Origin of the sequence: Paenibacillus sp. CF095, assembly GCF_900101225.1 — a bacterium.
GTDB lineage: Bacteria > Bacillota > Bacilli > Paenibacillales > Paenibacillaceae > Paenibacillus.
In genome coordinates this window covers 4152345-4210015 of sequence record NZ_FMZN01000001.1, presented here as the reverse complement: position 1 = coordinate 4210015, position 57671 = coordinate 4152345, and the positions used below count along the sequence as shown (strand labels likewise).

49 protein-coding genes (2 of these 49 cut by a window edge) are annotated in these 57671 nt (G+C 46.4%); 34 read left to right on the top strand and 15 right to left on the bottom strand.

The features are described from left to right. From BLS69_RS18615 to BLS69_RS18595, 5 genes are all read left to right on the top strand, one after another. Positions 1-492 carry the 3' portion of an HAD family hydrolase gene (locus tag BLS69_RS18615; protein ID WP_091035147.1) on the top strand. It extends 357 nt beyond the left edge of the window, so 492 of the gene's 849 nt are visible here — the last part of the coding sequence; its start codon lies off the left edge, out of view; it ends in the stop codon at positions 490-492. Further along, entirely contained in the window at positions 493-1542 is a 1050-nt protein-coding gene (locus BLS69_RS18610) for an ATP-grasp domain-containing protein (protein WP_091034385.1), read from the top strand. It abuts the gene before it with no gap. A gap of 305 nt (positions 1543-1847) precedes the next feature. Beyond that, on the top strand, positions 1848-2600 hold the full coding sequence (locus tag BLS69_RS18605) for a hypothetical protein (RefSeq protein ID WP_091034382.1): 753 nt from the start codon (positions 1848-1850) through the stop codon (positions 2598-2600). Positions 2601-2611: 11 nt separating this feature from the next. Next, the gene (locus BLS69_RS18600; RefSeq protein WP_091034379.1) at positions 2612-3715 is read left to right on the top strand and encodes a toxic anion resistance protein; all 1104 of its coding nucleotides are present in this window, start codon (positions 2612-2614) and stop codon (positions 3713-3715) included. A 146-nt stretch (positions 3716-3861) separates the two neighbouring features. Further along, positions 3862-4428, top strand: coding sequence for a hypothetical protein (locus tag BLS69_RS18595; RefSeq protein ID WP_091034376.1), 567 nt, complete (start codon positions 3862-3864; stop codon positions 4426-4428). Between the two features lie 63 nt (positions 4429-4491). Here the strand turns inward: BLS69_RS18595 and BLS69_RS18590 are convergent, their stop codons facing one another. Genes BLS69_RS18590 through BLS69_RS18580 form a run of 4 tightly spaced genes read right to left on the bottom strand, consistent with a single transcriptional unit; the run spans position 4492 to position 7442 of the window. Next, the gene (locus BLS69_RS18590; protein ID WP_091034374.1) at positions 4492-5154 is read right to left on the bottom strand and encodes a DUF2642 domain-containing protein; all 663 of its coding nucleotides are present in this window, start codon (positions 5152-5154) and stop codon (positions 4492-4494) included. A 13-nt stretch (positions 5155-5167) separates the two neighbouring features. Further along, on the bottom strand, positions 5168-6514 hold the full coding sequence (locus BLS69_RS18585; protein ID WP_091034371.1) for an arsenic transporter: 1347 nt from the start codon (positions 6512-6514) through the stop codon (positions 5168-5170). Next, complete coding sequence (locus BLS69_RS32195; protein ID WP_161799422.1) at positions 6515-6652, bottom strand: hypothetical protein; 138 nt, start codon at positions 6650-6652, stop codon at positions 6515-6517. Positions 6653-6704: 52 nt separating this feature from the next. Further along, complete coding sequence (locus BLS69_RS18580) at positions 6705-7442, bottom strand: hypothetical protein (protein ID WP_091034368.1); 738 nt, start codon at positions 7440-7442, stop codon at positions 6705-6707. Between the two features lie 345 nt (positions 7443-7787). Between BLS69_RS18580 and BLS69_RS18575 the strand changes: the two genes are divergently transcribed. The 4 genes from BLS69_RS18575 (at position 7788) to BLS69_RS18560 (ending at position 13323) form a co-directional block, all read left to right on the top strand. Next, positions 7788-8840 carry a CotH kinase family protein gene (locus BLS69_RS18575; protein WP_249911692.1) on the top strand — a complete coding sequence of 351 codons (1053 nt, stop codon included), beginning with the start codon at positions 7788-7790 and terminating at the stop codon, positions 8838-8840. Between the two features lie 245 nt (positions 8841-9085). Continuing rightward, positions 9086-10894, top strand: a complete 1809-nt coding sequence (locus tag BLS69_RS18570) for an ABC transporter ATP-binding protein (protein WP_091034361.1) — start codon at positions 9086-9088, stop codon at positions 10892-10894. Further along, on the top strand, positions 10875-12713 hold the full coding sequence (locus tag BLS69_RS18565; RefSeq protein ID WP_091034354.1) for an ABC transporter ATP-binding protein: 1839 nt from the start codon (positions 10875-10877) through the stop codon (positions 12711-12713). The genes BLS69_RS18570 and BLS69_RS18565 overlap by 20 nt, the downstream gene beginning before the upstream one ends. 274 nt (positions 12714-12987) lie before the next feature. Next, a complete protein-coding gene (locus tag BLS69_RS18560; protein WP_091034352.1) occupies positions 12988-13323 on the top strand; it encodes a hypothetical protein in 336 nt (111 codons plus the stop codon). 213 nt (positions 13324-13536) lie between these two features. Here the strand turns inward: BLS69_RS18560 and BLS69_RS18555 are convergent, their stop codons facing one another. Beyond that, positions 13537-15141, bottom strand: coding sequence for a bifunctional metallophosphatase/5'-nucleotidase (locus tag BLS69_RS18555; protein ID WP_091034350.1), 1605 nt, complete (start codon positions 15139-15141; stop codon positions 13537-13539). Positions 15142-15414: 273 nt separating this feature from the next. On the opposite strand from BLS69_RS18555, the gene BLS69_RS18550 reads away from it, so the two are divergent. The 5 genes from BLS69_RS18550 (at position 15415) to BLS69_RS18530 (ending at position 19603) form a co-directional block, all read left to right on the top strand. Further along, a complete protein-coding gene (locus BLS69_RS18550) occupies positions 15415-16398 on the top strand; it encodes a phosphate/phosphite/phosphonate ABC transporter substrate-binding protein (RefSeq protein ID WP_091034349.1) in 984 nt (327 codons plus the stop codon). A gap of 177 nt (positions 16399-16575) precedes the next feature. Continuing rightward, the gene (gene phnC / locus BLS69_RS18545) at positions 16576-17373 is read left to right on the top strand and encodes a phosphonate ABC transporter ATP-binding protein (RefSeq protein ID WP_091034347.1); all 798 of its coding nucleotides are present in this window, start codon (positions 16576-16578) and stop codon (positions 17371-17373) included. Further along, entirely contained in the window at positions 17370-18221 is an 852-nt protein-coding gene (phnE, locus tag BLS69_RS18540; RefSeq protein ID WP_091034346.1) for a phosphonate ABC transporter, permease protein PhnE, read from the top strand. The genes phnC and phnE (BLS69_RS18540) overlap by 4 nt, the downstream gene beginning before the upstream one ends. Further along, complete coding sequence (phnE, locus tag BLS69_RS18535) at positions 18218-19024, top strand: phosphonate ABC transporter, permease protein PhnE (protein WP_017690380.1); 807 nt, start codon at positions 18218-18220, stop codon at positions 19022-19024. The genes phnE (BLS69_RS18540) and phnE (BLS69_RS18535) overlap by 4 nt, the downstream gene beginning before the upstream one ends. 318 nt (positions 19025-19342) lie before the next feature. After that, positions 19343-19603, top strand: a complete 261-nt coding sequence (locus BLS69_RS18530) for a hypothetical protein (protein ID WP_091034343.1) — start codon at positions 19343-19345, stop codon at positions 19601-19603. 96 nt (positions 19604-19699) lie between these two features. On the opposite strand, the gene BLS69_RS18525 is transcribed toward BLS69_RS18530, so the two are convergent. Beyond that, positions 19700-22486 carry a chitinase N-terminal domain-containing protein gene (locus tag BLS69_RS18525; protein ID WP_371129081.1) on the bottom strand — a complete coding sequence of 929 codons (2787 nt, stop codon included), beginning with the start codon at positions 22484-22486 and terminating at the stop codon, positions 19700-19702. A gap of 221 nt (positions 22487-22707) precedes the next feature. Beyond that, positions 22708-23184, bottom strand: coding sequence for an RNA polymerase sigma factor (locus BLS69_RS18520; protein ID WP_091034338.1), 477 nt, complete (start codon positions 23182-23184; stop codon positions 22708-22710). 215 nt (positions 23185-23399) lie between these two features. Here BLS69_RS18520 and BLS69_RS18515 point away from each other — a divergent pair, with 215 nt between their 5' ends. The 8 genes from BLS69_RS18515 (at position 23400) to BLS69_RS18480 (ending at position 36179) form a co-directional block, all read left to right on the top strand. Next, on the top strand, positions 23400-24113 hold the full coding sequence (locus tag BLS69_RS18515) for a response regulator transcription factor (RefSeq protein WP_036606313.1): 714 nt from the start codon (positions 23400-23402) through the stop codon (positions 24111-24113). Continuing rightward, positions 24110-25576, top strand: a complete 1467-nt coding sequence (locus tag BLS69_RS18510; protein WP_091034335.1) for a sensor histidine kinase — start codon at positions 24110-24112, stop codon at positions 25574-25576. The genes BLS69_RS18515 and BLS69_RS18510 overlap by 4 nt, the downstream gene beginning before the upstream one ends. Then, positions 25573-26736 carry a hypothetical protein gene (locus tag BLS69_RS18505; RefSeq protein WP_091034332.1) on the top strand — a complete coding sequence of 388 codons (1164 nt, stop codon included), beginning with the start codon at positions 25573-25575 and terminating at the stop codon, positions 26734-26736. Before BLS69_RS18510 ends, BLS69_RS18505 begins: the two co-directional genes overlap by 4 nt. 218 nt (positions 26737-26954) lie before the next feature. Continuing rightward, a complete protein-coding gene (locus BLS69_RS18500) occupies positions 26955-27638 on the top strand; it encodes an ABC transporter ATP-binding protein (protein WP_091034330.1) in 684 nt (227 codons plus the stop codon). Positions 27639-27656: 18 nt separating this feature from the next. Next, positions 27657-29027, top strand: coding sequence for an ABC transporter permease (locus BLS69_RS18495; protein WP_091034327.1), 1371 nt, complete (start codon positions 27657-27659; stop codon positions 29025-29027). Positions 29028-29055: 28 nt separating this feature from the next. Next, on the top strand, positions 29056-30132 hold the full coding sequence (locus BLS69_RS18490) for an efflux RND transporter periplasmic adaptor subunit (protein WP_091034324.1): 1077 nt from the start codon (positions 29056-29058) through the stop codon (positions 30130-30132). Positions 30133-30704: 572 nt separating this feature from the next. Then, a complete protein-coding gene (locus BLS69_RS18485; protein WP_176872775.1) occupies positions 30705-33149 on the top strand; it encodes a glycoside hydrolase family 6 protein in 2445 nt (814 codons plus the stop codon). A 693-nt stretch (positions 33150-33842) separates the two neighbouring features. Continuing rightward, positions 33843-36179, top strand: coding sequence for a rhamnogalacturonan lyase (locus BLS69_RS18480; RefSeq protein WP_091035142.1), 2337 nt, complete (start codon positions 33843-33845; stop codon positions 36177-36179). 437 nt (positions 36180-36616) lie between these two features. Here the strand turns inward: BLS69_RS18480 and BLS69_RS18475 are convergent, their stop codons facing one another. Beyond that, positions 36617-37234, bottom strand: coding sequence for a histidine phosphatase family protein (locus BLS69_RS18475; RefSeq protein ID WP_091034321.1), 618 nt, complete (start codon positions 37232-37234; stop codon positions 36617-36619). A 181-nt stretch (positions 37235-37415) separates the two neighbouring features. On the opposite strand from BLS69_RS18475, the gene BLS69_RS18470 reads away from it, so the two are divergent. After that, a complete protein-coding gene (locus tag BLS69_RS18470) occupies positions 37416-38429 on the top strand; it encodes an AraC family transcriptional regulator (RefSeq protein WP_091034318.1) in 1014 nt (337 codons plus the stop codon). A gap of 188 nt (positions 38430-38617) precedes the next feature. Next, on the top strand, positions 38618-40123 hold the full coding sequence (locus BLS69_RS18465) for an alpha-glucosidase/alpha-galactosidase (RefSeq protein ID WP_091034312.1): 1506 nt from the start codon (positions 38618-38620) through the stop codon (positions 40121-40123). A gap of 118 nt (positions 40124-40241) precedes the next feature. On the opposite strand, the gene BLS69_RS18460 is transcribed toward BLS69_RS18465, so the two are convergent. Continuing rightward, entirely contained in the window at positions 40242-40664 is a 423-nt protein-coding gene (locus BLS69_RS18460) for a hypothetical protein (protein WP_091034309.1), read from the bottom strand. A gap of 412 nt (positions 40665-41076) precedes the next feature. On the opposite strand from BLS69_RS18460, the gene BLS69_RS18455 reads away from it, so the two are divergent. The 4 genes from BLS69_RS18455 (at position 41077) to BLS69_RS18435 (ending at position 44321) form a co-directional block, all read left to right on the top strand. Next, positions 41077-41847: an amino acid ABC transporter substrate-binding protein gene (locus BLS69_RS18455; protein WP_091034306.1), complete on the top strand. Its 771-nt coding sequence runs from the start codon at positions 41077-41079 to the stop codon at positions 41845-41847. Between the two features lie 112 nt (positions 41848-41959). Beyond that, on the top strand, positions 41960-42619 hold the full coding sequence (locus BLS69_RS18450; protein ID WP_091034303.1) for an amino acid ABC transporter permease: 660 nt from the start codon (positions 41960-41962) through the stop codon (positions 42617-42619). Positions 42620-42652: 33 nt separating this feature from the next. Then, positions 42653-43408 carry an amino acid ABC transporter ATP-binding protein gene (locus BLS69_RS18445; protein ID WP_091034300.1) on the top strand — a complete coding sequence of 252 codons (756 nt, stop codon included), beginning with the start codon at positions 42653-42655 and terminating at the stop codon, positions 43406-43408. 571 nt (positions 43409-43979) lie between these two features. Continuing rightward, positions 43980-44321 carry a DUF4190 domain-containing protein gene (locus tag BLS69_RS18435; protein ID WP_091034298.1) on the top strand — a complete coding sequence of 114 codons (342 nt, stop codon included), beginning with the start codon at positions 43980-43982 and terminating at the stop codon, positions 44319-44321. 129 nt (positions 44322-44450) lie between these two features. Here the strand turns inward: BLS69_RS18435 and BLS69_RS18430 are convergent, their stop codons facing one another. Then, positions 44451-46637, bottom strand: coding sequence for a YhgE/Pip family protein (locus tag BLS69_RS18430; protein WP_091034295.1), 2187 nt, complete (start codon positions 46635-46637; stop codon positions 44451-44453). A gap of 59 nt (positions 46638-46696) precedes the next feature. Next, positions 46697-47293, bottom strand: coding sequence for a TetR/AcrR family transcriptional regulator (locus BLS69_RS18425; protein ID WP_091034292.1), 597 nt, complete (start codon positions 47291-47293; stop codon positions 46697-46699). A 306-nt stretch (positions 47294-47599) separates the two neighbouring features. Here BLS69_RS18425 and BLS69_RS18420 point away from each other — a divergent pair, with 306 nt between their 5' ends. Both BLS69_RS18420 and BLS69_RS18415 read left to right on the top strand, forming a co-directional pair. After that, entirely contained in the window at positions 47600-47962 is a 363-nt protein-coding gene (locus tag BLS69_RS18420; protein ID WP_091034290.1) for a hypothetical protein, read from the top strand. Positions 47963-48067: 105 nt separating this feature from the next. After that, the gene (locus tag BLS69_RS18415) at positions 48068-48604 is read left to right on the top strand and encodes a hypothetical protein (protein ID WP_091034287.1); all 537 of its coding nucleotides are present in this window, start codon (positions 48068-48070) and stop codon (positions 48602-48604) included. A 99-nt stretch (positions 48605-48703) separates the two neighbouring features. Here the strand turns inward: BLS69_RS18415 and BLS69_RS18410 are convergent, their stop codons facing one another. Then, positions 48704-50440: a methyl-accepting chemotaxis protein gene (locus BLS69_RS18410; RefSeq protein ID WP_091035139.1), complete on the bottom strand. Its 1737-nt coding sequence runs from the start codon at positions 50438-50440 to the stop codon at positions 48704-48706. A 465-nt stretch (positions 50441-50905) separates the two neighbouring features. Here BLS69_RS18410 and BLS69_RS18405 point away from each other — a divergent pair, with 465 nt between their 5' ends. Further along, the gene (locus BLS69_RS18405; protein ID WP_091034284.1) at positions 50906-52906 is read left to right on the top strand and encodes a CotH kinase family protein; all 2001 of its coding nucleotides are present in this window, start codon (positions 50906-50908) and stop codon (positions 52904-52906) included. A 93-nt stretch (positions 52907-52999) separates the two neighbouring features. Here the strand turns inward: BLS69_RS18405 and BLS69_RS32960 are convergent, their stop codons facing one another. Further along, entirely contained in the window at positions 53000-53092 is a 93-nt protein-coding gene (locus BLS69_RS32960; RefSeq protein ID WP_371129080.1) for a hypothetical protein, read from the bottom strand. Positions 53093-53561: 469 nt separating this feature from the next. On the opposite strand from BLS69_RS32960, the gene BLS69_RS18400 reads away from it, so the two are divergent. Both BLS69_RS18400 and BLS69_RS18395 read left to right on the top strand, forming a co-directional pair. Further along, complete coding sequence (locus tag BLS69_RS18400) at positions 53562-55250, top strand: methyl-accepting chemotaxis protein (protein WP_091034282.1); 1689 nt, start codon at positions 53562-53564, stop codon at positions 55248-55250. 35 nt (positions 55251-55285) lie between these two features. After that, a complete protein-coding gene (locus tag BLS69_RS18395) occupies positions 55286-55930 on the top strand; it encodes a Vat family streptogramin A O-acetyltransferase (protein ID WP_017690335.1) in 645 nt (214 codons plus the stop codon). Between the two features lie 324 nt (positions 55931-56254). Here BLS69_RS18395 and BLS69_RS18390 read toward each other — a convergent pair whose 3' ends face one another. Together BLS69_RS18390 and BLS69_RS18385 are read right to left on the bottom strand one after the other, a co-directional pair. Next, positions 56255-56527, bottom strand: a complete 273-nt coding sequence (locus BLS69_RS18390; RefSeq protein WP_036606368.1) for an HU family DNA-binding protein — start codon at positions 56525-56527, stop codon at positions 56255-56257. Positions 56528-56626: 99 nt separating this feature from the next. Then, complete coding sequence (locus tag BLS69_RS18385; protein ID WP_017690333.1) at positions 56627-56827, bottom strand: cold-shock protein; 201 nt, start codon at positions 56825-56827, stop codon at positions 56627-56629. 169 nt (positions 56828-56996) lie between these two features. Here BLS69_RS18385 and BLS69_RS18380 point away from each other — a divergent pair, with 169 nt between their 5' ends. Further along, positions 56997-57671 carry the 5' portion of a tyrosine-type recombinase/integrase gene (locus BLS69_RS18380; RefSeq protein ID WP_091034279.1) on the top strand. Its footprint extends 228 nt past the window's final position, so the window shows 675 of its 903 coding nt (coding positions 1-675); the start codon lies at positions 56997-56999; its stop codon lies off the right edge, out of view.

Sequence of the window (57671 nt, the reverse complement as noted above, 5' to 3'; positions counted from 1 at the left end):
ATCCTGGATTTGTTTGACGATGTACTGAGCCCGGAATGGGTGATTAATCAGCGATTGTGTGATGAGCTGTTCTTTGCATTGCTGATCGAACGTGACAAGCTTCCTATGGAGCGCATTGCGGACAAGATTCGGGTGTTAGAGACGCTTGGATGGGAGAGTTCGATTCAGGGTCGGAAGCTCTATCTGGTACCTTCGGCCGTGAACAAACGAGCTGCAGTGGAGCACATTAGGCAACGCATTGGCGATGTGCCTGTAATTGCTTCGGGCGATTCCTTGCTGGATCGCTGTTTGCTGGACTTTGCGCAGCATGCTATTGCTCCGTCCCACGGAGAGTTACATGTGGAGAGACAGCGTGTACCTGAGCAAGTACCGTATCAATTTACGAAACAATTCGGTGCTTTTGCAGCAGATGAGATTCTCGATTACGTCCACCGTATTCATAACGATCAACAGACCCAGATAGACCATGCCGAGATAAGGGAGACCGTATAAATGAAAAAAATGAAGATTTACTTCAACCGTTGGTTCTCTGTAACGTATCATTATATGAATGCGATTCGGGACAATGAGGACGGCATGGAATTTGAGATCTACGGTACTCATCCTGATCCGGGACATATGGCATTACAGGGCTGTGATGTTGCGGAAGTTGAACCGCGTGTAACGGGCCGGGAATATGTTGATTTTTGCCTCGACTTTTGCCGTCGTCATCAGATTGATGTGTTTATTCCACGCTGGAACATGCTGGACATCAGCAGACATATCTCCCTGTTCGAAGAGATCGGTACACGGGTTATCGTATGCTCGGACACGGAATTGCTGGAACAATTGATGGAGAAAGACCGGTTCTATGAATCGGTGCGTGAGAAAGGCATTATGGAGATTCCGGATTATTTCACGGTCAGTAATGCTGCACAATTCCAGCATGCCTATGAGGCGCTGCGTGCACGTGGACATGATGTATGCTTCAAACCATGTAATGGTGAGGGCGGCATGGGATTCCGGGTGATCAACAATGAGCGTGATCCGTTGCAGGAGTTGTTCGGATACGCGCTTAACTCCATTTCGTATGAAGATGCCCTGCGTGCGTTCTCTTCTGCTCCGTCCTTTCCCAACGTCATGGTGATGGAGGTACTGGAAGGATATGAATACAGCATTGATTGTCTTTCGGACCGCAATGGGAAACTATTAACGGCTATTCCACGTAGAAAAGAAAGAGGACGTTTGCGTTTGCTTGAAGAAAACGAGGAATTGCTGGCGATTGCCCGCAATGTGGCAGAGGTATATCGGATTCCTTATAATTTTAATATTCAGATGAAATATCGCAAGGATACACCGAAGCTGCTGGAGATCAATCCGCGTATGTCGGGTGGGTTGCACATGTCTTGTCTGTCCGGCGTGAACTTCCCTTATCTTGCGGTCAAGTCTGCACTTGGCCATGATATTGGACCACTTCATCCGAAGTTTGGCATACTGGGAAGTCATATCGAACAGCCATTTATAATCGACGTTCAGAAGGTAAGCGGAGTACACCACGTCTAGCTGAGAATTTTCCTCAACATTGACACCTTCTGGATGGTTTTTTTACAATACGGATGAGAGGTTATTCAAAAAGTCCACTTTTGATTACGAATAATGCCTTATGGCATCATCAGCATCGAAGTTGAAATTCAGCCGAAATAAGCGGGAGGCTTACGAAGTATGTTTCCTATGGAAACATTGTGGTTGCTCACGTAGTTTTCCTACGCTCCGCTACTCCATTTCTATCTTCATTCCATCTTCTCGGTACTGAAAACCAGACTTTTTGAATATGCACTGTATGTGTTGTTAAGGCAGGAGGACAAGTAATGTTACGGAAAACGAAGATAGGTATAGGCGCATTGGTCGGTTATGGTCTCGCGGCAATTTCGAGTCCCTTTCTACCGGATGTCATCACGTGGGCAATTCCGGCACTGGCAACTGTGGTCGGGGGACTGATTCCTTCACGTTCCACACCACGCACACAGGTCGAAGGTTCGTCATCAGCCCCTGTACCCATTACAGATATCGGCAACGAACCATCCCGCTTGAATGGTGGACAAGCGCCAAGCACAGTGCCAACAGGGGCAAGAGAAGCTTCTCTGGCTCAGCCCCATTCGAGCTCCACTCCCGCACAACATGCGGGTTCAGAACAAGCGAAGCCTTCCCGCACCGAACCAGATCCTGTATTTGATCCAGTGATTGAATACCTGGAGGTTCTGGAGGATATGATCATCTCTGAAGGTCAGAAGAACGAGCTGGATAATGAGATCGTGGAGAAATCATTGGCGTTGTTTGCCCGTCTTCAGCGTGTGATTCCTTCCCTTCAGGAGTTAAACAACGGGGATATTAACCATACGGTGCGCAGACTGATTTTGAAAGACCTGAACGGTTTTATTAATCCATTTCTGCGTTTAAGTGGAGAAGCCAAACGCAATAATCGGCGTATGCTGCTGAATGGTCTTCGAGACGTAGATTCCAAGATATCGGATATTGTATCAACGATTGAACATAAAGACTTAATGGAGCTTCAGAACAAAGCGGAACTAATACATCAACGGTATAACAGCTCTGAATTATAGGAGGGATTGGCATGGCAACGGAATGGGCTCAGTTGAAGCAGGAAGATGAGCAACGGATTAATCAGGAAGCAACGCAGCTTATTCAGAAAGTGTCCCAAAGTGATCCGGCTCACCTGGATACCTTAATGGATGATATCGGCAAGTTGGGGGTGAAAACACAAGAGAGAGCAGGACAGACTCTCAAGCTGCTTGATCGTCCAGTCAATGAACTGATGTCCGGGAATCGGGCAGAGGTATCCAACATGATCCTGAAGCTCCGTGATGAATGTGAGAGTTTGCAGCAGAGTAAAAATGTGAGTTTTGTCGGGAAGTTGTTACGTAAAAGCCCGCTGAAAAACTATGTATACCGTTATCAATCCGTTCGCACGAACATTGATGCCATCATTAACGGGTTGCGGGACGGCAAGGACAACCTGGAAGAAAGCATCGTGAACATGCGTCAATTGAAACGTTCTTCCATTCAGGAGATTTACAATCTGCAGACCAAAATTTCCTTCGGTAATCAGTTGAAAGCATTGTTTGAAACCGAGATTGCCAAGCCTGAGAACGAGAATCGTAAAGCACATCTGGAGCGTGGGTTGCGCAAAGTGGTAACACGTACCCAATCCATGACAGAGATGATCATGCTGTACAATCAGGCGATCGCAGCTACCGACATTATTAATGATAACAATGACAAGCTGATTGATTCCGTTAATAACGCCATTGATAAAACAGCGAATCTGATCACCGTTTCGGCCATGATTGCTATGGCTCTTAATGATCAGGAGAAGGTCATTTCTGCTGTGGAAGCTACGAATAAGACGATTGAAGATCAATTCAAGGAGAACGCCAGGTTGTTGAAGACAACAACAGAGAAAACGAATGAACTGTTGTCCAAACCGGCCATGTCTCTTGAAGCGGTCAATCAGGCGATGGGTGATCTGATGTCTGCGCTGGATCTGTCCGAGCAGTCTAATCGCCGGATCATCGAGAGCTGTAATGACTATACCAACAAGATGACAACTCTTAACGCCAAAATGAGTGATCGACTGGGTCTGGAAGGGCCGAAGGCTCCTGCTATTCCGGAGAAAAATAAACCGGATTCCAGCGCATTAGGATCTTTCTTGGATTAGGGTAATAGGGTAAGACTCGCTGTATATCGTATCAAGATTGCTACATGTATTTATTTTCTACGAGGGACGCTGAGTGCGTCTCTTTGTTTCATTTATTTGATAGAATATAGCTAAAATCTGGGGTTGTGCGAAGGAGCTTGCTGAACATGCTGGACTTTTCATTTGAGATTATTGATGAGACCAAGATTAATATTCAATACAAATATGGCAGTGAGTTCTTTAACTTTAACCTGTATTATGCAAACGGGGAGTGGACACTGCATCCATTTGACGGCATACTAATTCAAAATCGTGAAATGTGCAGTCTGATTGTGTCTGAACTGCTCCGTAACAAAGATTTTCATGTCATGTTGGCCAAAGAGAAAATCATCTTATCACAATTGCGCACCAGTGTTAACCTCCAGTCCAATGAGCCGGATGAATGGGTTGCAGATCGAAGAAACGCAGATTATTCCAGTCATGATGATGAGTTGATGGATTACATAGGGAACCACAGTTTCGAAGACATATTACAGCTTGAGCAAGAACAGATTGAGGCCAGAGTGCAATTCTTCCAACAGATCATTCAGAGAATGTTTATGGAAGGACTTGGACCTGAGGATACCGATTTTATCAAAGTTCAGGCCGTGATTCGGATATATAAAGAGACGTACGATCGCCTGGGCGAGTTGAATGATGACTGGCGGGGTGAGCGTGGACGTAGAAGATGGTAGGATGTAAAGTTGAAAAAAGGTTCATCAGCCATAGGCAGATGAACCTTTGTGTTGTTTTGATACTCAAGGGAGATGAATGGTTTGGATATGATCGGTATGCATAATTAAAGAAGTTCCATCTGCTTCTACCAACGCAAGCAAGTGGCTATCTGCACTCTTCAATAAGCCTGCTCGGTAAGGCTTGCAACCGAGGTTGAGTACAACAAGTTCACCTATCATTTTATGAAGTTGCTGATCAAGTGTACGGGAGAGTGACATGGATGAGGGTTGCATAGGGAAATGTTGTTTACTAAGGGAGTAGGGTGTGCTGTTAGTAGGAGAAGGAATAATATATTTCAGATGATTAATGGAAACATAGATAGAATGATATAACGGAGAGTAGAACATAAAGTAGTCATTCATAATATTGGTAATATACCCATGCAATGTTTTTCCTCCGATGGAGATTTCACTAAATCGTCCACGGGCATTCATCAGTATTTTGCGGTAAGAGATGTTGGTGTGATCCATCTCGGGGTCAGGTGTTGGCACAATCATACTTGAATCATCTGCTGTGCCGACATGCATGGATTGAACATGATGAAGTGGAATATAAACAAATCGCTGGTTTCCGTAGACTACAATCAGATCCTGGCCTACATCAATGATCTCACCCTGGATCGGTAGTTTACAGCCAGATAGCTCCAATTCGACGGATTTACCCAGCCAATGCGTAAGAAGTTCCACAGTATTCCTCCTCTCAATAGAGAATAGATGTCCAAATATAGAGTGAAATTAGGCTAACAATTAGACTGATTGGTATCACAATAAAGGTAACTTTCATATACTGTTTCCAGGAGATTCGAATATAATGGGTCTTTAATATATACATCCAAATTAACGTTGCCAAGGTGCCAATAGGCGTCAGCAAGGCTCCGATATCACTTCCCAGAATGTTCGCAAGATATGCAAGATGCATTTGAGATTCACTTAGTGGAAGATCTGTAACAGCAAAGGTCCCAATCATGACGGAGGGCAAATTGTTGAATAGATTGGAAAGCAGAGTGAGCATTAACCCCGACACAGCAATGATGCTGGCATTTCCTCCTTCTATTATCGGTTTCATCCACTGAATGATCGATGCGGTCATACCTGCGCGGTGAAGACTATCTACAATAACATAAATACTGAAGGCAAAGAGTAGAATGTGCCAAGGCGTTTGTGTTATCACATCTTTGAGTCCAGTCCGAGTGCGATACCAACGCACAGCGAGCATGAGAATAACACCAGTGATTGCAACTACCTCCATGCGTATACCGACTTGCTCAGCTAGAAAATATCCTGCACGGATAAAGACAACGATACCAATACAGACACGGAACAACCACCAGTCTACTTTATTCTCGGATTCAGTTGTCTGTAGCGGATGATATCCTGAACCTGATGAAGGCTGCAGGGATACAGGGAAATGATGAATAACTTTGGGAATACTTCTGCGAAAATAATAGAATAGCAGTACGGTCATCACCATAATCGCAAGCATGGATGGCACAAACATCATCTGAGTATAAGTATTCAGATTTAAGCCAACCATTTGCAAAGCAATCAGGTTAGCCAGATTACTAAGTCCAATTGGCGCACTGGAAGCCGTAGCGATGAGGGCACCGGAGATCAGGTAGGGCAACTGTTGATGCATTTTCAGACGAAGTATAGAACAGATTCGAATAATAATCGGAGTTGTGATCAGAATGCTGCCATCATTGTTGAAGAAGATGGTCATGAGAAAACAAAGTAATAGAATTAGCCAGAACAATCGAAAGCCGGAACCTCTCGCTTTCTCAATCATATTCAAAGCGATCCAGCGAAAAAAACCGATGCTATCTAGAATAATCGACATGACAATGGTAGAGAGAATTGTTACGGCTGCACCAGATACGATCCCGAAGATTCCAACAATGTGAGCATAGCTGCTCACTCCAGTTAAAATAAGAAGAAGGGCGCCAAGCGAGGTGGGTATAGATTCATTCAATCCGCCAGGACGCCACATCAGGAAAATGACAGTGATGATAAAGACCCCGAAGGTTAACCACAACTGGTAGTCAGGCATTTACTGTGATTCACCTCCCAGGGGGAGAAGTCCTGACGAAGCCTGAAGCAGATGTTCATGGGATGGAGTGGGCCTTCCCGGTGCAACGATCCAGTAAAAAGGCACACCAATCAAGACTAATGCGACGAAGATCAACATGATAATTCCCCCCTTTAAGCTGGTAAATAACTTAGTTTTCAGTTTATTTCAGTTACTTCTTTTTACCGCCGGATTTGTTGCCACGGGACTGGTTGCCTTGATTGCCTCGCGACTTGTTACCACCAGATTTATTTCCTTGGGATTGGTTGCCTTGAACTCGTTGCCCCTGAGAACGATTGCCTTGATTGTTCCGTGACTTGTTGCCGCCGGACTTATTACCCTGGGATTGGTTCCCTTGAGCTGCTTGGTTCCCTTGAGAACGGTTGCCACGCGACTGGTTGCCTTGAGCCGCCTGATTACCTTGGGCTGCTTGGTTCCCTTGACTTGTATTACTACTGTTATTGTTATTGTTGTTGTTGTTGTTGTTCCCACCACCACGTACGAGGGATACAGATTTCACATGTTGCATCGGAATACGAACAATCTCCTGATTTTTCAAAGCCATGATCAATTGGTTCTGGTTGGCATCGGCCAGGATGCCTTCGACTTTTTCAGGTCCTCCCCGGTTAATCTGAACACGGCGGAAGCGGAGTGCTTGCATTACGCCCAGAAACGTATTGGAAGGAATTGGGTTCCCCATGGCTGCATTTCGGTTACCACCGGAACGACCTGTATCTGTTATACTTTTGACATGTGATTCATTAACGTAGACAATCCCTTCTTTGCAATTCATTGCCATATAGTCCCAGCGTACGTCCGTAAGTGTACCTTGTACTGAATCAGGTCCTCCCCGGTTAATCTTAATCTCTCTTCCCAACAAACCTCTCATTCCTTGACCATTCATAGACATTGTGTTTGACCCCTTCCATGATATAAGTTCAGATGGACAAAAATGGTGGATGTGATTGTGATCCCTTCCATTCGTCATTCGTGTCTGTCTGTAGTTTAAGCATATGTGACATGCCTCTTGGAGGGACTAGCCAGTTAACTATATTTATATTATTTTGGCTATAATCTATTAGAATTTATGTATATTTATAGATTAATAACTCGGTTATTCCGCATTATGACAAGTGAATTCGGATGTGATAAGTATCAGGAGTGTGCATTCGCCCGTACGACTTTCTGTGCATCTGCATAGGATGGTGTAAGAGCCTACGGGCGAATCTTACAGGTATTCGAAAGGCGGATGGAAATGGCTCTACCTGTCTACCATATCAGCTTGTCTCCAACCGAATATCAACAGTTAACGTCCAATATATGGTCAGAGACGTTTGTAAACAGCACGATGCAGATGGACGGCAAGCCGTTTCCGATCCGGCTTCGATACCGGGGAGGACATACACGCGGTTATCCCAAAAAATCATTTGAGATTCGTACAGCCAGCCGGACGTATCATTTTAATGCGGAGTATGATGATCCTTCGTTGCTGCGCAATGCACTTTCTTTTCGGTTTTTTGAGTCGATTCGTGTACCCGCACCGTCTACACAACACTGCGTACTCTATCTGAACGGGCAGCTTTTGGGTGTATACCTGCGGATTGAAGGGGTGAAATCCTTCTTTTTTCGCCAAAGGAAAATCCCTGTGCGCAGTATCTTCTATGCAGTGAATGATCATGCTGGTTTTACGATAAATTCGGATACCTCTTCAACAAGTACCGATCTATTATCTGGGTACAGCTTAATTCGGGGCAAAGATGTGGACCGCACAAGACTGCGTAATTTTATTCAGCAGTTGAACACAAAGTCCAAGCTGGAATTGTTTCGTTTTTTACAGTCGAGGGTGGATACGGACAATTATTTACGCTGGTTAAGTGGAGCTGTGCTCACAGGGAACTTCGATGGATTTCATCAGAATTACACATGGTATGAGAAAATCAAAAGTGGGAAATACGGTATCCTGCCTTGGGATTATGAGGGTACTTGGGGGAGGAACTGTTATGGAACACGAGTTGACCCCAATCTTGTTCGTATTCAGGGGTATAACAGACTTACCGGACGATTGCTGGCATTTCGCAGTTTCCGTCAACAATATAAGAAGCTGATGCGGCAGCATCTGATGAATGCTTTTACAGAGAAGCGAATTATGCCTCTAGTCCATCGATTGCACAATGAGATTCGTGAAGATGTCAACAAAGATCCTTACATGAAATGGCCCATGGATGTATTTGCAGGTGAACCGGAAAGAATTCGCGAATATGTGGTGAAACGTCGGGAGCATCTAAGTGAAAAACTACGTCAGCTGTAAGCACTTAACTAGCGTGGGGAAGGGAGACCTTCCTTTTTTTACTGCCAAAATGATGAGAAGTTTATTGTATTGGGAAAAGTAGGGTAATAAGAATAGAAGCGGCATTGTAAAATACGCTATAATAACCATATGTGTACATAGAAATGATTACATATTGGACGCTGTGGAGAAAACAACATGTCTAATGGAGGCTCTGAGCTGGAACGTGTTATCGGTTTAGGGTGCTCCGAGCCGGAGGAATGCTTATGATCAAGCTGTTGTACTACTTGAAGAAGTACCGAGTTGCCGCGATTGCAGCCCTGGTCATGATGTTAATTGAGCTTGCGGTGGAGCTGGCTCAGCCTTATCTGATCTCCAAGATCATTGATAACGGCATTCAACAGGGAGACTTGTCTGTCGTCTGGTTATGGGGTGGCGTGCTGGTCGGCAGTGCTGTTGTGGCTTTTGCTGCCGGAATTGCGAGTTCGTTCTTTGCATCCCATGCGAGCTTGGGGTTCGGATACGATCTGCGGGAGAAGTTGTATGAGAAAGTGCAAACGTTCTCTTATGCTGTCTTTAACCGGTTCGCGACATCGTCCCTGATTACCCGATTAACGGGGGACGTGACCCAGGTTCAGGACACCGTCTTCATGAGTTTGCGATTCATGACACGTGTGCCCCTGGTGGTGATTGGTAGCATGATTATGGCAGTGATCGTGAACCCGAGGTTGGGTCTGCTGTTGGTTGTCATGGTGCCTGTACTGCTCATTGTTGTAGTGTGGATGATCAAAAAGGCAGCGCTGCTGTTCCGCAATGTGCAGCGCAGACTGGATGCCGTCAATGGAGTCATCCAGGAGAATCTGACAGGCATTCGGCTGATCCGTGTTTTCGTACGGATGGGCCATGAGATCGAACGCTTTGCCGGATTCAGCGGCAAGCTGATGAAAGGCACAATCTCCGCGCTGCGCCTGACGGAGACCACGATGCCGTTCATGCTGCTGATGATGAACGTTTGTATCATCGCCGTGTTATGGTTTGGACGAGTCGACATTGCCTCCGGTAATGCAACCGTGGGTGAAGTGGTCGCCGTCATTAACTACCTGCTTCGCACAATTGGTGCCATGTCTGCGTTGTCATGGATTCTGGTAACTTTCTCAAGAGCAAGCGCTTCGGCGCAACGACTGAATGAAGTGTTTAATACGGAGGATACATCGGAGACTGAACAGAATAAGGCAGTATCAGCGTCTGTACCATCTGCTGGATCTGTGAATTCTTCGCATTTTCCGCAATCTGTATATCCAGCGAAGAAACAGCGCGCTGTGCAGGGAGCGGTTGAATTCCGCAGTGTAGGCTTCAGTTATCCGAATAGTGAAATTACAGTACTGGATAACATCACATTCACGGCAAAAGCGGGGGAGCGCATTGCCATTATGGGAGCAACTGGCTCAGGCAAATCTTCGCTTGTACAGCTCATTCCGCGGTTATATACAGAGGATCAAGGAAAGGTTCGGATTGATGGTGCCGATGCATCAGAGCTGGATCTGTCCATGCTGCGTGGTGCGATTGGTTATGTGCCTCAGGAGGTTGTCCTGTTTACCGGTTCCATTCGGGAGAATATTGCCTGGGGCCAGGAAGATGCTACCTTGGAGGAGATCGTGGAAGCCGCGAAGCGCGCGCAGATCCATGAAACGATTGAGAATTTACCAAACGGTTATGATACATTGCTGGGTCAACGGGGAGTGAATCTCTCCGGTGGACAGAAGCAGCGACTTTCCATTGCACGAGCACTGGTACGTAGACCAAGAATTCTGATTCTGGACGATAGCACGAGTGCGCTGGATGTAGCTACAGAAGGCAGACTGCTGGATGCGCTGGAAGAATTGTCGTGTACCACGTTTATCATCACCCAGAAGATCAGTTCAACCACTTCGGCGGACCTGATTCTGCTGCTTGATGATGGACAACTCATTGGACAGGGAAAACATGAAGACCTGATGGAATCGTCAGAGCTGTATCGTCGAATTCATGAATCACAATACGGGGAGGGTGCACAGCATGTTCAAAGCATTCATTGAGCCTTTCCGTCAGCCGCCGCCACCGATTGATCCTGAGACGTTACGGTCAGGCGGTGGTCGCAAACCCAAGGCACGGGCGAAGAACTGGTCAGGTACGCTAGGTCGTATCTGGACCTATCTGGCACGACGTAAAGTCAAGCTGTCCATGGTACTGTTGATGGTGTTTGCCAGCTCCGCACTCGCTTTGCTTGGCCCTTACATGGTAGGGGTGGCCGTGGATGATTTCATCGCGGGGGAAGCCGACTCAAGCTGGACTCGGTTTCTGATTGGATTAACCGCAGTGTATGTCTTGTTCTCTCTTACATCCTGGTTACAAAATATATGGATGATCGAAATTGCACAGGAGACCGTGTTCCGCATGCGGTATGATCTGTTCTCCCATCTGCACAAGCTGCCGATTCCATTCTTCGGTAAACGCCAGCAGGGTGAGATTATGAGTCGGGTGACCAATGATATTGAGAATGTCAGCGGTACGTTGAACAGCTCGGCCATCCAGATTTTCTCAAGTGTATTAACACTGCTCGGAACGTTTGGGGTTATGCTCTGGCTTAGTCCGCTACTGACCCTGCTTACTTTTATCGTTGTGCCTTTGATGGCCATTGGTATGCGCTGGATCACGCGCAGAACGGGACCGCTCTTCAAGGAGCGGCAGCGTAATCTCGGTGAACTTAACGGTTACATCGAAGAGACATTATCCGGTCAGCGGATCATTAAGGCATTCTCCCAAGAGGAGCGGGTGATTCGCGGTTTTGAGGAACGGAATACCCGTATCCGGATTTCCGGTTTCTGGGCACAGACGATCTCCGGATTTATTCCGAAACTGATGAATGGTTTGAACAACCTGAGCTTTGCGATTGTTGCAGGCATCGGTGGTATTCTGGCGATTCAGGGTTCGGTTACAGTCGGGGTGATTATTATTTTTGTAGAATATGCTCGTCAATTCACCCGTCCGCTCAATGATCTGGCGAATCAGTGGAATACGTTATTGTCCGCAATTGCGGGGGCTGAGCGCGTATTCGAGGTGCTGGACGAAGATGAGGAAGCGAAGGATGAAGGGGCAGCGGTATCTCTGGACAAGGTGGAGGGAGCCGTTCGTTTCGACAAAGTATCCTTTGGATACGATGAAGGACGTAATATTTTGCATGACATCAGCTTTGAAGCCAAACCGGGTGAGATGATTGCCCTTGTGGGTCCGACCGGAGCGGGGAAAACAACATTAATTCAGCTATTATCCCGTTTCTATGATCCGACAGGTGGCACATTAACGGTAGATGGTCGCGATATGACCACCATTCGGCGTGAGAATCTGCGGTCACATATGGCATTTGTACTACAAGATTCATTTCTGTTTCAGGGTACGATTCGGGAAAATATTCGATTTGGCCGTCTGGACGCAACGGATGAAGAGGTGGAAGCAGCCTCCCGGCTGGCTAATGCCCATTCCTTCATTGTGAGAATGAAGGATGGATACGACAAAGTGCTCCAGGCCGATGGGAGCGGCATTAGTCAGGGGCAGAAGCAATTACTCGCCATTGCCCGGGCAATTCTGGCAGATCCATCGATACTCGTACTGGACGAGGCAACCAGCAGTATTGATACCGTCACGGAGATCAAAATTCAGGAAGGGCTGCAACGCCTGATGCAAGGCCGTACCAGCTTTGTCATTGCCCACAGGCTGAACACGATCCGCCAGGCCGACCGAATTCTGGTGCTGAAAGATGGGCATCTACTAGAGCAAGGCTCGCATGATGCGCTGCTGGAACAAGGCGGTTTCTACAGCGAGCTGTATTACAGTCAGTTGCGTAAAAAGGCACAGTAGTCATTTTGGATATTATGTGACATGTATTAGAAAACTTGTAGGTATGTAAAAAGAGCAGGGATGAGGGCACGATGCTCCTCAATTCTGCTCTTTTTGCATATTTTATTGAATAAACGTGGGAAATGGAAATGTGATTGTATGTTAAAATAAGGATATATTGGAATAGGTCTGTATTTGGAAGGTTGCCAGCGGTTTTGAAGCATGAGAATGAATTTTTACACGTATGCCTGTAGTCAGTCATGTGATGCATTAAAAGAGAGGAGGGCAATGTGGAATGGAATTCAAATTTGGAAATGCTGCTATTCTCCTACCCCCTGTTCACATTATGATTATCGCAATCATTATTATTTTCTTTCTGGTAAGGTGGAGCAAGCAATTAGAAACAAGGCGTTTTACGGTTTTCTTTTACTTTTTGATTAGTACGTTCATTACTCCAATTTATTCTCAAAGTACAACAAAAGGTGTCTTTGAGCTATGGATCCCCGCAGGGTTTATTGTGGTTTTCTTATATTTGATTCGCAGCGAAAGAAATCACCCATCTAAAATGAAAGCGAGTATCTTAGGATTTTCAATAGCGTTATATCAGTTAATCCTTCAATATATCGGATAACGGGACAGGACAGGACAGGATAGGAAAATTCAAATAAGAACAAGTAAGCAGCCGGTCAACCAACTGGTTGTTTTTTCTTTAAGCTAATGGTCAGTTCAATTCCAATATGTATTAAAATTATGAGGCTGAAATCAACTACATTACGTTTTTATACGAAGTTATAGGTTGAAAACAAAAGAGCAGATCCTGATCACAGGACCTGCTCTTTCTCATTTAACTTCCAATAACTTTCCAGTTATCCGCCTGCTCCACCGTTAACGGTTGATGTCTGCGGATGTAATCTTCCACCAGTGCGGCCATGTCCGTGGCACCTTCGTGCAGTACCTTTTTGCCCGGATACATTGCATAATCCCCGCCGCCAGCAGCGCGGTAGCTGTTCATCACCACAGAGTATGTGCCATTCATGTCCATTGGCTTGCCTTCACGTTCCAACTTCACAACTCGACTGCCGACAGGTTGGGAAATATCCAGTTCGTACTCCATGCCAGCCCACATATCGTAATTATAATGCTGAGGTTTGGGTTCCATATAAGCCGGATTGACTGCCACCTCGCCAGAAGCATTCACTTCAAAGTAACGAGCCGTTTGTTCCAGTGCCTCCCGGATATCCTGACCACTCAACTCCAGCACCGTCAGAGTATTAGGGTAGATGAAGTTGGATAACACGTCCCGAACGGTGATGTGACTCCCGAATCCACGAGCTTCTTCACTCAGCATGGCGGTATTGGAGAGCTGCGCTCCAGTCGCTTCCATCTGCACTTGATGTACAAAAGCAATGAATGGATGTGCCTTGAGTCGCAGAGCCGTAGCATTGGTGATGGATAAATCCCCAGCCACCTCGCCAATGGGCTGATCAAGCCATGCTTGTGCCTCAGTTTCCAGCTCATCCGTAAGTTTCAAGACCGTCGCATCAGGCTCAACTTCATTATGTTCATCCAGAAGTAACAACCGAGCCTTCTTATCTGTAATCTGCCATTTCCCGCCCGATGATTGTTCCAACTGAACGGATACATGCCCCGCACCATTTCCACTGAATCCCGGCTGAATGACGGTTACACCATGAATATTAGCGGTAAGCTGACGATGCTGATGTCCGGTAAGCAACACATCGATCCCTTCGATGTCCCGGCAGATGGAATAGCCTTGGTTTTCTCCAGTTAACCGTTCGGTTGGCTCGCCTGTCTCCAGATCACTCTCAAATCCGCCGTGATAACTGACAACCATTACATCTGGTTGTTCATGCTCATGGATATAGCTAACCCATGCACGAATCGTCTCAAAGGCATCAAGGAACTGTAACCCCTCAATATTTTTCGGATGCTCCCAGTTTGGGATGTAGTGCGTAGTTGCGCCCAACAGGGCAATTTTGACACCCGTGGACAATGTTTTGATTAGATACGGAGGACCGAAGGCAGGTACGTCTGGTTGCTCATCTTTTACAATATTGGCAGACAGCCAGGGGAAATTGGAAGCGTCAACCGCTCCGTGCAACAGATTCTGACCATAGTTAAACTCGTGATTGCCCATCACCGCAGCATCATAACCGAGTTCATTCAATACTGTTATGAATGGATGCACTTCGTTTTTGGAAACCTGTGAAGCTGCATAGGAGGCCAAGGGTGATCCTTGCAGCAGATCTCCGTTATCCACCAGCATGAGCTCAGGTGAACGTTCACGTTCCTTACGAATCAGGGAAGCTAACAGGGCAAGTCCGGCTGGGCGGTATGCATTGGTATTGTAATGAATGGGACGGATGGCCCCGTGCAGATCACTGGTGAACAGAATGTCGAAGCTTGCCGTATGGTTTGTGGATGTCATTTTACAATCTCCTCTAATATATAAGTTCAGATATATGGAATTACCATAAAACGGAGAAGACAGAATAGGCTGAAGAACCAAAGTATATGCCGTTATCTCCAATGTTCTTCCTATATCTTCAACCATAATGAGCCTATTCTAACAGATACAAGACCTGCTGACAGCCTGACAGGAAACTTTACAAAACTCCAAATTCCGTTTCACATCGCGCTAATATTTGGCAACTATAGTAGATAAGTACTGAAAAATAGAAACTCTTTGGAGGGTGTTCGTTTGAAGAAGTCTGCTTTATTTTTACCATTGTTGATTTTGGTTCTGTTTCTGAGTGCTTGTGGGTCTAGCAGTAGTACAACAGGTTCGGCTAACGGGGATAATGCGAGTTCGAATGCATCCGGTACGTCTGCGGCAGAGACAGAGAAAGCTGTCGAAGGTTATGTGCCAACTGAATTGACGGTTCAATTTGTTCCTTCCCAGAATGCAGATACGCTTGAAGCTAAAGCGAAACCGCTGGAGAAGCTGCTTGGTGACAAACTGGGCATTCCGGTAAAAGTCAGCGTATCCACCGACTACAACACAATTATTGAAGCAATGGCTTCCAACAAAGTAGACGTAGGTTTCTTGCCTCCGACAGCTTATGTACTGGCTAAAGAAAAAGGCGCTGCACAAGTTATTCTGCAAGCACAACGTTTTGGTGTAAATGATGAGACTGGAGCTCCTACAGAGCAACTGGCAGATTCATATAAATCCATGTTCATTGTGAAAAAAGATTCGCCGATTCAATCCATCGAGGACCTTAAAGGTAAAAAAGTCGCTTACCAAAACGTAACGTCTTCCGCAGGTTATGTATGGCCAGCAGGTCTTTTGCTGGACAGAGGCATTGATCCATTAAAAGATGTAACACCTGTAACGTTGAAAGGTCATGACCAAGGTGTTATCGCTGTATTGAACGGTGACGTTGATGCAGCAGCTATTTTCCAAGATGCCCGCAACACGGTAGCTAAAGACTATCCGACTGTATTTGAAGATACACGTGTACTGGCGTTCACTGAGCCTATTCCTAACGATACCATTGCCGTTCGTACAGACATGAATGCAGATTGGACTGCGAAGATCAAACAAGCCTTCATCGATATCGGGAAAGATACTGAAGGTCACCAGATCATCAAAGAAATCTATACGCATGAAGGTTATGTAGAGTCCGATGATAGCAAGTTTGAGATCGTTCGCCAGTATGGCGAAAAAGTGAAAGGTGAATAATTCTGATCCAAAAGTAGTTCGGGATCTGTTCACTTTGTAGTAGCTTTCTTGGATTGGAACAGCTTAATCGTAGCAATGGACAGGCCAGTTCAGCGTGATCTACGCTGCGCTGGCTTGTGCCATTATAGCAAAGACTCATGTATGGTTGATCATTATGAATGAAAGAAGGATATTGTCATGATTGAGCTTCATAACGTTACCAAAACTTACGCTAACGGCACCAAGGGCCTGGATAATATTAATCTGAAATTTGAGGAGGGTGAATTCATTGCTGTAGTGGGTCTGTCCGGTGCGGGTAAATCAACGCTCTTACGCTCCATTAACCGACTGCACGACATTAGTGAGGGCGAGATTCTGATTAACGGAAGTTCCATCACGAAGGCACAAGGCAAACGGCTGCGCATGATCAGACGTGACATCGGCATGATCTTCCAGAGTTTTAATCTGGTGAAACGGTCCAGTGTACTTCGTAATGTACTCGCTGGACGGGTTGGATATCATTCCACCATGCGTACCATTCTGGGTCGTTTTCCAAAAGAGGATATTGAACTGGCATTCACTGCACTGGATCGTGTGAATATCTCGGAGAAAGCTTATTCCCGTGCAGATCAGTTGTCTGGTGGACAACAACAGCGTGTCGCTATTGCTCGTGTACTTGCACAGGAAGCAAAAATCATTCTGGCCGACGAACCGGTTGCTTCACTTGACCCGCTTACAACCAAGCAGGTTATGGATGACCTGAAACGCATCAATCAAGACCTTGGGATTACGACCATCGTCAACCTTCACTTTATTGATCTGGCGAGAGAGTATGCGACCCGTATTGTCGGGTTGAGAGCAGGCGAGGTCGTATTCGACGGTCCGGTGGAAGAGGCGACGGATGAGCGCTTTGCAGAAATATACGGCAGACCAATTCTGGCTGACGAATTGTTGGACAAGCAGGCTGTGCATGAGCAGGGAGAAGTTGTGGTATGAAGGGGCAGTCCAACGTTCCACTTCAGAATTCAGGCGGAGTGGGGAAGGAACCTGGTTCCAACCCGGCTCAGGTTGTGAATCGCCCAAAACCGCCTGGGCGTACGAAACATCTGCTCACTTTAGTGATCATTCTGCTCCTTCTGTGGGCCAGTGCCAAACAGACGGATGCCAGCTTTACAGAGTTGTTTGAAGGTTTTCCCAACATGTTGGATCTGCTAAAGGAAATGTTCCCACCCCGTTGGAGTTACTTTGATAATATCGTGCAAGGTATGCTGGAAACGATCCGAATGGCCCTGATTGGGACAACCATTGGTGCGATTATTGCGATACCAGTCTCGATCATCTGTGCTGGTAACCTGATGCCAAGTCGCTGGATTTACTATCCGGCACGTTTTCTGCTGAACCTGATTCGGACCGTGCCAGATCTGCTGCTTGCTGCTTTGTTCGTTGCTGTATTTGGTTTGGGGCCCATCCCCGGAATCTTGGCACTGGCTGTGTTCTCGATAGGTCTGATTGCGAAGTTGACCTATGAGACGCTGGAAACCATTGATCAGGGGCCCATGGAAGCGATGACGGCTGTTGGTATGAACCGGATTCAGCTCATTGTATATGGCGTAGTGCCGCAACTGGCTGCCCAGTTCACATCCTATGTGCTGTATGCCTTCGAAATTAATATACGTGCCGCTGCCATTCTGGGACTGGTGGGAGCCGGAGGAATTGGACTCTACTATGAGGCAACACTTGGATTCCTGGAGTATGACAAGACCAGCGTAATCATTCTGTTTACCCTCGTCATCGTTCTGATCATTGATTATGTAAGTACTAAGCTGCGGGAGAAATTGCTATGATGAAAAATGAAACAAGCCGCATCCGGCCTAAACCACGGAAGAACCCGCTTCGCTGGGTCATTGTGTTACTGCTGATCCTTGTGTATGTCTGGGCGCTTGCCGGTGTACCGTTTACTGGGTTCAAGGAAACCGCTGCTCAGATTATGAAGGCCATTGTCGCCGGAATTTTCTCACCGGACTGGGATTTTGTATATCTGCCTGAGGGAGAAGACTTGCTGCGCGGACTGTTGGATACGCTGGCGATTTCCGTGCTGGGTACCGTGATCTCGGCTGTGCTCTGTATTCCGTTTGCATTCTGGTCTGCCCGTAACATGAGTGGGCATCGTTCCATCTCGGGTGCAGGCAAAATGGTACTCAGCTTTATCCGCACGTTCCCTGAGATTATCATGGCCTTGTTGTTCATTAAAGCAGTAGGTCCCGGATCGTTTGCAGGGGTACTCGCCCTTGGGTTACACTCCATCGGCATGTTGGGTAAATTATACGCAGATGAAGTTGAGAATATCGACTATGGCCCATCTGAGGCGCTGCTTGCCTCTGGAGCCAATCGCATGCAGCAGTTGTGGTTTGCCATCCTGCCGCAGGTTATGCCTGGATTCTTAAACTATACGTTGTATCGTTTCGAGATTAATGTACGTTCCGCGACCATACTGGGCGTGATCGGAGCAGGGGGGATTGGTACACCGCTGATCTTTGCACTTAGCACTCGGAACTGGCCGCGAGTAGGTATAATCCTGCTGGGGATAATCGTGATGATCACGATTATCGACCTGATCTCGGGGTATATCCGTAAGAAGTTGGTGTAGGGTTAACGTGGAGCTACGAATATATTAGATGATAAATTAAGATTAGATGATAGAGGAAGAAGAGAGGGCTATTCGGTGCCAGAATATTGGCAGGGATAGTCTTTTTTTGTGTCTGCACAAAAACAACGGTGCGTTCTTGTTGCACAGCTAACCGTCGAGGAATAAGAGGATTCCAAGAATATGTTATAAAGATGATTGAATTATTTTCCAATTACATGTAAGATTAATAGGTTTCTATATAAAGGGAATTAAGGATATTAATTAATACTACTCTTAGATATCCATACAAGAAGTGAGTTTTTAAAAGGAAGGTGACCTATGGAAACATTTTATTTTATATGGATTGGGTTTATGGTATTGATATTGCTGTACAGAATGATCTTTCAGAAGTTTAAAAAACATAACAGAGAAAATATTGGGCTCAGTGCAATCCTGATTATTTTCACAGGAAGCAGTTATACGTTTACACAGATGAACTTGATTTTTTTCATTAGTGTCATCGCCGTGGCCGCTTATTGTGCTGTATGGAACAGCATTCTATTTGTTAGAAATGGATATGAGCCGGAACGTTTGAAATGAACCTAAAAAACCGAAACCATGTTGCCCTGTGAATCAGGCAATGTTGGTTTCGGTTTTTTAGTTGCTTGGTTAAACGTTAGGCTTCTTAGCTGAGACTTAGCTAGCCAAAGGCAACGCTTTGGTTACTTGAACCGTAATTGACTCGGTGCTGGTTACGCCTGCGGCGTTGATCAGCTCAGCACGGTACGTATACGTTCCGTTAGCACGACCGGACAATTCCGTTGTAGCACTTTGAGAAGCTGGTGTAGCAGCTTTCAATGTTTGTGTATCAATCAGAACATCATTTTCATAGAGACGGTATTCAGTAGCGTTTGTACCCCACCAGAGGTTCATGGATACGTTGTAGTTGCCGTCACCATCCCAGTTGTTTTGGGACAAGTTCGCTTTCCCGGGAGCAGCGTTCGTTACTTGAACTGTCAGCTCGTCACTGCGTGTTGTGCCTTTGTCATTGGTCAGCTCAGCTACGTAGGTATACGTGCCGTTGGCTTTACCTGTAATGGCGGTTTTCGAGGACTGAGCCGATGGTGAAGCCGCAGTCAACTTCTGTGTATCGATCAGAACGCCGTTCTCATACAGCTTGTACTCGGAACCATTTTCGCCCCACCAGAGGTTCATGCTTACGTTATACGAACCTTCGAACAGGCCGGTTGTATATCCACTATCAGAGGAAAGCACCGGTTTACCCGGTGCTCCCGCAGCTGGAGTGGAAGGCAGTTCGCCTCCACCTTGATCTTCAGCAGGTACAAAATCATTCAAGCTTCTAGGTTTCAATTGATATACGTCTTTGAAAATAGCGGAAACGCCTGTGATATCGATTTTGTCACCAGCAGCATAAGGGAAGGCAGTCTCCGTCACACCTGTACGGGTGTCTACACGGATATGTGTGTTTGTGCCATCTGCTGCTACCGCGTCAAATTCAAAAGATCCAACTGGTGTAGCACTGATGATATTCTCGATCGTTACATCTTTCAGTTGAACCAGTTGACCCTGGTTCGCATCTGTAATTGCTGTAACTTCGATTGGAGCAGGTACGGCAGCCGTACCTGTTTTCTCAATCGCAACGATATCCGTAAGCTCGAACTCGCTGTTATAGATGGTTGTTGCTGCCGTTACTTTCACCTTGTCACCAGCATGGAAGCCGCTAGTATGCTGGAATACGTAGATTCCAGCAGTTTCATCTTGAAGATAGAAGGCTTGTCCACCAAATGCACCAGGTTCTGTCGTCACAACACCTTCGATAGTTACGGTAGTGCCAACCGCTTTGGTGCGTGCTTCAGCAACAGTGATAGCTGCTGGAATCGGTCCTTCTTCTTCTGGAAGCTGTTCTGCTGGCACATTGCCAACAGTCACGGCATTGGTGATCAGGTTGCTGCCATTCAGACGCAGACGCAAGCTGGCAGCACCAGTTGTACCCGGTTTAATACGGACGTTCAGGTCTTTGATCCCGCGACCTTGGCTGTCCGAGGTTACACTGAATGTGGAGCTATAGCCGTACGAAGTTGGCCATGTACCACTTTCATTCTGGATCATGGCGACCTGAGTTCCGCCAGTCAGATAGATACCGGCACTATAACCGGATACGGTTGTGTTTGGAGCCATATTCTCCACAACTACACGAATCTGGAAGTCTTCTGCATTCGGAAGGGTATCCTGTTTCACGAAGCTGTAAGCAGCGTTCGCGCTGGATGCAGGTCCACCATAAGAACCAGCCTTAAACGTGGAACGATCGTACCACTTATATCCGGCAGCAGGTGCGGCCCAAGGTTCAGCCTGTGGTTCTGTGGAAGCAGCTGGCTCTTCGAATGGCAGCAGCGCTGTAGCTGTGTCCAGTTCAAGTCCGTTCACTTCAGTTAGGCTTGTGTAGTTCTCTTGTGTAGCGAGCCAGTTTACGGTGTTCACGAGCAACACGGCATCATCGGCTTCTTTGAAACCGTCATAAGTTGTTTTGCGTGTGCCTGTCTCTTCACGCAAATATTTTGGTGATGCATCTTCTACTGGAGAGGAGTCACCGATGAAGGCAGCCTTACCTGCACCCAGCTTGGATACGGCCACGTAAGGACCTTCTTCAATCCCGCCACCGTTGTAGACACCTTGGTCCACCGCGTTATTCCATTTTGCGTTGGTTTTTGGCAGGTACACAATACCTTTTGCCTTTTCCGGATCGGTGATTGCAAGTGTTGAACCGGCGTGCATGGCTACAGCCGAAACCCCTTCTGTGATGCCAAAGGCTTGATCTGCCGGTACAACGATATTAGCGTTGATATCGCCAAGTGCGTTATAGCGGAAACGTACGCCGAAGTTATCGGACAACCAGTCCGTGCTAGTTACATTTTGCATGGCATCCGAGTTACGCTCATCGGTGCTCATACCTTTGGTTGGATCTTCAAAAGCTCCCCGACGGTAGCCGTTGATGACTTCAGAGCCATCCCAGCGGTTTTTGTTACGGTCGGCATTATAGTGATCTCCAACAAAGAAGATGCTGCCTCCCGTTTCAACATATTGTTTGAGTGCTGCTTGTTCGGATGTTTTGAAAGGAATTTGAGGCTCTGCAATAACGAATACGTTATACTCTTTCAGATCATCATAGGTAAATGGAGTTGTCTTGCGAAGTTCTTTGACATAATAACCATCATTCGCGAGTGCATTCCCGAAGTCGGAGAAACCTCCATCAATGACCCAGTCTGCAGCTCCAGCCGTTTGGCCGTGAGAGTTGTCGAACAATACTTTTTTACCTGCATTTTGGTTCACAACCTTTGCCTGGATGAACGGTGCCGGGTCTGTCGGCCCTTCCGCATGAACCGATGCATCTCCGTTCCATAATCCGATCTGAAGCGGCAAAGCCATGGACAATGCCAGGAGTGATTTTAGAAATACTCCTCGCATACCTGTTAATTTACCCAACCAAATCCCTCCCAAATATTAGTTGATTCATGAGTTCGTCCATATTCTACCACATGAAAATCTCACATAGTCATAACAATTTGTAAAAATTAACTCGATATTTGTAAAATTGGGTCTTTTGACATATCCATAGGTAATTCGATCCTGTCTTAACACTTCCATCCGCCGTCACTAATGATTTTTCGTAAAGAAAAAGCCATCTCTTATGAGATGACTTTGGCCCGAATTCGATTGACGGCATGGAATACAGAGGATTTAATCATGCCTTCACTGCGATTCACCAGCTCTGCCGTTTCCTTAATGGAATATCCATGGATGAGGCGAAGTTCTAATATTTTACGATGTTCGGTGTTGTTAATATGGGAGACAAGATCATGAACACCTTCGCTAATTTCAAGGTGGGGTGTATCGACGTGATGGGTAGGTACCTCCAGACGGCTGTCTCGTCTGAGTGTACGGGTTCGCCTGCGGAAGCTGTCCATCGCCAGGTTACGGGCAATGCGTTTGAGATAATAGAGAATGCGGTCTTCAGGGATATCCACGGTAACGTTCATTAGTCGAATGAAACAATCCTGTGCCAGATCTTCTGCGTCTTGCGGTTGTTTGACGATATGGGATAGATACCTTGTGATTTCTGATTTATAGTTGACATAAGCATCATTAATTAGTGTGCTGTTCATATGATGTGAATCCCCCTTGGATACAGATCAGGCTTGGGTCCGGTCTGGTATGAGTCTCTTATGATCCAAGTATATCGGGATGTTGTTTCCAAAAGGTTCAGAGTTGTATCGGAGTTGTAACATTTCGTGCTTCCCTCTATTCAAGCATACGGCTTGGGATACAAAATATAGGCAGATGAAGGAAATTCATAGAGCAGGGAGATTACGAAGGTATCATGAGACAAAAAGAGATTTTAATTATTGAGGACGAGGAGTCCATTCGCGATATACTGTCCTATTCGTTACGTAAGGAAGGATTTGAGATCAAGGAAGCAGCTACGGGAAAAGAGGGTCTGGATCTGCTTCGGGATTCGAAGCCGGATCTGATCCTGCTGGATCTGATGCTGCCAGATATGAGCGGTTTTGATGTGTGCAGGCAACTATCTGTGAACTCCAAGATACCTGTCATCATGATCACTGCGAAGTCGGACATGCTGGACAAGGTACTTGGCATGGAGCTTGGGGCGGATGATTATATCACGAAGCCTTTTGATATCCGTGAGGTGGTTGCGCGCATTCGGGCGATTTTTCGCCGGATTGATCTGATCAGCGAGACACTGGAGAATCAGTCCTATGAGGTGGTAAGGCTAGGCAAGCATATTGAGATCCGCAAGGATGAACGGGAAGTGTGGAAAGACGGGGAACGGGCCGGACTCACGAATAAAGAATATGATCTTTTGTTGTTTCTCGTGACCCATCATCGTAAGGTTCATACACGTTCTGAACTGCTGGATAAGGTATGGGGATTTGATTTTGCAGGGGATACCCGAACGGTGGACATTCATGTGCAACGGATTCGCAAGAAACTGGATAGCGGTGTGCAAGGCATTTCGATGATTGAAACGGTATTCGGTGTGGGGTACAAGCTGAATATTCAGGTACAGACATGAAGTGGACGATCCAGTTCAAAATGGTGGTGCTATTCTCGGTCATTGTATTTATCGGATTCTCCGTCCTGTTGATTCTGTCCAATAAGGTAGCTCAGGAGAATATGTACCGGGAAGTGCATGAGGATATGGTGCAATCCAAAAGAAATCTGGACATCGCGCTGAATCAGTACTTCCTGATACATAACAAACGCATGAGCAGAGACTCGCTCGAAGCAGGGAGTCGCGAGCTCGCGGAGCAGATTGGATCAGCCGTTGGTGGGGAGATTGTAGTATATGGCCCCGATGCTTCGCCATACGGATCTGTTGGCAGCGAGGTTAACGTTGCTAAGCGGTCTGACCATCCTGATGTGGAGGAAGCCATACATTCCCGGATTGCTTACACCACAGTTGTGGATAAGGGCCGGGTCACAGCCAGTCTGTCCTTCCCGCTCCAGATGGATCAACAATTGATTGGAATTGTACAGATGAAGAAGGATTACACGGAATTGTTCAAACGCAACCTTCGTTTTCAAAATACGATCAAGTTTTTTGCAGCGGTTATTTTCGTATTTGTATTTATCGCATCCATCTTTATTTCCCGGAAAATTACGCAACCTATCCGTGTACTGACAAAACGTTCTGCGGAAGTGGCCCAGGGAAGTCTGAATGCGGACATTCAGATTACAACCAAAGATGAAATTGGTGAATTGGCTTCAAGCTTCACCGTCATGATTGATCGGGTTCGGGAGCAGATTGACGTGATTGAGCGAGAGCGGGACGAAGTGAAGCAAGTACAGGCGAGAAGCAAAGTTTTTTTTGACAATGTGACACATGAATTGAAGACACCACTAACGACGATTCTGGGGTACGCCCAGATTTTGCGGGATAACGGATTTACCGATCAGGACTTTTTTGACAAAGGCATGAATTATATTATCAAAGAAAGCCAGCGTCTCAACACGATGGTTGCGGATATTCTGGAGGTTTCGGTCTCGTCTGCGGTCATTCAGGCGTACCGATTCGAACGTATCGATGTATCCGATATTATCCGTGAAGCTTGCGAGGATATGTCGATTAAGGCCAGTAAGTACAATATAGGCATTCACTATGAGCTGGAGGAACATCAGTATCTACAGGGGGATCGTGATAAGCTGAAGGAGGTCTTCCTCAACGTTCTGGATAACTCGGTCAAGTACAGTGATGTGAACTCCATCATCGAAGTGCAATCCTTCCGGTTAGGTGATTCCATTGCTATTGTGATCCGTGATCAGGGAGAAGGAATCGGTGCTGAAGCGCTCCAGCATGTATTTGAACCCTTTTACCAGGATAAAGGAATCAACAGAGCCGAGAAGGGCAGTGCCGGGCTGGGTCTGTCTATTGTGAAGAACATCGTTGAGCGTCATGGAGGAACAGTGGAGATGAAGAGCATCATGCGGCAAGGGACACAAGTAAATATCAGTCTTCCGGGGGAAATGAACGCATGAGACATCCTGGATTTTGGCGTAAACACCGAGACATATTGATGCTGTCCGGGCTGTTGATCACGTTTGTCAGCGGGATTTTTGGGATTGGAAGCCTGTTCAGTATCGGAAATCTCAAGCCTAGAACAGTAATATTGCCAAGTGAGCAATTCAACAGTCGTCTGGCGCCACCACCGAGCAGTACGATTCAGATCGAGTCGGCGACCAAGATTCCGAATGACTTCGCGATCTTTGATTTTGAAGTGGTAGACCGGAACACGATTATATTGAATCAATCGGAACCTTCCTATTCAGGGCTTCAGCTGTCTCTCCTGCATCTGGATGATAATGAAGTTAAGAATATTGCGAGTAATACGGATTATGGCGTTGCAATCAGTCCAAATCACAAGAAAATCATATACTCCCAGTACCGGGCGGGTCAGGCACAGAAGACATCGTATGAGTATGTGATTGAGGATGGGAAACGTCGCAAGCTTCCGAACGACAACTCGTATTATCGAGTGTTTGTAGGGAACGAATCCTACATTGGTCAGGATGATCTGTTATTTAAACAAGTTGATCTGAGCCAGGGGACGAGTCATATCATCTACACGCATGAAGAGCTGATGGACATGTTCACAGGACCGAAACAAGGGAAAAGTTCGAATGATACGTTTATCGTAATGGATGTGTTGCAGGTCAGCGAAGATCTGAAGCAGTTTTATATGCTGGTGATGCTGAAAGACAAGTATGCCATCTATCGTGTATCGCTTGAGGACGGGCATGAAGTGAAGGCGTATGCTGCAATGGAAGACATTCTACAATTCAAGTTGCTGAAAAATGGTGACATGCTCATCCAGGGAACGATGAATAAGGTACAGGGGCTATATCGGTATCGTGCCGCGCAGGAGCAATATGATCTGGTATTACAAGGTTCCATCTGGAACTTCGAACTGGATGCAGATGAATCGCGAATAGCTTACTTTTACCCGATGGACAATCAGAATCAGAAGAGTGAGTTGCATGTTGCTTACCTGAATGACAGCAAGCTTTCGTCCGATACGGTGATCTACCGCAATATTGATAACTTTACTAATCTGAAGTGGAATGACGATGAGCTATTTGCAGTGGGCAGTACGATGGATAAAAGTGAGTTGTACCGCTTTAGTTTCAGAGCTTGGTAAGCTGTGGAAGGTATACGAATATTAAGACCTTGGTCTGGTGGAGCTGGTGATATCTCCTCTCCGGACAAGGTCTTTTTGTTATGACATTTTACAAGTTGGATACAACTCCGGCCAGCCCGGATACATCTCCACCCTATAATGAAAAGGGAATGTGCTACGCGAATCTTTTTGAACAACCTCTGTACATATTTAGCAAGTAGAAAGGAAGACATGTAGCAATGCTTCAAGTTGAACAATTATCCCACTCGTTCCGCAATGGTCAGGGAACTGTGCCGGTGCTTCAGGATATCAACCTGACGATTGGAGAAGGCAAGATGGTAGCCCTGCTGGGCAGTTCTGGTTCGGGTAAATCCACACTGCTGAATCTGATGGCGGGGCTGATGAAACCGGATCAGGGCAAGATTCTCATTGCGGGACAAGATATTGTGCGTTTCAGTGAAAATCGCCTGGCTGAGTTCAGGCGTAGTCATATCGGGTTTATTTTTCAATCCTATGAGCTGCTGTCCAATCTTACGATCCGGGAAAATGTAGAGTTACCTTTGGTGTTCATGGGCATAAGCCCTTCGAAACGCAAAGCAAAAGCATTAAGGCTACTGGAACAGGTTGGACTGAGTGAAAAAGCAAGCTTGTTCCCGTCCCAGTTGTCGGGCGGTCAACAACAACGTGTCAGTATTGCACGATCGCTCATTACCGAACCCTCGGTGATCTTTGCAGATGAGCCTACCGGGAATCTGGATACCGAGACGGAGGAAGAGATTATTGCGATTTTGCAGCAGCTTAACCGGGATATGAATACAACCTTTGTCATTGTGACACATGAAGCAGAGGTCGCAGAGCAGATGCAAGTTGTGCTTACACTGCAACATGGAATACTGGTCGAAGAGGCTGTAAGGGAAGTTTGAGGCAGAAGGAGAGGAAATGTGAGAATACGGGATGTAGCACGTATGGCCTGGGGACAGATCATTCGCAGAAAAATGGTCACACTGCTGTGCATGATGGGGCTGTCCATCGGCTCTGCCGCCATGATCATTGCACTTAGCGTGGGGCAGTCCGTACAGACCTATAGCGAGAAGACATTGAACGACAATTACAAGATGGATGAAATCACGATTACGCCCAATGAAGGCATACGTACTGGGAACGGCAAGGGGAATGGTCAGACATCGAAGTTTGAGCGGGGTGCGCTGACGTTGGAAAAAATTCAGATTATCCAAAGACTTCCTCATGTGGTTGCCGTGGCTCCCATGTTAAAGCTGGATTCGCTGGAAATGGTGCTTCCGGATGGTCGCAGCACGTATGTTGAGGTCATTGGTACCCAGCTGGAGACCTTGGGCGGGTTTGGATACAAGTACGCTGAGGGACGTGGGGCAGAGGATGGTCGTATGGCGGTAACCAGTTATGGGGCTGCATTCGGACTCGTGGACCTCAAAGTAACTCAGAAGTTATTTGAGCAGTTGAATGCTGATCCGTATAACAACGAGCTTTTGGAACAGTTTACGGAAATGTCCGCCAAGCAGGATCAGCTGGTTCAGCAGCTGGTTCAGTTCCGATATGAAGATTATGCGAATGCGAGCAAAACCAAAATGAGTGGCTCTATACGCGTGTCTGGAGAGTTGACGAAGCCTTCCAACATGGATGAGATGAGCGCTCAAAACGATAAAAAAGTATTTCTGCCGCTCGATACAGCTCGTGCATTGCAGGATGAGCTTGGATTACAGCAGGCCGACAGCAGTGCGGCCAAACATCTTAACTCGGCTCTGGTCAAGGTTGAGGACAAACGTTATGTATCCCAGGTGGAAGAACAGATTAAAAAGCTGACGTTAAACACACAGAGTAATCTGTTCCAAGAGGAAGCGATGGCAGGTCAATTGGCGATGTACCAAAAAGCGGCATTGGGGATCGGTGGTTTTATCATGCTGTTGGCCTCATTATCCATTATTGTAGCGATGATTATGTCCACGCATCAGCGTCGTAAACAGATTGGTGTGATGAAGGTGCTGGGCGCAAATCTGTGGCAGATCCGTCAGATGTTTATTACAGAAGCAGCGATGCTTGGATTAATGGGCGGCGTGGCTGGTGTGGGGATTGCCTTTGCTGCACTCGGCGGGGTGAACAGTCTGCTGGCGAGTCAGATGGCAGATCAGATGAATGGTCCGATGAGCGTGGTTATTCAGCAGTCTGCTTTGCCGCTTGGCATCGTGTTTGCTGTTCTGGTTGGCATTGTATCGGGTATATATCCGGCAATCAGCGCATCTCGCACCAATGCATTAACTGTGATCAAATCAATGTAATTTTATCAGTGAAAGGGAAATTGGGCACATGAAGAAATGGATTAAAATCATTATCACCGTTGTACTTTTGGCAGGTGCAGGGTACTGGCTGTATGAAAAGTACAAGCCAAAACCGGAGGCGCCTATAGAAATTCCGCCCCCGATTACCTTTGATGTGACACAGGAAACGATGACGCAAACGATACAGGTGAAGGGGAAATCCGTATACACCGATCAGACGGATATTTTTGCTCCGTATGCTTCCAACATCAAGCAGTGGCATGTGAAAAGTGGTGAGCAGGTGAGCAAAGGCGATATCCTGTTTACCCTCGATACTTCCACGTTACAAACAGAAGTAGAACAGTTGCAGAGTGATCTGGAGAAAGCCCAGCTGGAAAATAAGATGAATCAGGTTAGCCTGGATCAGGCGAATATGAGCGAGGCGCTTGGCGTGACGGAAGAGGAGCGCAAGAAGGCATTTGCAGACCGGGAAGGCAAACGCCTGACAAATGAGTTGAATCAAAAAGCACTGGTCCTCAAGGAGAAGGAGATACAGAAAAAGCAGGCAGTAATAAGTAAGTCTGTTGTATATGCTTCTGCTACCGGTATATTTCAGATGAATGAAGAGGATAGCAAGACAAGTGCGGTGACGGAAGGACAGCTGATCGGGTCCATTACAAACATCAGCAAACTGAAATTTATGACGATTGTTGGTGAGGAAGAAATGTTCAGACTCAAGGTGGGCATGCCAGTTAAGGTGCGAATGACAGCGCAGAAAGACCTGCAATTCACCGGGAAGGTGAGTAAGGTATCCAAATTCGCCCGCAAGAGTACCGATATGGACCTCAAGCAAGCTTCACAGTTTGACGTGGTCATTGATCTGAAGCCGGACACCAGAATGTATGGAGGCGTGAGTCTGGAAGGCGATATCGAGACAATGCGGAAGGATAAAGTGACGGTAGTGTCCAGCCTCGCGATCATGCGGGATCAGACCGAGCCTTACGTACTGTTAGACAAAGGCAATGGACAGACAGAGCCGCTGACCATCCAGGCTGGAATGGAATCGGGGGACAAGACGGAAGTGGTTAGTGGCTTAAAACCGGGAGACATTGTCGTTTTGCCTTAGATGTAGGAATATAAGAACAAGGCATTATATGTAATGACTATCTAGACGAGCGGGTTCATTCGGCATTGAAAAACACGAGGTTCATTGTGGCAGATTGCCAGGATGAACCTCGTGTGTCGTTTGGAGCAAGGGATGTCCAGATTCCTGCCTCAATTATGGAAAAAAATATAATTAAATTTATATAATTCAATTTACAGTAATATTTACATGTCGTATAATCAGAACATAAGGAGGTGACACCGAACATCATGTTTGTAGATGGATAGGCGAAGACCTTTTTTTTAACTGTTTGAAGAAAGCGCTTACCGAATTTGGAAATCAGACATCTCGTAAGTCATTGTTCACACTTCTTCATGTCTAACACACGTTCAACCACACCCACCATATTATACTCATTCACATGATTCGCCCTCACACACCATTTGTTTGCTCAAGATTCCAGTTATACAACCATTTCTTTTTGGAGGTGATACAACCAACTCATCCGAACGTTCTCTTCGTGCTAAGCATCATAATGACACAGAGGATCAGACATGAGTACAACCCAATCTAACTAAAGGAAAGGTGGAACTATGAAGACTAAATTGAAAACCAAATCGAGAGGTAAAAAGATCCTGCGCAAAGGTGTAAAACAAATGCTGGCTGCAACGCTGCTCGCTGCGGGGATTTTCCCTGGATTGTCTCCAGGCTTGACTCAGGCGGCTGAAGCACATGTGGATAATCCATTTGTAGGGGCAACGGCTTATTTGAACCAGGACTATTCGGCTCTCGTAGATACGTCCATTGCACTGACCAACGATGCATCGTTGAAGGCCAAGATGGAGACGGTCAAATCGTATCCAACCGCAGTATGGGTTGACCGGATTGCTGCGATTAATGGCGGGGTGAACAATGCCGGACGCAAGAGCATCGAGGAACATCTGGACGCTGCACTTGCTCAAAAGAAACCGGGTACACCGATCACCGCTTCATTTGTTATCTATAACTTGCCCGGACGGGATTGTCATGCACTCGCATCGAATGGTGAACTTCCACTAACACAGGCGGCACTGCAGACATATAAAACGGATTATATTGATGTCATTGCAGATATCTTCGCAGATCCGAAGTATCAGGATATTCGTATTATTGCCGTCATTGAACCGGACAGTCTGCCTAACCTTGTGACCAACCTGAGTACACCAGCTTGTGGTCAAGCCAGCTCAACAGGTATCTATGAGGCGGGTGTGAAGTATGCATTGGACAAGCTGCACGCCATTCCGAATGTGTACAACTATTTGGATATCGGCCACTCTGGCTGGCTTGGATGGGATAACAACCGTTCTGCAGCAGTCGCGCTGTATACAAGTGTTGTGCAAGGGACAGCCGCGGGTCTGAGCAGTGCAGATGGTTTCATTACAAATACAGCGAACACTACACCGCTGGGGGAACCGAATCTGTCTAACCCTGATCTTAATATCGGTGGACAACCGATTAAATCGGCCAAGTTTTATGAGTGGAATCCTTATTTTGACGAAACCGATTTCACTGCTGCGCTGTATGCCGATTTCGTACAAGCTGGATGGCCAAGCAGCACAGGTTTCCTGATTGATACTAGCCGGAATGGGTGGGGCGGGGTAGACCGTCCAGCATCTGCTACGGGCAGCAACATCAACGATTATGTGAATTCCGGACGTGTAGACCGCCGGGAGCATCGGGGGAACTGGTGTAATGCCAGTGGCGCAGGTATTGGTGAAGCACCTAAGGCTGCACCAGGACCAGCGCATCTGGATGCTTATGTATGGGTGAAACCTCCGGGTGAATCCGATGGCTCCAGCTCCGAAATTCCGAATAACGAAGGTAAAGGTTTCGACCGGATGTGTGATCCAACCTTCACAACTCGTGATGGTGTATTAACAGGTGCATTGCCTAATGCCCCAGTATCGGGTCACTGGTTCCATGATCAATTCGTGGCACTGGTGAAAAACGCATTCCCTGTACTTCCTGCAAGTAACGGTGGAGGCAATCCTCCGGGCGGAACAACAGCTCCGGCAGCACCAGCAGCATTGACGGCTACTGCTGGTAACGCTCAAGTCTCCCTGACGTGGGCTGCTTCTACAGGGGCCACAAGTTATAGTGTGAAGCGGGCACTGAGTGCTTCAGGTCCATTCACAACAATTGCAGCCAATGTAAGTGGAACGTCTTACAGCAATACCGGCCTGATCAATGGTACAACCTATTATTATGTGGTAACGGCAACAAATGCAGTAGGTGAAAGTGTTAACTCTGCAACAGCAACAGCTACACCCGTTGCAGGTGTAACGGCGCCAGCTGCACCGACTGCTCTCACAGCAACCGCGGGCAATGCACAGGTGAGCCTGACGTGGACCGCTTCTACAGGTGCAACAAGTTATAATGTGAAACGCGCGCTGAGTGCATCAGGTCCGTTCACAACGATCGCCGCGAATGTGAGTGGTACGTCCTACACGAATACTGCCCTCACGAACGGCACAACGTATCATTATGTGGTAAGTGCAGTGAATACAGCAGGGCAAAGTGCCAATTCCGCTGTAGCTTCCGCGACACCTCAAAGTGTCGTTGTACCAACCAGTGATCTTGTCGTGCAATATCGTGCCGGAGATACCAATGCTCAGGATAGCCAGATCAAACCGTATTTCAACATCAAAAATCTGGGCAGTACTGCTGTGAATCTGAGTGATCTGAAGATCCGGTACTACTTCTCGAAAGAAGGCTCGGCTGCGATGGATTCTGCCATCGATTACGCTCAAGTTGGCGGAGCCAACATCCAGCGTACCTTCACAGACTCGTATGTGGAGCTGAGCTTCACATCTGGCGCTGGCAGCATTCAGGCTGGTGGACAGACTGGAGACATCCAGCTTCGCATGTACAAAACAGACTGGTCCAACTTTGACGAGACGAATGACTACTCCTTCGATCCAACGAAAACATCCTATCAGGATTGGAACAAGGTAACACTCTACCAAGGTGGAAACCTGGTATGGGGTATTGAGCCTTAAGCTTTACTTGTAACTGTCTTAACCGCGATCCTCAGTGTGTTAGAGGATCGCGGTTTTTCGCTATGCATTACAAGAGTCATTCTAGATTGAAGTTCTTGATCAACTGAGTAACGTAGTGGAGGGGACGAAATCGATTCTGAAGAAGCGAAGCTGAAAGCTTTCTGCAAGAAAGCTACTTCGTAAGCATCATCTCACCTTTATCAACGGATTTTTCCCTTGGAAAGGGGATGGAAGAAAATCCGGGGATAACAGCGATCATAAGAACGATTCGTAACCGGAACGGATAACCCTCAGAGTTGCAAGTACTTATTTCCTAAATGACTCCTAAAAACACTGATTATTGATCGTTTTGGACGGATATTTGCCTAGGGTCTGGCAGGCAGGATGTCTATAATAGAACCCGATGGGCGGGATCACCTCGCTCGGATTGGAAAGAGAATGGAAGGGGGACCGCACTCTGGTAGTCGGGCAAGCTGATTTCTCTTTTTTAATTTTGTAAGCGTAATCATTAAGGGTTGGGAACTTTCGTTGAAGAAGGCCTGTATGAATTATCGAACGTCTAATCATCATCGATGTGTACAAGCGTTACCCATTCTGTCTCAAGGAGCGTGAAGGTGGATGAACTCAGAAACAACAGCGCCGGTACATAAGGGATCGGTGTCAGGTCAGCAATCCGGTCGCAAGAAGGCTCGTATGCCACTTGCAGCCAAGGTGCTCTCTTCGGCACTTAGCGTAGCTTTGCTCATTGGAGGAACAGCTGGCGTTACGGGAGCGGAGGCTTCCAACGGTAATGGGTCGACGGAGGCCAGCCTGCAATCACATAAGGGGGGCAGTCACGTGAAAGAGATTCAACTGGAATATCTGGATCGGGGACTGGTGGCTGCATCGACATCTGAAGGTGTGTTTCTCAGTTGGAGATTGCTTGGTGACGAGGCCACAGGGTATAGCGACAAAGGGCTGACAGGTACGGACTTTAACGTCTATCGTGATGGCAAAAAGATCGCTACCGTCACCGACAGCACCAACTATGTAGATTCCGCGGGTAAATCGTCTTCCCGTTATGAAGTGGCAGCGGTGAACAAGAAGGGCAAGGAAAGCAAACGTAGTGCATCCGTCAAACCTTGGGCGAACGGGTATGTGGACATTCCACTGCAAAAACCCGCCGATGGTGTGACGCCTGCCGGAGAAGCTTATACGTATTCTGCCAATGACATGAGTGTGGGTGATGTGGACGGGGATGGCCAATATGAATTTTTCGTCAAATGGGACCCTTCCAATGCCAAGGACGTATCGCAGAAAGGATACACCGGTAAAACCTACATTGATGCTTACACCATAGACGGACAATTGCTGTACCGAATTGATCTTGGGGTCAACATTCGTGCAGGTGCTCACTATACACAGATGCTCGTTTATGATTTTGACGGGGATGGTAAAGCCGAGATGATGTTCAAGACCGCTCCGGGCACGAAGATTATCAAATATAACAAAAAAGGAAAAGTGACCTCCGAGAAATACATCACGCTTCCGAAGCAGGATCGCAAGGCAGGGTACTCGAACGAAGATGATTATCGTTTAAGTGCGGATGGTTACTACGATCACGTGGTGGATATGTTCAGGAACTGGCATAAACACGACGAGGTTGTGAAGGGCAACTGGCCTGCAACATTGGAAGAGGCTTTTGGAATTGAGAAAAAATATAACTACCCATTATCTCAGCAGGATGCCGAGAGCCTGGCCGACTATTTCATTGATGTGTACGCAGTAGAACGCAGCAACCGCAATGAGTTGCGCAAGTTCGAAGGTTTTATCGTGGATGGACCGGAGTATGTTACGGTATTTGAAGGCAAATCAGGCAAAGAGCTGGAGACCATTCCCTATGAACCTGAACGTCATGATGACGGCCTGATGTGGGGCGATTATGCCATGGCACGGATCGAACCGGGGAATCGGGTGGACCGTTTCCTGGCAGGCGTGGCGTATTTGGATGGCAAGAAACCATCTGCTATATTTGCACGCGGATACTATACACGTTCAACGATGGTTGCCTACAATTGGGACGGCAAGAAACTGAAAAAGGAATGGAAAGTGGACAGCGGTTGGACGCCGATGAAGAACCCGTTTAATGATGGACCACATGGTGTGGATGGCACAGATCCGCAGTATGGTTCCATCACCACTCAAGGTGCGCACTATTTCAGTGTGGCGGATGTGGATGGAGACGGCAAACAGGAGATTATCTATGGCTCCGCTACGATTGATCATGACGGCAGCGTGCTGTACAGCTCCACAGACCTCATGCCTGCCGAAAGTGCTGCACCGGGAACCATTGCTCGTCTGGGTCATGGGGACGCACTTCATGTGGCAGATATCGACCCGGATCGTCCGGGACTGGAGATTTTCATGGTTCACGAGGGTGGTCCGTGGGCGCCGTACGGCTATTCCCTGCGGGATGCCAAGACCGGAGAAGTGATCTATGGTGGGTACACGGGGAAAGATACCGGACGTGGCATGGTGGGTGATGTTGATCCAACTCGTCGTGGTCTGGAGACATGGGCTGTAGGTTTGTGGACAGCTAAGGGTGAGAAAATCAGTGATCAAGCACCGGGAACCAATATGAATATCCGTTGGGCTGGTGATATGACGACACAGATCGTAGATGGTGCGATTGATGTTACACCAACCATCAAGGATTGGAATCGTGGCACGTTGCTGACGGCAACAGGTACATTGACTAACAATCACACGAAAGGTACGCCTTCTCTCGTAGCTGATATCTTCGGGGATTGGCGGGAAGAGATGTTGGTGAGAACCACGGACAGTTCAGCGATCCGTATCTATCTGAGTACCGAGAAAACGGACCGCAAGTTGTACACGCTGATGCATGATGCAATGTATCGTGTGGGCATTGCCGGACAGAACAGTGGATACAACCAGCCGTCCTACCCGTCCTTCTACATGGCATCGGATATTGACTGGTCAAAAGTAACGCTGCCTAAGTTCTACACGCCAGGTAAGGGCGGAAAGTAAACAGGCTTGAGTAATAATAGCTAGCAATAGCAACATAACATGTGTTCATGATCAGACTGTAACGTAACGCAGCGTCGTTAGTTTTAGGCGTTGGCATCGAAGCTCTGAAATTCCAATGTGTCTCGCATATGGAGTTTCAGAGCTTTTTTCACATAAGGATCTGCGGATAAAGCTTGGCGTTTTCCCAGCCATCCGTGTTACATCATTCTTTTACATAAGTTAAGTCTAAATAAGTTGAACTAATCATTTACACGATAACAGAGAGGACAGAAAAAACCTGAAAAAGCGAAGCGTTCGCCTAAATGCTTTCTGAAAGAAAGCTGCATCGGAAGCATAAGCTATCCCCGGATTTTCCCTTTAGAAAGGGAATCAATAAATCTGGGGATAACAGCGATTGGATGGTTGTTCTGTCATCGTAGTGTCAGTGTTAATAATCTTTATTTCAACTTATATAGATGCACGGTAGAAGCGAACGCTTTAATGGTGTAATTTCCTTGATCATGGATCAATGTGGTAATGGAGCACTCGGGGATCAATTGGTTCTGCATAGCTATAAAATCGGAATGCCAGACGTTAAGCTCGCGCTCGGTAAAGGTTTGCACCAGAAAATCAGTAATGAGTCCACCATGTGCAACCACAATAATGTTACTGTTCTCTGGCTCTTCATTAGCTAATTCGGTTAGGAGGGAGGCCAGACGTTCACCAGCCTGTTTGGCCGAGTCTCCCACGGGTGGGATGTAATCTGGGTCAGACGTACATCGATCCCACATCGCAATGAATTCTTCGAATGACTGATCCGGGCAATCGCCCCAATTGGCACGTTCGCGCAGGCGAGGATCTTCGGTTATACAGGAAGGGGTGTGGCGGGCAATCATACTTGCGGTTTCTCGGGCTCGTCGAAGTGGGCTGGTCAGGATTTTAGTAACAGGATAGGTAGCTCTGGCAAAATGAAGTGCTGTGGCTTCGGCTTGTAAAACCCCTTTGGAAGTGAGGGAGACATCTCCGATTCGTCGTTCTTTGAGACCATGTCTCACCAAATGAAAGGTGGTACTCATGATTGGAAACCTCCTTAAGTATAGACAGTCATATATATTAATTAGATAACATGCTAATTATATATTTATCTAATTAAATAATACAATGAGGCTTTTAACTAAGACAGTTTATATCGAACATACAGAATTGTTACAATAGAGAAAAGTGAGGATCGATCGTTGAAGGACTGGAGGTATGGATATGAGCATCACGAATCGCTGGACAGGAAGCCTGTATCAGGAGGCGTTGCGAACAGAGGATTGTGGACCGCGTTTTTACGCGTACTACTATAAGCAATGGGACAACTATCGTATGTCCTATCACCATCATGATTCGACGGAGATCATGTATATTATTTCGGGAATGTGCCGGGTGGATGTGCAGATGCCGGATGGGGGCTCAGAGCAGACCGTTTTGAAAAAAGGGCAATTCATTATGCTGGACGCAGGTGTCCCGCACCGTTTGCTGGTGGAAGATGGTGTGCCTTGCCGGATGCTTAATGTGGAGTTTGGATTCTCAGGCTCACCTCCCGGACAGTTATCCATCCGTCAGCTCGCGTTGGAAGAGGAAGAAGTCCATACTTTACTAACTAATGCTTCGCCATACCTGGTACTGCCTGATCCGGAAGAGGTGTATCACATTATGAAAAGTCTGGTGCTGGAACTTGATCAGCGCGGTCTGATGGAGCAAGGAAGATCAACTGCGCCGATGAGGATTATTCCGTCAGAGGAACGGTCGCATCATCGCGAAGCCCGGAATCTCTCGTCCCCGGAACAGGGTATGCTTGTGCGTACGCTGTTCATCCAATTGCTTGTCCGTGTTGCACGTCTGCGCGGAGAGATGAGCCGGAGTGCGCCAGATCAGGCGGAGCTGTATGTCAAACGAACTATTGAATTCATGCATCACAATATGGATCGCAACATTCAGATGAAGGATATCGCGGCAGCCGTCAATCTGCATCCGGGCTATTTACATCGCATTTTTCGTCAGCACACGCAACGGACACCTACCGACTACCTGACGATGCTTCGCATGGAGAAGGCCAAGATGCTGCTTCAGCAGACCAATATCCCGATTTCCGAAATCTCCGATTATGTCGGAGTAGGCAGTCGTCAGTATTTTCATATGTTATTCAAGAAATATACAGGCTGTACGCCAGTTGAGTTTCGCTCCTCGATGGAACGACATGTCAGTCAGTACCCGCCAGATGAATGAGTAGATTGCAGTTATTTTGAATGCTTATCGGTTATTGGATCTGACGCATTAAAGTTAGGATTTTTGACAACAAGATCTTGAACAGGTCATGATTTTGATAACGCTTCCCTATTTGCCGTTGGTACAATGATCTCATGAAGAGAGTCATTAACCGAAGCGAAAGATTCGGATTAGGGGAGGACATAGGCATGTCGTTTAAAGTGGCGTTTATCGGGGCAGGAAGTATTGGATTTACACGGGGATTATTAAGGGATTTGCTCACGGTACCGGAATTTAACAACATCGAGATTGCGTTCTGCGACATTAGCCAGCACAATCTGGACATGGTGACTGAGCTGTGTCAGCGGGATATCCGTGAGAATGGATTGAATATTCAGATTCAGCCGACAACGGATCGGAAAGAAGCGTTAAAAGATGCGAAGTATGTACTGTGTACGATTCGTGTTGGGGGACTGGAAGCATTTGCAACAGATGTGGACATTCCACTGAAATATGGGGTAGACCAATGTGTCGGCGATACGCTGTGTGCAGGCGGGATTATGTATGGACAACGCGGAATCGCCGAGATGCTGGACATCTGTAAAGATATTCGTGAACAGAGCGCACCTGACGTGCTGCTCTTGAACTATTCCAATCCGATGGCGATGCTCACATGGGCTTGCAACAAGTACGGCGGTGTGCGGACGATCGGACTGTGTCATGGCGTACAGCATGGTCATCATCAGATTGCGGAAGCTTTTGGATTGAAAAAGAGTGAAGTGGATATTGTCTGTGCCGGCATCAACCATCAGACCTGGTATATTCAAGCGTCTCATGAAGGTAAAGACCTTACAGGAGATCTGCTCGAAGCCTTCGAGAAACATCCGGAGTACAGCCGCACCGAGAAAGTGCGGATCGATATGCTGCGCCGCTTTGGGTATTACAGTACGGAATCGAATGGTCACCTGAGTGAATATGTGCCGTGGTACCGCAAACGTCCAGAAGAGATCAACGAATGGATCGACCTGGGCAACTGGATCAACGGAGAGACGGGTGGATATTTGCGGGTGTGTACCGAGGGGCGCAACTGGTTCGAAACTGATTTTCCAAACTGGATGAAGGATGAACCGATGCAATTCATTCCGGAAAAACGGGGTGAGGAGCACGGTTCGTATATTATCGAGGGACTGGAGACCGGACGCGTCTATCGCGGACATTTCAATACCGTTAATAATGGAGTCATCTCCAACCTGCCGGATGATGCAATTATTGAGGCACCGGGATATGTGGATCGTAACGGTATCTCTATGCCGCATGTAGGCGATCTGCCACTTGGTCCGGCTGCGGTATGTAGTGTGAGCATTTCCGTGCAACGGCTCGCGGTTGAAGCCGCGGTGAACGGAGATGACAAATTACTTCGTCAGGCGTTCATGATGGACCCGCTCGTGGGTGCCGTATGTAATCCGAAAGAGATCTGGCAGATGGTCGACGAGATGCTCGTTGCACAGGCCCAGTGGTTGCCACAGTACGAAGATGCGATTGCCGCCGCAGAAGCAAGACTTGCTGCAGGTAACTTGATTCCAACGAAGGAATATGAGGGCGCCGCGCGTCTCAAGGTGAAAACCGTTGAAGAGATGCAGCAGGATCGCGATGCTGCCAACAAAAACGCGGGTGAATCCGATAAAGGAAAAGATCGCGAGAAAGTGCAGCAATAGTTGGAGGCAGGATGTACAACAACGAAATATAAACGGAATATGAAAATCAAGAAAAATGAATAAGAAATATAAAGAGTAGACGGGGCCCTCTCCAGTATTGGAGGGGCTCTGTTTGATTCTATTTTTTCTCAACGACACGAACCACAAACGTAAAAAAAGTATCTCCCAGGCTGATCTGTGAATCTTGAGGGGAAGACCAGCGGACAAATGCTCCATAATAATGTGTCCCTGGTTCCTTGGGAAGTTGGAAGGTCCCATCCGAAGAAGTAACGTATGTATTGCGGTTGTCCACATATTCAGAAATACTTATCTCATCCGGGGGGATATCTATACCCATGTCTATGGATAAATCCTCACCGGCAAGAACTTGGACCGGAGTGTTGTCTTCAAAATTTAGACTAGCGTAATCAGCGCAGGTGCCTCCCCAGCAATAACTGCCCTGTATAGCAGGAATAGAGATGCCGCTGTCGCTCTGAATAGTTGGCGTAGGCAGTTTCTGAGGTAAGTTGGGTTCCGGTTCCTGAAGCTGTTTTGATCCCATTTCGACTTCCTTTGTACCATGACTTGAAGTAGGATTACAGCCGGATAATATCAGCATAGTTGAAAGAAAAACCAATGTGGTCAATGTTCTTATCGTATTGAAGAATTTTATTTCATCCACCTCCCTAATATTTTCCAGACGAAAAGCGAGAGAGAAATGTTGCTAATCAATGAGTGGGTACGGAGTTGAAGGGGCTACATAATTGGGATTTCCAATATGCGAGAAGCTGGTAGAACCGGCACAAGTGAAAGAGGTTTTTTCACAGATTGTTGACAATTAAGCTGCATGAAATAGAAGGAAATAGGCAAGAGACTCGACTCTTCTCCCATGCTATGTTATTATAAATCTCTGATAACGTGGTAACGAACTAAAGCGTTTGGGTTTTGGTTATAGACATGGAGGGGTTCGAGAGATGAGAAAAAAAGCGATTCTACTATTATTCATTAGTATATGTGTATTGATTGTGGCTGGTTGTTCCGGTTCCGCAAGCAAAGACGATAACACGATTGTTGTAGGAATTGATGATAAGTTTGCTCCAATGGGTTTCCGGGACGAGCAGAACGAAATTGTTGGTTTTGATATTGATTACGCAAGAGCTGCAGCGGAGAAAATGGGTAAAGAAATCACATTCCAGCCAATCGACTGGTCTTCCAAAGAGTCAGAGCTGAACAGTGGCCGGATCGACATGATCTGGAACGGGTACACCATTACAGATGAGCGCAAAGAAAAAGTGCTCTTCACGAAGCCGTATCTGGAAAACAGTCAAGTTGCTATTACCTTGGCAGACTCACCAATTACAAAGCTGGATGAACTCGATGGCAAAAATGTGGGATTGCAGGCGCTGTCCTCCGCGGCAGATGCATTAGCAGCAAGTCCGCTTAAGGATAAAGTCAAAGCTTCCGAATTTAAGGATAACGTGCTTGCACTGACGGATCTGAAGACAAAACGTCTGGATGCGGTCATCATTGATGAAGTGGTAGCGAGATACTACATGTCCAAAGAAGAGGGAACATTCAAACTGATGGATGAATCTCTTGCACCGGAACAATATGGCATTGGTATCAAAAAAGGCAATGAAGAGCTTCTGAATCAGCTGCAAAAAGCGCTGGATGATTTGAATGCAGACGGAACAGCGGCTAAAATCTCCACTCAATGGTTGGGTGAAGATAAGGTTCTGAAATAGGCAGGTTATACACCTGATATATAGTTAGAAACAAAACGGACCCCGTATTCCACGCTGGAGTGATTCATGCCCCAGAGGAATGCGGGGTTAACAGATTAGAGGAGACAAAATAATGAGTTGGGATTATCTATCGACCATTTTAAAACCGATGTTAGAGGGTGCACAGACCACCATTTTCATGTTCTTGCTGGCGATCGTGTTATCCGTACCGCTTGGATTTGCGGTCACACTTGCGATGAGAAGCCAAATTAAACCGCTGGCGTGGATTGCCCATACCTACGTCTACGTAATGCGAGGAACACCACTGCTGCTCCAAATTCTATTCTTCTGCTTCGGGTTACCGTTGCTTCCGGTAATTGGGGAATACTTGGTGTTTGATCGTTTTGTTGCGGCAGGGATTGCGTTCATCCTGAACTATGCGGCTTACTTTGCGGAAATCTTCAGGGGCGGACTGCTTTCCATTGATAAGGGGCAACATGAAGCGGCGAAAGTTCTGGGATTAACGAAGTGGCAGACAATGACCAAAGTCATCATCCCTCAGATGATTCGTGTAGTATTGCCCGCAACGGCCAATGAGTCCATTACGCTCATCAAGGATACGGCACTGCTCTATGCTGTTGCTGTACCAGAGCTGTTGTATTATGCACAAGCGGCGGTAAATCGGGACTTGCAGTTGATCCCTTTCTTCGTGGCAGCGGTGATGTATCTGCTCATGACACTCGTACTCACGTTGTTGTTCAAGGCACTGGAGAAGCGCTTTTCATTTGAATAAATTAAATCTGATCAATCAAAGGACTGTCTGCATATGACACATATAATAGAAGTAAAAGAGTTGAGAAAATCTTTCGGTACCCTTGATGTGCTGAAGCAGGTATCCTTCAACGTGGAACCAGGCGAAGTGATTGCCGTGATCGGTCCTTCGGGATCGGGGAAAAGTACGATGCTGCGCAGCCTGATCCATCTGGAGGATATTTCGGGCGGAACGATTCGCATTCAGGATCAGACGTTGGTTGATAATGGCCGTTACGCGGGTGCCGCAGATATTCGCAAGATGACGGATCGTATGGGTATGGTGTTCCAGCATTTCAACTTGTTCCCGCATCTGACCGTACAGGATAATCTGGAACTTGCACCGAAGACTTTGAAAAAAGAAAGTTCAAGCGTCATTCGGTACCGCAGTCTGGAATTACTCGGCAAAGTAGGGCTGTCGGACAAGGCCGATGTCTATCCAGCCAATCTGTCTGGTGGACAGAAACAACGTGTTGCCATCGCTCGCGCACTGATGATGCAGCCTGACATTCTCCTGTTCGATGAGCCGACGTCGGCACTCGATCCGGAGCTGACTGGAGAAGTGTTACGCGTAATCAAACAACTGGCACAGGAAAACATGACGATGATGATTGTTACGCATGAGATGGGCTTCGCCCGTGACGTTGCGGATCGTGTATTCTTCATGGATAACGGTGAGATCGCAGAGGCAGGTCCGCCAGAGCAGATCTTTGGCAATCCAAAGCTTGCACGTACCCGGACGTTTTTGCAGCGGGTGGAAGTGGAAGGATAGAAGAAACTTCAAATCTAAGAAATGTGGAAAGAACGCAATCCTATGAGTAATAAGGGATTGCGTTCTTTTTTTTAAAAGTAATAGCTTATGTCCACAGGTATATGTTCCAGATCATCAATACCAGGGTCAACACGATATAAGTTACTACATTCCAACGTGTTCGAATTCGATAAGTGGTGTAACTCATGATTCCAAACAAAACAATACTAAAACATAATACCGCTACATTATTTTGATAAAAAGCAATAAGTAGAAGCATCACAATCATAAGTATGTTCATTACTTTATCGATTTTCATCGTAGTGATCCCCCAAAGATAATCAGAAAAGTATTACGACTATAATAATATCTATATGTTAGAGGTATTCTTGATTTATATCTTCACACGGATAAACGGTTCTTAAATTCATATCCTTGAAGTACAATCAATAAGCTTATGGATTAAGATATGTGACCGGGATGATGGGGATAAAATAAATCTAATGGTAATTCATAATTAGAATAATATGGATATTGTTATTCCTATTAATCGATTATAATGAACATACTTAATAAACAGGGAGGATTTACCTTGGAACATCGCGAAAATGATGTGGATCGTTATTATAACGACACACTTCCACCACCACCTTATGTAATACCAAAAACCAATAGTAAATCGATTGTATCACTAGTTTTGGGGATTCTGTCCGTCACGATTCCTTATGTGGGTATTGTAATCGGCATCGTCGCGATTATATTTGCATCTTTGGCCTTCAAAGAGATCAGAGTTCGCATGGAGCAAGGCAGAGGATTAGCCATTGCTGGACTTGTTTGTGGAATCATCGGTACAGCGATGTATGTATTACTTATTTTGCTCGTGCTATTGTTTAGTTTCGCTATCTCAAGTTCTGAAATTTACTCTACATACTAGAAATATGAAGTTAGCAAACTTAGATTGTAGTTAAAACTAAAAAAAGCGAAGGCGTACCTTAGCCGACACCCCTTGTTGTCCAGAAGAGGGTGGAGCTTAGGTACACGCCTTTGCTTTTTATTTTACTTTTTATAGGTGAAGTACGACCTCACCGCTAACGTCCTCAACCTCACGGGTCCGATGCACCATGAAATACGTTAAGGTTCCTCCAAGCCCAATCACAGCAAAGATGCACAGAATCCCGATCTGATCCCAAGCCACGCCGAACTGTCCACTTGAGATGACTGCTTTATATCCCGTTACCGAATAGGTCATAGGCAGCCATGGGTTGAATACTTTCAACCAATTAGGAATAAGTTCGAGCGGGAAGGTGCCCGCGCTGGTAGTAAGCTGGAAGATCAGCATCAGAATCGCGAGGAAACGACCCGGATTCTCCAGCCAAGTTACCAGTGCCTGAATGATGTACATGAAGCTTAGGCTGGTAACAAAGCTGAACAAGAGGAACAATGGAACGCTCTGAACATTCAGACCCAAGCCATACAAGACCAGCCATGAAGCAAGCAGGGACTGTACAGCACTCATGAGTGTAAAAGCCAGCGTTTTACTCACAAAACGATTCCAGCCACTTGCGTCACTAACCGTACTGCCGCGTGTTGGCACTACCAGTGTGGCAATCAATGCCCCTACAAATAGCCCGAGTGACAGGAAGTATGGCGAGAATCCTGTACCATAGTTAGGAACCTCGTTATATTTATGCTCATCGACCTGAACAGGCTCTGCATACATGGTTACCAATTCATCGGTCTTTTTCACACTACCCGTCTGCTCAGCCGCTTCATTCAGCTTGGTGGCAAGTTCGCCAGAGCCGTCCGTTAGCTTAAGCGTACCTTCTTTTAACTGACCGGCGCCGTCATCGAGCTTATGTGAGCCATCTGCCAAGGTTGAGATTCCGTCTGTAAGCTGGCTTACACCTGCAACCAACTTGCCTGCACCAGCATTCAATTGAGCTGAACCATCCGCAAGTTTGGCTCCGCCAGCGGCTGCTTCGGATAATTTGGAATTGAACTGTTTCAGCCCTGTTGCAAGCTTTTCTTGTCCGGCGGACAACTCCGTAGCTCCTTCTACCAGTTGTTGATGACCCTGTACCAACTGGCTGCTGCCTTGATGCAGTTGTTGCTGTGCAGCGTACAAGTTTTGACTGCCTGCGACCAATTGCTGTCCACCCTGATACAGCTGTTCACTGCCTGCCGCTACGGCCTGACTAGCTGCTAGTAGCTGCTGCACAGCAGGACTTGCGGCAAGTTCCGGACTCGCTTCGGCCAATTGAGTAAGACCTTGCGCAACAGCCTTGGCACCCTCGCTAAGTTTGCCACTGCCCTCAACAGAACTTTGCAGCCCAGCAGTCAGCTTTGCACTGCCTTCCTCGGAAGCCGCCAGTCCTGCATCCAGCTTGACTGCGCCTTCCTGAGCAGATTGAAGGCCAGCCTGTAGCTGTTTGCCGCCTGTTTCAGCCTGGGTTGCTCCATCACTTAGCTTCGTACCTGCTGCTGCCAATTGAGACAGGCCACTGGACAAGGCACTCGCGCCAGTATGTAGATCACCTATGCCATGGGCGAGCGTAGTCGTACCTTCTTTTAACGGAACTACGCCCGTTTCCAGCTTGTCGGTGCCTGCCGCCAGTTTAGAGAGGTTCTCTTTTAATGTAGCAGCACCCTCATCCAGCTTAATCGCACCATCATGAATCTGACCTGCACCATCCCCGGCATCCGCCAAACCGCCAGAGATTTTTTCAATCTGATCCAATAACGTTTCGGTATACGATTCTGTGACTTTGGCAGCGACTTTGGAGCGAATTTGTTTGACCGCCGTGCCGCCGATCTGACCCGCGAGGAAGTTGTATCCTTCATTGGGCTCATAGATAAGGTCGGCCGGCTCGGGGCGCTCATCCATCAGAGTGGTGGCTTTTGCTGAAAAATCCTCTGGGATCACAATCGTCATATAATACGTGTTGTCCTCCATACCTTGTTCTGCTTGTTCACGAGTCACGAATTGCCAGTCGAAATCATCACTTTTTTTCAATTCATCGACCAGATTCTGACCGACCTCGAGTGATTTGTCATTGTAGACTGCACCCTGATCCGTGTTGACCACGGCCACAGGTAACTCATTCATTTTGCCATAGGGGTCCCAGAATGCGTTCAGGAACAGGCCACTATACAGCACGGGAATGAACAGTACAACGAGAATTGGAATAAATACTTTTGGTTTCTTGAAGGCGGACTTCAGATCCTGCCCAAATACGCGGAATGATTTCATCATGTTCTCTCCCTATCCTTACGCTAATCCGTTTGTTCTATCTCTATTATGTGTTGAATCTAGCGGCATGCCTTTCTCGAGGTGGGGGATAAGCCATTCTTGAGAAAGAGGCCCACAAAATCTTTGATCTGATCTTTGTGCAACGTAGGATGCGCTTTGTTCCAATCTGAGGTTAAGGTGACATACAGCTTCAACAGGACAAAAGAAACCAGCTTGGGATCGTCCCTGCGAATCTGCTCCAACTCCATGGCACGGCTCACCTGCCGCTCCAGATATTCAAGAATGGCTGTCTCCACTTTCTGCAGACCTTCATTGGCCTGCGGCGTACCGAACTCGTTGACCTCCTGAAAGAGCTTGATCAACAGCTCATGTTCCTCCCGGTACTCCAGCAAAGAATCCATACTCATATGCACGTTATCCAGAAAGGAGTTCTCTTCCTTCACCGTCTGCTCTGTAATCTGTCTCATATCTGCAATGATCGAGCGCAGAATCTCGCTGAACAGTTCTTCTTTATTTTCGAAAAAAGTATAGATCGTTCCCTTGCCCACATTGGCAAGTCTCGCAACCTGCTCCATCGTTGTGGCTTTGTAGCCAAACAGGGCAAAGGATTTCTCGGCAGAATCCATCACCTGTTGCCTTCGATCTATCGTTTTCATCGCATATACACCTCCTTGTAGATTGAAAGGATAATAGTAAGGTAAATCCTTTATTGACCGTTTTACTATTACGGTCAGTTGGTCGTTAACAAATGTAGCACTTAAACAGGGAATGAGGATGTGAGCTTTGTCATAATGTGGGCTGGGGGATGAAAACAATAAATGAGTATAGGAAAGTGCGGATGAGAAGTTTCTATAATATGGAAAAGTGCTAAATATATCAGTTATAGAGTTGAATAGCTATAATAGCAAAGGGTGGCGAAGAAACAGTAAATATTAAAATACAGCAAAGAATGAGGAGTACGTATGGAACACGTTTTATGGACGATCTATCTTGGATTGCTTGGCACAGCATCACTATCGTATCTTATTAAAGGAAAGTATAAGTCGAGCCTTAGCAAAATCGATTTTGTCGTATCCGTTATTACATGGATAGGGTTGCTAGGATATGTAACGGAAACGGCTATTTTAAATCCTTCTTTGTGGAAAATTATTACTGTGACAGCTCTGTTATGGGATGTATTATTCGCAATGCTTTTAAAGGATAACGAAGGGGAAGAGATTTTGGATGGATTACCAATTATGACGAGGAGAGTTTGGATGTTGATAACATTAGTTATCGCGATTGGACCTCTATACTATGGGCTGTTTAGATATGCTTTCTCTTAAGTGGAGAACTTCTTATATATTTTATTAACAATGTAACTTAATGGTACAATTCTGCGTCCAAACTCTAAGAGTCAGATTATATATTAGAGTGAGAGGAGGTCTACTTTGAAATATTTCTCCTACCTCCTGATGATGTGTCTTGTCCTAATGGGTTGTTCCGATTCATCATTGGAAAGCAACGATACAGCACCAGACCGAATTCAAAGAGAAGGACAGACGATGACGGCAACCAGGCAATTGGGTGAATATGAACTCCGATTAAGTGTCCAACAATTTGGTGATCACGACTTCACTTTTAAACCAGGGATAAGGTATAGGGGACAAGATGCCAACCACGAGATTTTCCATTCGAAACAGCTTTTCGATATTGATCTTCAAATGGATGGAAAGACGCTTCTCCCGTCGAGGTCAAGTACCAGTGAAGAATTGGCAACTGAATTAAAGAAAGATAGCTGGTATTCAGAAGAAGTTGAAATAATCCTTACACCGGAGCAGGTTCAATATATATCGAATGGTGAGGCCGATCTTATTCTTAATGCTGGATTTCGATCCGAACAATCTGGCTACAATGACGAGAAAAAGATGATTATAAGTGGGGAAGACATACTGTTTAAACAAGTAGATGCTGATCAAAAGGAATAAAACACCTGGTAACAACAAAAAACCAAGGCTTTGAGTGTAGTCACTCATGAGCCTTGGTTTTTACTGTGTCGTATTCTTGTTATCTGTATCCTATTAATTCTATTCTGCGCGTACTTTAAAGAATGAGATCAGTTCTTGCAGTTGCTCGGATACAACCGAGAGCTCATCGGAGGCACTCACAATGGCTGCCATGGAGGCTTCCTGCTCATCAATTGACTGCTCAATTTGTTTACTGCTGCTTGCTGCCTTACTGACATTGGCAGACAGTTCATCGGCCGTGGCAGACATTTCTTGTGTGCTTGCCGAGATCTCTTCAGTAGAACTGGAGATATCCTGGATCTGGTTTGCAACTTTATTCGTAGCAGTCAGAATATTCTCGAAGAATACACCAGTCTCTTGGGTAACTTCCAAGCCTTTGGTGACTTCCTTGGAACCCAACTGCATCGCTTCGGAAGACTGCATGATATCCCGTTGAATTTCTTCAATCAACTGTCGAATTTGCTTCGCTGATTCCTGCGATTGCTCTGCCAGGTTACGTACCTCGCCTGCAACCACTGCAAAACCTCTTCCTTCCTCACCTGCGCGGGCTGCCTCGATTGAAGCGTTAAGTGCAAGCAAGTTGGTTTGTCCGGCAATCTCCGTGATTACGTTAACAATGTTGCTAATCTGGTTCGAGTTATTTTCCAAGGACTGAATCGAGTTTGACGTATTTTGCACGGCACCGGAGATCAGGCGCATCTGCTCAATGACTTGTTGCATCACCACATTACCCGTGCTGGAGCGCTGCTCCATGCTGAGTGCTTCATCTGCTACATCGGCTGAGCTGCTGGCGATTGTCTGCACTACCGTTGACATCTCTGTCATGGCACGTGCATTCTCCACAGTGGCTTTGTCCTGTGACACCAGTCCAGTAGATATTTCCCGAATATTGGTGCTGATGGATTGAATGTTTACATTATTTTTCTCGGAAATGCCCAGTAGTTGTTTGGAAGATTCCGAGAGGTGATGCGAAGTATTCTGTACTTTATAGATGGTTGTATTGAAGCGATGGATCATCGCATTGAACTTCTCGTTGATGATACCCAGATCATCTCGCCCGGTATCGATAGTTACGTCCAGATTACCCGTGCTGACTTCTTCGATACCTTTCATCAGATTGCGGATCGGAAGCAACGTTCTTTTCAGCAAAATGAATTGCAACACCATGAACAGGATCAGGAAACCGATCAGGAACATCAAACCGTACGTGAGTAGTTCGTTCAGTCCTTTTGGAACCGCGCTTGCATCGACATCGAAGTAAAGAGCAGCGTACATGGAGCCATCTGCGTTATTAATTGGATAGATCAGAGTGGTCCAAGTTCCGTATTCATCCGTGTAGAAATCACTGAAGGCAGGCTTTCCGTCCTTTTTCATCTGTTCCAGCACTACAACGTTATTCTGAGGCAGCGGGTACATGGCACCTGCGGGCAGATTACTTTCCTCGAATGGTTCCAATAGGTTCGTTGGAATCGCGATGATGGACGTTCCGTTTCCTTGCTCAAGTTCTGAACCAAAAATGTACGCTTGCGCGATGTTTGGATAGAATTCATGGATGGAATCGAGATAAGCTTTCATTTCCAGCTGTACAGGACCGGAGTAGCTTTTTTCCTTAGCCGCTTCTGCCACTTTGGCAGTGTCGAGATCATCGTACCATTTCTGGGTGATGACGGTAGCCTGATCGTGCAACTGTTCAACCAGAATGTTTTTTTGCAGCTGGTAAGCCGCAGTAATCAGGATAATACCAATCAAGGTGATGCTACCAAACGAGATCACCAAATTTTTAATGAAGAAAGGCATGGTACTCCAGCGAAGCTTAGTTAACAAGATTGTTCACTCCTTCTACGATTGTGACGAAGGACTTATCCTGGTGTTGTACACGCTATGTAATTATTAACTTGAAAAATGTGAAATCGTCCCTAAATAACCTATCTGATCAAATTCTTTTTTGTTTCTAAAAGTTTTTCATAATGAGTTTTGCTATTCACGTATATGAACTCCAGGTAAGTTCTACTCTTCAGATATATCGTTATAAAGGCATACTAATGTTAGATATTTGCAACAAAATAGGACTTATGAACCGGTTCCAAGGTTATATTTGCGCTTTTTTCATTATATTTCTTGTATATCCATGAAAATTTCATAGTGATACATACTATTTATTTTTATGGTTTATCGCGTTTAAGATTCACTAAAGGTTCATCCCCTAACATGTTTACATAAGCCACAGTTGCTTAACAGAAACCAAGAAGGAGGATTCATCACTTGAATATTTTATTACGAAAAGCTGCAGTAACGGCATTATCCGTGACCATGGTAACGTCATCTTTTGGGCTGATCGGAAGTCCGAATGCAGCATATGCTGCAGAAAGTACAGCGACAACCACGAGTGCAGGCGTGACGCAAGCTTATGAATCGTTGTTCCAGACGGATAACGTCATTGACGTGAATGTAACGATTGATGATGCAGACTGGAAGAGCATGCTCGAAAGTCCGCTGGATAAGGATTATAAGAATGTTAGTGTGGAAGTGGACGGCAACAAGCTGGACAACGTCGGTTTCTCCACCAAGGGCAATCTGACCCTGAAAGCCGTAGCCTCAATGGAAGATTCGAACCGTTACAGCTTCAGACTGAAGTTTGATAAATACGACAAAACACAAACGCTGCTTGGACTGGACAAAATGGTACTGAACAACAACTACGCCGATCCGTCGTATATGCGTGAAGTTCTTCACTATGAAGCACTGCGGAGTATTGGCATGGATGTACCAATGACAAACTATGTTAATCTGTACGTTAACGGCGAGCTGGTGGGTTTCTATACTGGCGTTGAAGCAGTAGATGACAGCTATCTGGAGCGCAACTACGGTGAGGATTACGAAGAAGGCGTCCTCTATGATACGGATGAGAAGAGTTATCTTCAATATGAAGAGGGCAGTGACTACAGTACAATCACCAAAGACTTGGGTACGGATAAGGACAAAACCAAACTCAAAACCTTCATCCAAACGCTGAACGAGATGCCAGAAGGTGAAAAAGGCGATATTGAAAGTGTACTGGACGTAGATTCAGCACTTCAATATATTGCAGGCAACATGGTTTTTGGCAACTATGACAGCTATAACGGCGACAAAGGACACAACTACATGCTCTACAGTGATGCCGATGGCAAGTTCACCGTTGTTCCTTGGGACTTTAACATGTCCTTCAACGGGTACTCGGGTGGAGGCGGACGTGGCACAACAACCGGATCAACCACGACCAACACCAACGCAACAAACGTATCTGTGGACGAGCCCGTACTGGGCATTAACATGGAAAATGTACCGATGATTAATAACCTGCTTGCTGTACCGGAGTATAAGGAAAAATATTTGAGCTACGTCAATGAACTGACGGACTATATGGAAGGCATTCAGGATCGTATTACTGGCCTTGCCAATGAGATTCGTCCTTATGTAGAAGCAGATCCTACGAAATTTTATACGACAGAACAATTTGAATCCAACATTGCTTATTCTACAAATGCAGATGCAGCAGGTGGTATGGGCGGTACACCACCAGAAGGATTTGAAGGCATGACCCCACCTGAGGGTATGGAAGGTATGACGCCGCCTGAAGGTTTCGAAGGAATGACACCTCCAGATGGAACAACACCTCCAACTCAGCCGGGTGCTGCAACTGGAAATGGTACAACAGATGCAACAACGGGTACAGATAATACGCAGACACGCCCTAGTGGTAACTTTGGCGGTGGGGGCGGAGGCATGGGCTCCATGGCAGCCGGGTCACTGACGACATTTGCACTGAACCGTCTTGTGAACCTGCAAGAGCAACTTGGACGTGAAGTAACACCGCTGCCTGAGACTTCGGAAGAGACAGGTTCGAATACCTCATCCGGAACAAACGACAAAACCATTACCGTAACACTCGATGGTAAATCGATCACATTCCCGGATCAGGACCCGCTGCAGCAAAGTGGCCGAGTGATGGTGCCTGTGAACGCAATCCTCGAAGCGATGGGTGCAGAAGTGACTTGGGACAAAACGGCGAAGACTGTAACAGCGGTTCTGAATGATCAGACCCTTGTGCTCAAGATCGGAAGCAGCACCGCAACTGTAAATGGAGAGACACTCGAAATTGATGTACCAGCGATCATTCAAAACAGTCGCACACTCGTGCCTGTACGCTTCATCTCAGAAGGACTGGGACTTACCGTGGACTGGGATCAAAGCGCTGCACAAGTAAGCCTTACATCCAAATAAGAAATATCTCCTGCAGAGCAATGTTATTGTATGGAGAACGAGAAAAGGGATTCGATGGTCAGATCGAATCCCTTTTTGCTCTGCTTTTTCAGGTTAGACGGAGCGAACATCCAGCAAAATTCGGCCTCGTCCATGTCTGGCCTCACTTTTGGCATGCGCTTGATTCGCTTCACTTAAAGGGAAGATGGAATCAATCTCTGAACGGAGGGAACCGTTGCGATTAGCTGAGCAATCGTGTACAGATCCTCTGATGTCGGGAATTTGGAATTAAACTTGGCTGTAACGCCATACTGCGCTGCTTTTTCGGCAGAAGGCAGTTGAGTTAACGATACCAGTTTGCCCCAAGGCACTTAAATAAGTGGTTGGCAACATAAATGAGCGGAAATATTTTTAGTACTACCTTCTATATGAATTTAGACATATCCAATTTCTCTTTCTTGATTGTTTAAATTTCCAGACAGCAGATCATTCTCACATAATTACGGAGAAAGAGGAAAAACTTTGATTTTAATTTCGATTACTGTGATAAAAGTCACTGAAATATTATAAATATTGCGAACACTCCTACCGATAAGACTATAGTGATATTCGAAACGGAATCGAAATTGGCTTGAATATCCCCACAATTACATAGGGAAAAGGGTGGCTCACACACATGCGAAGCATGAGCATCGGTACCAAAATCAGTTTGATCGTTATCAGTATATTTATCGTCTTCTCATCAGCCGTGGCGGTAAGTGTAATCCTGGAAATGAGGCAGGGGATCACGACGTTTGCTACAGAGAAGGCAAAGCGAGATTTGGAGATGGCGAATCGTATCATTACATATAAGCATCCAGGAGATTGGGCCATTAAGGACGGACAATTATTCAAAGGAGATACCGCACTGGAAGGCAACTTTGAACTTGTGGATGAGATTGGAGAAGCATCCGGGGACACGGTAACGATCTTCCGAGGTGACGAACGTGTTGCTACGAATGTTATGGTGGACGGGGAGCGTGCTGTCGGCACGAAGGTATCAGACGAGGTCGCCCAGACCGTTTTGCAGCAAGGAGAAAAATACTTTGGTGAAGCCGTGGTTGTGGGTCAGAAATATCAGACGGCCTATGAACCAATCAAGAACGCATCCGGAGAGATTATCGGAATTTTCTATGTTGGTGCTTCTCAATCATTAATTGATGTGATTATCTCCTCGTTCCTCAAGACATTCCTGATCGTATTCCTGCTTGCGATGTTGGTCGCAATTACCCTGATCCTGTTGTACGTTCGCAGGGTGAGAGTAAGGATCGAACGGGTATCCGTGGCGATTAAGCGTGCGGGTACGGGCGATTTCACAGAGCCAGTTGTGGACAACGTCCAAGACGAGATTGGCATGCTGGGCACGGGATACAATGAGATGAGAAGTAATCTGCAGGTTATCATTCAGGGTGGACTTCAGGCTGCAGAGAAAGCAGAGCATTCGACCGGGCTGCTACTGAAGATTGCGGATCAAACGGCCAAAGAATCGGCGCAGATTGCATCCTCTGTTGAACAAGTGGCACAGGGAGCCGATAGCCAGACGATCAGTACGGAAGAAAATCTGCAGGCCATGGAAGAAGTGGCTATAGGGGTACAACGTATGGCGGACAAGGCCTCCAGCATCTCGGACTCTGCTTTGTATTCACGTAAACAGGCAGAAACCGGAGGTGAAGCGGTGCAACTTACCGTTCAGCAGATGTCTACGATTGAATCTTCCGTTACCACAACGGATGAAGTCATTCGTATGCTGGAAGGGAAGTCGGCACAGATTAGTCAGATGGTTTCCACCATTCATGAGATTGCAAATCAAACGAATCTGCTCGCCCTCAATGCATCCATTGAAGCGGCAAGAGCAGGGGAGCATGGCAGAGGATTTGCCGTGGTATCTACCGAGGTTCGTAAACTGGCTGAACAAGCTGGAGAATCTTCAGATCGTATTGAAGAACTCGTCGAAGCCATGGAACAAGATATGCAGCAATCGTTATCGGCCATGTCGAGAGTGAAGGACGAAGTACAGGAAGGACTGCGCTTGACCCGGGAAACGGAGCAAAACTTCAGCCTGATCCGGGATACAAACCTGCGTATTGCTACAGAGATTGAGGACATGGCTGCGACGAGTGAAGAGATGTCCGCAGGCGTTGAACAGATCGTAGCTTCTGTGCATGAGATCGCTCGCCATGCGCAGACGGCCAGTACCAATTCACAGCAGGCTGCCAGATCTGTTCATGAACAGCTCCAGTCGGTAGAGCAGATCAAGGCATCTGCGGCTATTTTGTCCGATGTGTCGACAGAGCTCCAGACCTCACTTAGTCCGTTTAAGATTTAATATCTGTTACAATAGGGAAAAGGAGGGACTACGATATGGCCCCTGATAAAACAAAACTTTTCCCGAATGAGAATATCCGTACGGTATGTTACATTCAAAACCTGCCGCCGCGTTCCAACGTGGACATTGGTGATTATACGTATTATAGCGATAACACAAATCCGCCAGAGCAATTTTATGACCGGATACAGCATCATTATGACTTTATTGGTGATCGCCTGGTCATCGGCAATTTCTGTGCAATTGCGGAAGGTGTGACATTCATTATGAATGGCGCGAATCATCGGATGGAGGGCATGACCACATATCCGTTCAACATTTTTGGTGGAGGATGGGAGCGTGTGACACCTACACTGGAACAACTTCCATATAAGGGTGACACGGTACTGGGGAACGATGTATGGCTTGGACAAAATGTGACGATCATGCCTGGTATCACGATTGGAGACGGGGCAATCGTTGCCTCCAATTCAACCGTTGTTAAGGACATTGAACCCTATACGATTGTTGGTGGTAATCCAGCCAAGACTGTTAAAAAGCGTTTTGACGAAGAAACGATTGCACTGCTGCTGGAATTGAAGTGGTGGGATCAGGATGAGGAATGGCTGGATACGCATTTGGAACGTCTTGTCTCTACATATGATCTACAGATCTTGCGCGAACTTCTGAACAGCAAGTAGGATGGTTGTGCATAAAAGACAAAAAAAGCTGGTTCCTGACGGAGCCGGCTTCCAAGCAAATCAGGCCCTGGACCGTTTTGAGCGGATCAGGGCCTCTTGTTGTCCAAGATGAAATGTTAATTTAGCGGGTGGGTGGTCGTAGGTTGCAATCAGACTGTACTGATGGGGGCTTTAAATGAGTATGAGCTTCTGCATGATCCGGGTTTGTCTGTTTGCCTGAATAAAAGTTAATGATATCATCAACGGTAGTAAACACGACATTTAAATCCATATTATCATTGTGTGTTTGAATAAAAACCTCTTTTCAATAAGTTGTTACGTGGTTTAATTTAAAGCTTCTTTCATGCTTAAGCCTGCTGTGAATACAGGAACTTTACCTGCAGGTAATTGAATTTCTTTGCCTGTTTTCCGGCTTCTTCCCGTTCTTGCCTCACGTTTCTGTACTTCAAATTTCCCAAATCCAACCAGTTGAACTTCTTTACCTTCTTTGAGAGCTTCGAGAATTGAGTCCAGTACAACGGTTACAGCTTTTTCAGCATTCTTCTTGGAGAAACCGCCAGCCTTGGCTACTTCTGTGATCAATTGTTCTTTATCCATGGGGAATACCTCGCTTTCATTCTTGGGATGTGGAAACTTTGCTGTGACACATATGAGTAAATAAAAAGCTGCCTTATTAATAAGGCAGCTTTCATATAATTAAAGTTTAGTAACGTTCTCAGCTTGTGGTCCACGGTTACCTTGAGTTACTTCAAATTGAACGCGTTGACCTTCGTCCAAAGATTTGTAACCTTCACCTTGAATTGCACTGAAATGAACGAATACGTCTGTTCCTTCTTCAGTTTCGATAAAGCCGAATCCTTTATCCGCATTGAACCATTTCACTGTACCTGTTTGCATGTGATTCCTCCAAAAAATAAGTTTTTAGCCGATCATTATGACGAGTATTATTAAAAAATTGACACTCACCTGGTGCATTTAAACCACAGACTTGATGTCCGCTAATGTATCGATTAATATTATAATACCATGTCCGCTAATATAAGTCAAGATTTGGAGGTATTTTCTAATGAATCAGTCATCAGGGGTTTCAGTGCAGCGGGAACCGACGATAGAGGAATTCATACATATGCTTGCCAATGAGGGAGAATTGCATCCCAAAACCGTGAAGGAATATGCAAGTGATCTGAAGCACTTTATCGAATGGTACAAGGAAAGCACCATGCTTAGCGAAGAAATGACATTGCGAATCGAAGACGTAGATACATCCACTTTAGTCAAATATCGCGAAGATGCACACAAAGTTATGTTATTGAAGCCAGCCACCATTAACCGGAGGTTGATTACGCTGAAGCGTTTTTTCAAATGGGCTGTATTGGAATCCAGGCTCAGTCATGACCCTTCCAAACCATTAAAATTCATTCCGGAAGACAAAGTAAGTCCACGCCGAATGACATTTGAAGAAGAGCAGGCATTCCTCGCGGCAGTGGAGAACGGTAATTCCCTTCGTGATCAGACCATCCTGACCCTTATGTTTCACACAGGCTTGCGAACGATGGAGGTATGCAACCTCAAGCCTCATGATATCGAACTAGGTAGACGAAGCGGTCACCTGACAGTGAGAGCCGATAAACGCAACGTACAACGAAAGATTCCTTTGAATATGCAATGTGTTGTCATGTTGAATCAGTACTTATCTGATCTTGCTACCGATCCTGCGTACCTTTTTCCTTCAGAGAAGACA

Coding starts and splice junctions, on each gene's coding strand:
- BLS69_RS18610 (WP_091034385.1), top strand. CDS start 493: ATGAAAAAAATGAAGATTTACTTCAACCGTTGGTTCTCTGTAACGTAT.
- BLS69_RS18605 (WP_091034382.1), top strand. CDS start 1,848: ATGTTACGGAAAACGAAGATAGGTATAGGCGCATTGGTCGGTTATGGT.
- BLS69_RS18600 (WP_091034379.1), top strand. CDS start 2,612: ATGGCAACGGAATGGGCTCAGTTGAAGCAGGAAGATGAGCAACGGATT.
- BLS69_RS18595 (WP_091034376.1), top strand. CDS start 3,862: ATGCTGGACTTTTCATTTGAGATTATTGATGAGACCAAGATTAATATT.
- BLS69_RS18585 (WP_091034371.1), bottom strand. CDS start 6,514: ATGCCTGACTACCAGTTGTGGTTAACCTTCGGGGTCTTTATCATCACT.
- BLS69_RS32195 (WP_161799422.1), bottom strand. CDS start 6,652: ATGTTGATCTTCGTCGCATTAGTCTTGATTGGTGTGCCTTTTTACTGG.
- BLS69_RS18580 (WP_091034368.1), bottom strand. CDS start 7,442: ATGTCTATGAATGGTCAAGGAATGAGAGGTTTGTTGGGAAGAGAGATT.
- BLS69_RS18575 (WP_249911692.1), top strand. CDS start 7,788: ATGGCTCTACCTGTCTACCATATCAGCTTGTCTCCAACCGAATATCAA.
- BLS69_RS18570 (WP_091034361.1), top strand. CDS start 9,086: ATGATCAAGCTGTTGTACTACTTGAAGAAGTACCGAGTTGCCGCGATT.
- BLS69_RS18565 (WP_091034354.1), top strand. CDS start 10,875: ATGTTCAAAGCATTCATTGAGCCTTTCCGTCAGCCGCCGCCACCGATT.
- BLS69_RS18560 (WP_091034352.1), top strand. CDS start 12,988: ATGGAATTCAAATTTGGAAATGCTGCTATTCTCCTACCCCCTGTTCAC.
- BLS69_RS18555 (WP_091034350.1), bottom strand. CDS start 15,141: ATGACATCCACAAACCATACGGCAAGCTTCGACATTCTGTTCACCAGT.
- phnC (WP_091034347.1), top strand. CDS start 16,576: ATGATTGAGCTTCATAACGTTACCAAAACTTACGCTAACGGCACCAAG.
- phnE (WP_091034346.1), top strand. CDS start 17,370: ATGAAGGGGCAGTCCAACGTTCCACTTCAGAATTCAGGCGGAGTGGGG.
- phnE (WP_017690380.1), top strand. CDS start 18,218: ATGATGAAAAATGAAACAAGCCGCATCCGGCCTAAACCACGGAAGAAC.
- BLS69_RS18530 (WP_091034343.1), top strand. CDS start 19,343: ATGGAAACATTTTATTTTATATGGATTGGGTTTATGGTATTGATATTG.
- BLS69_RS18525 (WP_371129081.1), bottom strand. CDS start 22,486: ATGCGAGGAGTATTTCTAAAATCACTCCTGGCATTGTCCATGGCTTTG.
- BLS69_RS18520 (WP_091034338.1), bottom strand. CDS start 23,184: ATGAACAGCACACTAATTAATGATGCTTATGTCAACTATAAATCAGAA.
- BLS69_RS18515 (WP_036606313.1), top strand. CDS start 23,400: ATGAGACAAAAAGAGATTTTAATTATTGAGGACGAGGAGTCCATTCGC.
- BLS69_RS18510 (WP_091034335.1), top strand. CDS start 24,110: ATGAAGTGGACGATCCAGTTCAAAATGGTGGTGCTATTCTCGGTCATT.
- BLS69_RS18505 (WP_091034332.1), top strand. CDS start 25,573: ATGAGACATCCTGGATTTTGGCGTAAACACCGAGACATATTGATGCTG.
- BLS69_RS18500 (WP_091034330.1), top strand. CDS start 26,955: ATGCTTCAAGTTGAACAATTATCCCACTCGTTCCGCAATGGTCAGGGA.
- BLS69_RS18490 (WP_091034324.1), top strand. CDS start 29,056: ATGAAGAAATGGATTAAAATCATTATCACCGTTGTACTTTTGGCAGGT.
- BLS69_RS18485 (WP_176872775.1), top strand. CDS start 30,705: ATGAAGACTAAATTGAAAACCAAATCGAGAGGTAAAAAGATCCTGCGC.
- BLS69_RS18480 (WP_091035142.1), top strand. CDS start 33,843: ATGCCACTTGCAGCCAAGGTGCTCTCTTCGGCACTTAGCGTAGCTTTG.
- BLS69_RS18475 (WP_091034321.1), bottom strand. CDS start 37,234: ATGAGTACCACCTTTCATTTGGTGAGACATGGTCTCAAAGAACGACGA.
- BLS69_RS18470 (WP_091034318.1), top strand. CDS start 37,416: ATGAGCATCACGAATCGCTGGACAGGAAGCCTGTATCAGGAGGCGTTG.
- BLS69_RS18465 (WP_091034312.1), top strand. CDS start 38,618: ATGTCGTTTAAAGTGGCGTTTATCGGGGCAGGAAGTATTGGATTTACA.
- BLS69_RS18460 (WP_091034309.1), bottom strand. CDS start 40,664: ATGGGATCAAAACAGCTTCAGGAACCGGAACCCAACTTACCTCAGAAA.
- BLS69_RS18455 (WP_091034306.1), top strand. CDS start 41,077: ATGAGAAAAAAAGCGATTCTACTATTATTCATTAGTATATGTGTATTG.
- BLS69_RS18450 (WP_091034303.1), top strand. CDS start 41,960: ATGAGTTGGGATTATCTATCGACCATTTTAAAACCGATGTTAGAGGGT.
- BLS69_RS18445 (WP_091034300.1), top strand. CDS start 42,653: ATGACACATATAATAGAAGTAAAAGAGTTGAGAAAATCTTTCGGTACC.
- BLS69_RS18430 (WP_091034295.1), bottom strand. CDS start 46,637: ATGAAATCATTCCGCGTATTTGGGCAGGATCTGAAGTCCGCCTTCAAG.
- BLS69_RS18425 (WP_091034292.1), bottom strand. CDS start 47,293: ATGAAAACGATAGATCGAAGGCAACAGGTGATGGATTCTGCCGAGAAA.
- BLS69_RS18420 (WP_091034290.1), top strand. CDS start 47,600: ATGGAACACGTTTTATGGACGATCTATCTTGGATTGCTTGGCACAGCA.
- BLS69_RS18410 (WP_091035139.1), bottom strand. CDS start 50,440: ATGCCTTTCTTCATTAAAAATTTGGTGATCTCGTTTGGTAGCATCACC.
- BLS69_RS18400 (WP_091034282.1), top strand. CDS start 53,562: ATGCGAAGCATGAGCATCGGTACCAAAATCAGTTTGATCGTTATCAGT.
- BLS69_RS18395 (WP_017690335.1), top strand. CDS start 55,286: ATGGCCCCTGATAAAACAAAACTTTTCCCGAATGAGAATATCCGTACG.
- BLS69_RS18390 (WP_036606368.1), bottom strand. CDS start 56,527: ATGGATAAAGAACAATTGATCACAGAAGTAGCCAAGGCTGGCGGTTTC.
- BLS69_RS18385 (WP_017690333.1), bottom strand. CDS start 56,827: ATGCAAACAGGTACAGTGAAATGGTTCAATGCGGATAAAGGATTCGGC.